Source organism: Variovorax sp. Soil_C_12 (assembly GCF_057657375.1).
Map to the genome: position 1 here is coordinate 1 of NZ_JBDGIO010000004.1, position 56,297 is coordinate 56,297.

A 56,297-nucleotide genomic window follows, 5' to 3' on the forward strand; every position below is an offset into this window, starting at 1 on the left:
CGGCGACGCGAGCACCGCAGGGGAGTCGGCGCGAAGCGACGACCGCCACAGTGGCGCGCCGCAGCGGACCCGCGGGCACCTTTGCAGCGCGCTATCGCGTCAACTGCTCACCCGTCCGAGTTGCAGCTCCCGCAGCCGCTTCACATCGCGCGCCGGCGGCGAGCCGAAGAAGCGGCTGTACTCCCGGTTGAACTGCGACTGGCTTTCATAGCCCACGCGATGCCCCGCGGTCGCGGCGTCGACATGTTCACTGATCATGATGCGCCGCGCCTCCTGCAGCCGCAGCTGCTTCTGGAACTGCAGCGGGCTCATCGCCGTGACCGCCTTGAAGTGGTGGTGCAGCGAGGACACGCTCATGTGCACCTCGTCTGCCAGCGCCTCGACACGCAATGGCTCCTGGAAGCGCCGCGAGAGCACGCTGATGGCCTGGGTGATGCGCTGGCTGTGGCTGTCCACGATGGCCATCTGGGCCAGGCGCCAGCCATCGGGCGACTTCAGCAGCCGGTACAGGATCTCGCGCACGATCAGCGGCGCCAGCGCGGGCACGTCCTCGGGCGAGGCCAGCAGCTTGACCAGGCGCAGCACCGGGTCCAGCACGGCGGTGGAGAGCTCGCCGGTGTAGATCCCGCGCGAGGAGGCGCGCGCGGGCGCGGCTTCGCCGAAGCGGAACTCCAGCGCCGCGGCGGCAATGTCCTTGACGTCGAAGCTCAGCTTCAGGCCCAGGTAGGGGGCGTCCGGCGAGGCGTCGATCACCTGGCCTGACACGGGCAGGTTCTGCGCGACCACCAAGTACTGGCTGGTGTCGTAGATGTAGACCTCGTCGGCCAGCAGCACCCGCTTGCTGCCCTGCGCCAGTACGCAGAAGGCCGGGTCGTAGACCGCGTGCACCGGATGCTGCATCTGCGAGGCCCGGGCGAGCGCCAGGCGGGGGACTGCCGTCGGATGGACGCCGTCGGCACCGCCCGTGAGCCGGTCGATCAGCGCGGCGAGCTCGGCCCGCATGACGGTGACCTGCAACTGATCGGACGATTGGTCGTCCTGCGGCGCCTTCTGGAGGGATGTCAGCATGGGCGAAGCTTAAAGCTTTGCCGCCGCTTGTCTCGGCTTCGGCGCCCGCGTTGCAGGATCGTGCAAACATGCGCAAGGATCCTGCAAGCCGGCGAATGCCCGGCAAGGGCTATGACTTGCGCATCGGCTTCGCCTTGGTGCGCCCCGCGCGCGCCAGGACTTCCGCAAAGGCGGCGGCAGCGGGAGACAGACTGCGGCCGCTGCGGCGAACGATGCCCAGCGTGCGGCTGATCGCGGGCCGGCCGCAGATCGACCGGGTGATGGACTTCGCTCGGCTGCCGGAGGCCAAGGCCCGCATGGAAGCCGGCGCGCATATCGGAAAGATCGTCCTGCGCATGTCGGCCTGATCTCCGTCGCCGGCGAAAAACTGCGCGCGCTTGCGGATCAGCGGGTCACCTGTGCAGCGGCGCGCACTTCACGCAGCAGCGCATACACCGCATCGTCCGGCGCCGCACGCCCCACGGGCTGGCGCTTGCCGAACAGGGCCTCGTCGCCGAGCGCGAGCTCCGGGCGCTGCCGCTCCTCGATCCAGTCGTACACCACGGTCCTCGCGGCGACGCGCCACTCGCCGCGCCGGCGCTCGAAGCGGTCGACGTAGCGGCCGCACAGGAGGGTCTGCACCGTCGCGCCGGCGGGGGCCTGCAGCGCCAGGAAAGCGCTCTCCACCGCGGCGAGCTCGCCATGCAGCTCGATGCAGATATTCGACACCTGGTGCACGCGGCGGCCGCCGCCGCGCAGGCGTTGCAGGGCTTGCGCGATGAAGCCGGCGGCGCTGCCGTTCCAGGCGCCGTGGCAGTCGGTGGCGTCCTCCCAGTAGGCGGCGCGCAGCGCGGCCTCGTCGGCGCGGTCGATGCCGCGGCAGTAGCGGTACAGGCACTCGCGGATGGCCTCGCGGTCGAGCAAGGCCTGCAGCTGCTCTTGCGTTGCCGAGCTCATGGCGCCGGCACGGCCGCGCGCTTGAACAGCTGCACGACGTTGCCTTCCGGGTCCCGCAGCGACAGGACCGCACCGTGCGCGCCCATGTCGCGGATGCCGAGCACTTCTCCCCCCGCGCCGGCGATGCGTTCCTGCGCGGCGGCGAAGTCCTCCACCTCGAACACCATCACGAGCCCCGACGTCGCAGGCGCCGCCTCTTCCCTGCAGGCGAGCGCCACGCTGGTGTTGCCCACGCCGTACTGGAACCAGCGCTCCTGGTCACGGAACTTGAGCTGCAGCCCCAGCGCGGATTCGTAGAAGGCGTGCAGCTCGGCCGGGCGCTCGGCCACCACGTACACGTTCTGCAGGCGCTTGGGGGCGATCACAGCGAGGTCTCCGACGCGCCGCCGTCGAGACGCAAGACATCGGCATTGATGAAGCGCGAGCCGTCGCCGGCCAGGAAGCAGATCGCGTCGGCGATGTCTTCCACGGTCCCCAGCCGGCCGAGCGGCGTGCGCGCGATGCGCTTCGCATCGAGCTCGGCATTGCGGTGCTTGGCCGTGCCTTCGGTCGGCACCGCGCCCGGTGCCACTGCGTTGACGCGGATGCGCCGCGCGCCCAGATCGGCGGCCGCGGCACGGGTGATGCCGAGCACGCCGGCCTTCAACCCGCTGTACACCACCGACCGGCCCGGCGACTTGAAGGCGGCGATGGACGCCACGTTGACGATGGAACCACCGCGCTCCGGGTCCATCGCCTCCGCGGCGGCCTGGATGCCCCAGATCACCGATTTGAAGCCGATCTCCACCATCCGGTCCATCACCTCCGGCGTGATCTCGGCCAGCGGCTGGTAGCGCACCCAGGCCGCGTTGTTGACCATCACGTCCAGCCGCCCCGCCTCGCGCGCGAAGCGCAGCACGGCGTCGCGCATGCCTTCGCGGGTCGAGACGTCGCCCGGCACCGCGACCGCCTTGCCGCCGAGGCGGCGGATCTCGGCGACGGTGTCTTCCACGAACTCCGGCTTGAGGTCGTTCACGCCGACGGTGGCGCCCAGCCGGGCCATTTCGAGCGCGGTGGCGCGGCCGATGCCGTGGCCGGCGCCACTGATGAAGGCCGCGCGGCCTTCCAGGGATGCATTCATGACTTGCCTTTCGTTTCCGGCACCAGCAGCGCATCGAGCGCGAAGGCGCCCTGCCCCTGGTCCATCACCACCAATGGATTGATGTCGATCTCCGCGACGGCATCGGCGTGCCGCGCAGCGAATTGCGAGAGCGCCGCGACCGCACGCGCCGCCGCAGCGACGTCCGCCTTGGCCCGGCCGCGTGCGCCGTCGAGCAAGGGGAAGGCCTTTAGCGAGCGCAGCATCTGCGTCGCCTGCGCTTCGGTCACGGGCGCGATCTGCAGGGCCACGTCGCGCAGCACCTCGGCAAAGATGCCGCCCAGGCCCACCATCACGACCGGCCCGAAGACCGGGTCTTTCTTGGTCCCGAGGATCAGCTCGACGCCGCCTTGCGCCATCTGCGCCACCAGCACGCCGGCGATCCGGGCCTGTGGCGCCTTCTGGGCGACGCGCGCCAGCAGGCTGTCGTATTCGTCCGCGAGTTGCGCCTCCGAGCGCACGCCGACCACGACGCCGCCGACCTCGGTCTTGTGCGCGATGTCGGGCGAGACGATCTTGAGCACGAGCGGGAAGCCGATCTCCCGCGCCGCCGCCAGCGCCGCATCCCGGCTGGCCGCCGTGATTTCCTTCAGCACCGGAACGCCCGCCTGCGCGAGCGCCGCCTTGGCGCTCGCCTCGTTGGCGAAGGCTTCCTGCGGCAGCGCAGCGGTCGAAGACCATGCGGCCGCCGTTGCGACCGGTTCGCCGCGCGTGCCGAGCCGCACCAGCGCCGCCAGGGTCGAGCAGGCCGCGTCGATGGTTTCCACCGTGGGGAAGCCCAGCCGGTTCAGTTGCGCGATCGTGTCCCCCGGCGCCTTGCAGCACAGCAGGATGAGCCGCGACGGATGGTCCCGCCGCACCTGCTCCAGCGCGGCGATGTACACGTCGCGCAGCCGCGGCATCTGGAAGGCATAGGCGGACTGCAGGATCACCGCGTCGCACGCAGGATCTTCCGCCACCGCGGACAGCACCTGGACCAGCAGCTCCGGCCGGCTCGACACCTGCGCGGTCATGTCGACCGGATTGCCGGGCGATGCGTAGGGCAGCGCCGAGAGGATGCGCTCCTGCGTGCGCGCGGAAAGCTTGGGCAGATCCAGGCCCTGGGCACTGGCCGCATCGGCCATCAGCACGCCGAAGCCGCCGGAGGCGGTCACCAGCGCGGCGCGATTGCCCTTGGGCGCGCGAGCCGTGCCGACGACCGACACGGCGTGGCCGACGTCCAGCAATTGTTCGATGCTCGGCACGCGGATGGCGCCGCCGTTGCGCAGCACCACGTCGAACACCGCGTCCGAGCCGGCCAACGCGCCGGTGTGCGAGGCCGCCGCTTCGCTGCCGGCGTCGGACACGCCGACCTTCAGCACGATGATCGGCTTGCCGGCCTCGCGCGCCATCGCCAGCGCCCGCACCAGCTTGCCCGCGTCGCGGCAGGTTTCCATGCAGCACAGGATCACCGAGGTGGCCGGGTCGGTGGCCAGCGAGGCGATGCCGTCGGCGATGTCCACGTCGCACTCGTTGCCCGTGGTGAGCAGGCGGCTGATGCCGATGCCCCGATCGACGGCGAGGCGCATCGCGTAGCTGCCGAGGTTGCCGCTCTGCGAGACGATGCCGACATGGCCCGCGGTGGGGAACGCCGACTCGAGCGCCACGGAGAAGGTGGCGATGCTCTTGTCCGCGACGCCGATGGCGCCCAGGCAGTTCGGGCCGACCACGCGCATCCCCGAGGACCTGGCCACCTGGCCGATCTGGGCCTGCAGCCGGCTGCCCGCTTCGCCCATCTCGGAGAAGCCGGAGGAGAGGATGACGACCGCGCGCACCCCGCGCGCGGCGCAGTCCTTGACCGCCTCCAGCACGCTCTCGGGCGGAACCGCCATCACGGCCAGCTCCGGTGCCTCGGGCAGGTCCGCCACGTTGGCGTAGGCCTGGAGTGACTGCACCGTGCCGCCCTTGCGGTTGATCGGGTAGATCGCGCCGCGGTAGCCGTACTTCTGCAGGAACTGCAGCGGGCGGCCGCCGATCTTGGTCACGTCCTCCGACGCGCCGAAGATCGCGATCGAGCGCGGCTTGAACAGCGCGTCCAGGCCCCTTCCCACTGCCACGTCTTCCACTGCTGTCATGGCTTAGCGCCCCTTGTAGACGGGTTGGCGCTTTTCCAGGAAAGCCTGGCGCGCTTCCTTGGCGTCCTCGGTCTTGGACAGCGCCATGGTGATGTTCTGCTCGAAGCGGTAGCCGTCGCGCTGCGGCATCAGGTCCATCATGTTGGCGGCCTGCTTGGCGTAGGCCAGCGCGAGCGGGCTCTTGGCTGCCATCTCCTGCGCGAGACGCAGGGCCGCGGGCATCAGTTCGTCCGGTGGCAGCACTTCGTCCAGCACGCCCCGGCGGTACAACTCGGCGGCAGGTACACGCGCGCCGGTGAAGAACATCCGCCGCGTGAAGGAGCGGCCGAACATCGTTCGCAGCATCGACACCCCACCGGCAAGCCCCACGTTGATCTCCGGCATCGCGAAGCTCGCGTCCTCGGAGGCCAGGAAGATGTCGCAGGCGGCCATCAGGCCGAAGCCGGCGCCCAGCGCGGGGCCATTGACGGCGGCGATCACGGGCTTGGCGCACTCGCGGATGGCGTTGCCGGTCTCGCGCGTCAGGCGGTTGTGGCCCAGGAAGTCGCCGGGCTTGTCGGCGTTCGGGCGGTCCTTCAGGTCGGCGCCGGAGCAGAAGTACTTGCCGGTGCCGGTGAGGATGGCCACACGGACGTCGGTGCGCTCGGAGATCTCGTCGAAGACGTCGATCAGGCGCTGCCGCGTCGCGCGGTCCAGTGCGTTGACCGGCGGCTTGTCGAGCCGGACGACGGCGATGTGCTCTGAAACTTCGAGGCTGACGCTCATCATGAACTCCTGGACAGATTGGATGGGGCCGTGGGCTGCGCCTGCTGCGGCGTGCCCTCGAGGCCTTGGGGTGCGAGCAGCCGCGAGGCGTGCGTGAGCCGGTCGCCGTAGCGGAACTCGGAAGCGAGCAGGCGCTGGGCCATGCGGGTGGCCAGCACCTCCTCGCTCACGCCCATGCCGCCATGCATCTGGATCGCGCTTTCGGCGCAGACCCTGGCGCTCTCCGCCAGCGCCACCTTCATGAGGCGCAGGGTGCGGCGCAGGCTGGCCGCGTCGCTCTCGTATTCCTGGAAGGCGTGCATCAGCAGGCCCTTGGCGCCGAGGTAGCGCACGTACATGTCGGCCGTGCGGTGCCTGAGCACCTGGAAGGACGACAGGGTGACGCCGAACTGGCGCCGCTCCTTCAGGTGGCTCACGGTCTGCCGGATCAGCGTCGCCAGCGATGCCACGGTGTCGGCGGCCGTCAGCAGAAGGGCTGCGTTGTCGGCCCGGACCAGCGCATCGCGCGCCGCGGCCCCGCTTGCGATGCAGGCCAGCGCCGGCACGCTCAGCTGCTCGAGCCGAAAGTCGGCGGCGCGCCGCCCTTCCATCGTCCGGTAGGTCGTCGCGGGTGCGGGGATGCGCTCCTTGTCGACCAGGAAGATCGCCGCCTCGCCCGTGCCCTGCAGCAGCGCGGGCACGAGATAGTGCGTGGCCTCCAGCGACACGTCGACACCCTGGACCGCGCCGGTCAGCTCGTAGCCGATGTCCAGCTGCCTGGCCTGCACGGCGATCTCGTCCAGCGATGCGGACAGGGCGCTCATCGGCGCGACCTTGGCGCTGCCCTCGCAGACGGCCTCCAGCCAGCGCGCCGCGGTTTCGGGCGCCGCGGCCTGCAGCAGGAGGGGCGCGACGGCACAGGTCTCCACCACCGGCAGGTGCAAGCCGTGCGTGGCGAGGCCTTCGACGATGGAGCCGAGGTCGGCGAGCGTGCCGCCGACGCCGCCGGACGCCTCGGGCACCACCGTGCAGGCCCAGCCCATTTCGCGGATGGGGTCAGTACCGGCGAAGTCCTGCGTCGCGGCATGGTCCTGCGCGAAACGGTCGGCCGCATCGAGCAGCATGCCGGGAAAAAGTTGTGTGAATGACATCGACACGTTCAGGCTCCCAGCAGTTCGTTGGCGACGACGTTGCGCTGCACTTCCGAGGTGCCGCCGGCGATCGTCCTCGCCCTCGTGAACATGTAGTTCTGCACCCAGGTGGCGCCGGGCACGCCCTCGCCGTCATCGGCGAGGAAGCGGTGGGCCGCCTCCGGCCCGACGGCATCGAGCGCGATGGAGGTCAGCCGCTGGGCGACGTCGCTGCACAGCAGCTTGATCACCGAGGGCTGCACGCCGAGCGGACGCTGGTGCTTCAGGTCGTCCGTCGCATGGGCGAGGATGACGCGCGCGCCCTTGACGTCGGCTTCGGCCAGCAGCAGCCGGTAGCGCAGGCTGCTGAAATCGCGGCGTCCGGCAGCGGCCTTCGCGGCCTCTTCCACCACGCGCGTGACCTGCCTGCGCACCAGCTCCAGCCGGGCGACGTTGGCGGGCGGCAGCCGCTCGCGTTCGAGCAGGTACTTGGCGCAGGTCCAGCCCTTGCCGACCTCGCCGAGCACATGGGTGGCGGGCACGCGCACCTCGTCGAAGAACACCTCGTTGAGGTGGTGCCAGCCGTCGATGGTGCGGATGGGTCGCACCGTGATGCCCTTGCTATCCATCGGCACCAGGATCAGCGAGATGCCGTCCTGCTTCTTCGCTTCCTTCGAGGTGCGCACCAGCATGTAGATCATGTTGGCTTCGTGCGCGTGCGAGGTCCAGATCTTCTGGCCGTTGATCACGTAGTCGGCGCCGTCCAGCCGCGCACTGGTGCTGAGCGAGGCGAGGTCGGAACCCGAGCCGGGCTCCGAGTAGCCCTGGCACCACCAGTCGGAGCCGTCCAGGATGCGCGGCAGGAAGCGCGCCTTCTGCTCGGGCGTGCCGAAGCGGATGATGACGGGGCCGATGTGGCCCAGCCCGTGGTGGTACAGCGGCGGGCAATCGGCCTCGGCCATCACCTCCTCGAAGATCAGGCGCTGCTGGATGTCCCAGCCGGTGCCGCCGTGTTCGCGCGGCCAGCTGGGCGCGCCCCACCCCTTGTCGTGAAGGATCTTCTGCCATCCCAGGTACTCGCGCTTGGTGACCTTCTGGCCCGCGGCCACCACCGCGCGGATTTCCGGCGGGCAGGCATTGCGGGCGAAGTCTTCCAGCTCGCTTCGAAAGGCTGCGTAGGCATCCGCCTCGCCGCCGGCGATGTCGTTATTCGACATGTTGTCTCCAGTCGTGTTGTCTATTGGCTGCCGGGCTCGGCGGGCATGTCGCCGCCCTTGCGCACCTTCGTGATCAGCTCGTCCAGGGCGCCTGCGGCGCCGTCCGCATCGCGCCGCCGGAGGCACAGCGCGACCTTGCGCCGCAGCGGAAACAAGTCCGGCCGCGGCCGCACCGGAACGACATGCGTCATCCGCTCGCGCAGGATGGTGGTCATGGTCTGCGCCATCAGCGTGAGGGCCTCGTTATGCCCGGCGGCCGCGATGGCGGAGAAGAAACGGCTGGCCGACTCGATGCGCTGGTCGAGCGAATGCGCGTCCTGGTGCTGCTCGATGGCGTCGACGGCAGCCTCGATCGCATCGATCTCGCCATCCGTGGCGCGCTCGCAGGCCAGGCGCAGCAGCGTCCCGTAGAGCGTGCGGTAGGCCTCGTCGAGATCGGCCGAGCCGAGCCGCCCCTGGATCACCAGCGTGCGCAGCGACTCCGCCAGCATCATGTAGGCGCCCTTGTAGAACACCAGCGCCTGGTCGGCGGGGCCGCCGCCGCCCATGTGCTTCACTTCCCCGATGAAGATGTCGTGGTCGCCGGCCTCGTGACGCGCGTGGACGCTGCACTCGAAGCTGGCCAGGCAGTCGTCGATGATCGGCATGCCGAGCGGGCCCGGGCGCCAGGCCACGCCCTCGAACTTGTCCGCGATCTTGCTCGAGGCAAAGCGGCCCGACAGCGCGTCCTGGCGCTCGGACAGGATGTTGATCGCGAAGCCATCGGCTTCGGCGAAGGTCCCCAGCAGGCTGCTGGCCTTGCGCAGGCTGAACAGCACCAGCGGCGGCTCCAGCGAGACCGAGCTGAAGGAATTGCAGGTCAGGCCGGCGGGCCGCCCGTCGGCGGCACGCGTGGTGATGACGGCCACCCCCGTCGGAAAGCAGCCGAGCAGTTGCCGGAACAGCTTCGCTTCGATGGCATCGAGTTGCAAGGTCGCGCTGGTCATGATGTACGCCGGCGCCTCAGGCGGCGACCTCGGTGGCAGGCTGGGCCACGTGCGGCGGGTCGTTGGCGATCTCGCGCTGCACGGCGGGCATGATGACCTTGGCCCACAGTTCCAGGTGCTTCAGCATCGTGGGGTGGTCGAAATCGCCCATCTGGGTCTGGAAACAGTAGTGCACGGGCTTGATGGCGCGGATCTCGCGCACCACCCGCTCGATCACCGTGTCCACCGAGCCCACGGGCAGCAGGGCACGCATCTCGTCCAGGGTCGGCTCGCCGTCCACCATCGTCTCGGCCACCTGGTAGTCCGCGCCGATCTGCGCCGTGCGGCGCTTCAGGCTGAGTGCCACGCGGCGCTGGTAGCGGGCGCAGTCGAGGTAGCGATCCACTTCGGCCTTGTTCTCGCTGGCGTAGGCCGCGCGCAGCACGCCGACCGGCACCTGCGCCGGGTCCTTGCCTTCGCCCAGGGCCACCTTGTCGATCAGGGCGCGGGTGGCCTGCAGCTTCTCCACGCCGCCGTCGCCGCCGGAGACGAACACATGGTGGTCGCCGCGCACCGCGCGCGCCAGGAAGGTCGGGTCCACGCTGGTCACCCACAGGGGCGGCATCGGCTGCTGCACTGCGCGCTGGCTGATGGCGCTCTCGGGCTGCTGGTAGAACTGGCCGTCGTAGGCGAACTTCGGCTCCTTCAGGCCCAGCTCCAGCATGTCCAGCATCTCCAGCGTGCGCTGCTTGGAGGTCTCCAGCGAAACGCCGAAGCGCTCGAACTCGAAGTGCTGGTAGCCGGAGCCGATGCCCAGGTTCAGGCGGCCGTCGGACAGCTGGTCCACCATCGCCACGTCGGCGATCAGGCGGGCCGGGGTGTACAGCGGTGCGACGACAATGCCGGTGCCCAGTCGGATGTTGCGGGTGACGGCGGCGCAGTGCGCGATCATCGTGAGCGGCGACGAGCACATGCCGTAGTTGCTGAAATGATGCTCCGCGAACCATGCGCCGCCGAAGCCCAGTTCGTCCGCCAGCCGCGTCTGCTCCACGGCGTCGCGCAGGATCTGATGGGAGGTCTTATGTTTGTTTCGCTGCTGCATCAGAATGAAGATTCCGAAATCCATGGCCGGGCTCCTTGTTGGTTGCGTGCGGTCGATGGTAGGAGTGGGGTGCCTCTCCTGTTCGCCACGCCGCGTACACCTTCTTTGCGTTTTCTGAAATGAAGGCCCTCGACTCGCTGCGGATCTTCGTGACGACGCTGCGCAAGGGCAGCCTCTCGGCCGCGGCGCGCAGCCTCAGCCTGTCGCCCGCCACCATCTCGCGCCGGATCAGCGCGCTGGAGGAAGAGCTGGGGGTTCAGCTGGTGGACCGCACCAGCCGCAATCTCAAGGTCACCGAGGCGGGCAAGGCCTTCCTGGCGCGCGCGGAGGTGGTGCTGGAGGCGATGGCAGAGGCAGAAGAGGCGGCGCGCAGCTCGAAGCTGCTGCCCGAGGGCCGCCTGCGCATCCACTCGCGCACGCAGATCGGCCTGCGCGTGATCGCGCCGCTGCTGCCGCGCTTCGCCCAGCGCCATCCGGACATCCAGCTGGAGTTCGAACTCTCCGAACACCCGGTGAACCTGGTGGAGCAGGATTTCGACATCGACATCCGAACCGGGGAGTCGAACGACTCGAGCTTCGTGATCAAACGGCTGCTCAGCAGCGACGAAGTGCTGGTGGCCAGCCCGTCCTTCATGAAGGTGCACAAGCGCATCCACCATCCGCGCGACCTGACGCAGGTTCGCTGCCTCACCTACCGCCGCGAGCACGAGGCCACCACCTGGAAGTACATCGACGAACAGGGGGAGCAGCAGGTGCTGGTGATCCAGGGCGTGCTGAGCTCGAACAACGGCGAGCTGCTGCGGCTGGCCGCGATCGGCGGCATGGGGATTGCGCTGCTGTCGGAACCCACCGTGCGCAGCTGCATCCAGGACGGCACGTTGGTGCGGCTCCTGCCCGAGCACCGGTTTGCGGTGCGGGCTTTCTCCAACGGGATCTACGCGGTGTTTCGCCAGAGCCGCACGCTGCCGCTGAAGGTGCGCGCCTTCGTCGACTTCATGGCCGAGGCGCTGCGCGAGGGCGACGCGCGCTGAGGATCAGCGGCCGTCCGCAAAGCGGTGCGGCGCGACACCGCCCGCAGGCAACCCACTCACCTCGAACAGCCCACCATCCTGCGCCCGGTCTCCCGCGAGGTGCGTGCTCCTCGAGATCGACGTGACATAGGCCACATCGAAGCGCAGGCCGCCGAAGCACAGGCTCGTCGGGTAGGTCGCCGGCAACTCGACCAGACGGTCCAGCCGGCCGTCGGGCGCGAAACGAGCCATCTTCCCGATGCGTGGCAACACGGTCCAGACGAAGCCCTCGGCGTCCACGGTCGCGCCGTCGGGGCCGGAGCCGAACTCTTCGGTCTGCGCGAAGACGCGCCGGTTGGCGAGCGGCGCGTCAGGCGCGTAGTCGTAGGCCCAGATCGTGCGGACCGTGCTGTCGGCCACGTGCAGCGTGCGGCCGTCGAGGCTGAAGCAGGGACCGTTCGTGAGGCCGAAGCCGTCGGTGATCTTCTCCACCGAGCGGTCCGGCCGCAGCCGGTACAGGCCGCCGAGGATGGCGTCGCCCGGCTGCCGGTTGATGTGCATGGTGCCGGCGACGAAATTGCCCCAGGGGTCGCACTTGCCGTCGTTGAGGCGCACGTCCGGGTGGTCGACGTCGATGCTCGCAAGGACCTCCAACTCGCGCGTGGCAAAGTCGTAGCGGGCAAAGCTGTTCTTCAGCGCCGCGACCACGGCGCCGCTCTCGCAGGGCGCGATCGAGCCGACCGGCGCGGGCAGGCTGTGCTGCTCGATCGTCCCGGTGGCGGGCCGCATGCGCCGCAGCGTGCCCGCCAGCGAGTCGATCCAGCAGAGGGCGCCCGCCGGCGCATCCCAGCAGGGGCTCTCGCCCAGCAGGTCCTTCGTGTCTCCAACTCTTCGAATCTCGACGGCCATGGTGATGCTTCGGTGTTCGCGGTGTTCGTGTGTTGCGCCGCAGTGTGGCAACGATCCGGCGCCTGCAGCGCCGCGCCGTGCAAAGCAGCTTTGCAGTTGCCGGTTTCCCGCCGCCGCCGCGGGCTCCTAGAGTCCCGCGGATGAACGAACGAGCCGCACCTCCCCCGCCGCCCCTGCAGGGCATCCGCGTCATCGAACTCGGCAACTACATCGCGGGCCCCGGCACCGCAATGACGCTCGGCGACCTCGGTGCCGAGGTGGTGAAGATCGAGTCGATGGAAGGCGACATGGCGCGCCACACCGGCCACTTCGGTCACGCCATGCTGCGGGCCTACAACCGCAGCAAGAAATCGATCGCCCTCGACCTGCGCCAGCCGCGCGGCAAGGAGATCGCGCGGCGCCTGATCGCGGGCGCCGACGTGCTGGTGCAGAACCTGCGGCCCGGCGCTGCCGAGGCGCTGGGCCTGGGCGCGGAAGCCCTGCGCGCGCAGCACCCCGGCCTGGTCCACGTGTCGATCGCCGGCTTCCCGGCGGAGGCGCCTTCGCGGGACCGCCCCGGCTACGACATCGCCGCGCAGGCGGAGAGCGGAATGATGTCCGTCACCGGCGAACCCGGGGGCCTGCCGCAGAAGGTGGGCGCCACCATCATCGACGCGGCGACCGTGCAGGTAGCGGCGCAGGCCACGCTGGCCGCGCTGTTCCGGCGCGAGCGCACGGGCATCGGCGAGACCATCCGCGTCTCGCTGCTGGAGGTGGCGCTGAACCTGCAGCTGCCGAACTGGAGCGACTACCTGGTGCGCGGCGTGGAGCCCACCCGCAGCGGCGACGGCCAGCCGATGAACGCCCCGGCGGCGGACATCTTCCGCACCCGCGACGGGATGGTGGTGGTCTCGGCCTACGTGCCATCGCACTGGGTGCGGCTGTGCGAGGCGATCGGCTGCCCCGAGCTGGCGGCGGATGCGCGCTTCCTCACCAACGAACTGCGGGTGGCCAACCGCCCGGCGATGAAGGAGGCCGTGAGCGCGCGCCTGTCGCGCTGCAGCACGCTGGAGTGCGTGGACCTGCTCACGCGCAACAACATCGTGGTGGGCGTGGTGCGCAGCTACAGCGAGGCGCTGGCGGGCGAGGACTTCCGTTCGAGCCGCATGGTCATCGAGGTGGCGCCGAACGGCGAGCGGCCGGGCTATGCCAGCTTCGGCCTGCCCTACGAGCTGTGCGACACGCCGCGCCGGGCGACCCAGGCCGCGCCGGCGCACGGGGCGCATACGGAAGAGGTTCTGCGCGGGGCGGGCTTCGGGGCCGAGGAGATCGCGGCGCTGCATGCGCAGGGCGTGGTCAAGGCAGAGCCGGCGGGCGCCCCATCGTGAAGGCGCGCGCGCCCGGCCCCGCGTGCACGGCATACAAAGCAGCTTTTCATTCCTTGCACGCCGGCCTGCCGGGCCTCGTCCTAGACTGGCCCAACGCGTCGGTCCCGGTCGAACATGCCGCCACGGCGCGGCCCATGTGAGAGTCAATCAGGAGACAAAAGTGAGCTACAGGAAATTCATCTCCGGCGTGCTGTTCGGACTGGTCGCGGCGCTGGGCACGGCCCAGGCGCAACAGCCCATCCGCATCGTCGTCCCCTTCGCCGCGGGCGGCGGCACCGACCAGTACGTCCGCATCCTCGCGGCCGAGCTCACCAAGCGGGGCACGCAGGTCATCGTCGACAACAAGCCCGGCGCCAGCGGCATCGTCGCCGCCGACTTCGTGGCCCGCTCCCGCCCGGACGGGAACACCGTGCTGGTGTCGTCGCTGGGCACGCTCGCCAACAACACCATCCTGTACGAGAAGCTGCCCTACGACCCGAAGAAGGACTTCGCGCCGGTCTCGCAGATCGCCTACCAGCCCGCGATCATCGTCGGGCGGGCCGACCTGCCCTACAAGAACATCCGCGAGATGGTCGCTTACGCCAAGGCCAACCCCGGCAAGATCAACCGCGGTTCGCCGGGCGCGGCAATCCTGACCAACCTCGCGCCCCTGAACTTCGAGAAGAACAACGGCTTCAGCACGACCCACATCCCCTTCAATGGCGATGCCCCCGCGGTCCAGGCGCTGCTGAGCGGCGATATCGACATCCATGGCACGTCCATCACGGGCTCGCTGCCCCATGTGCGCAGCGGCAAGCTCCGGGTGCTGGGCGTCATGGACAGCAAGAGGATGCCCCAGGTGCCGGACGCACCGACCTTCAAGGAACTGGGCTACGACCTCGAGGCCACCCTGTGGTATTCGCTCTCGGTGCCCTCCGGCACGCCGAAGGAAGCGATCGAGCGCCTGAACCGCGCCGTCAACCAGGTGATCGCCGATCCGGAGTTCGTCGAGCGCGCCCGGGCCGTCGGCATGGAGCCGCGTGGCGGCAGCCCGGAGGATCTCGCGACGTTCGTCAACGCCGAGTTCAATCGCTGGGTGCCGCTGCTGCAGAGCCTGAACCTGCCGAAGCAGGCGCACTGAGGAAGCGTCCGGGCCCAGGTCGGGTAGTCTCGCCCCCATCGACATTGCGATGGAGGCGGTGGACATGTACCTGGAACAAGGCGGCGAAGGCCCGGACCTGCTGCTCATGCTGCATGGGATGGGTGCGACGGGGGCCGTGTGGTCGCCCCTGTGCGCAGAGGCCGGCAGTCGCTGGGCGGGCCGGTGGATCGCGCTGGACCTGCCCGGCCACGGGCAATCCGATCGCCAGGACGCCTACGCCATCGGCCAGACCGCCGCGGCCGTGGCACGCGCCGTCCTGCCGCAGGTCGATCCCGCAGGCCGGCTCGTGGTGCTCGGACACTCGCTGGGCGGGGTCATCGGGCTCGCCCTGGCCACCGGCTGGTTCGGCCTCACGCCGCACCGCGTCTTCGGGGTCGGCATCAAGATCGCATGGAGCGACGATGAGCTCCGCCGCATGGAGACCCTGGCATCCCAGCCCGCCAGGAACTTCTCCACGGAAGAAGAAGCGTGGCAGCGCTACCTGAAGGTCTCAGGCCTCGCAGGGATCGCCGACGCAGCAGCCCCCGCGGTCGCGCGGGGCATCCAACGCAGCGCCGAGGGGTGGCGTCTCGCCATGGACCCTCGCGCCCATGCCGTCGGCAAGCCGCCGATGTCGGCGCTGATGGCGCTGGCCCGCTGCCCGGTCCATCTGGGCCGCGGGCGCGATGACGCGCTGGTCACGCTGGAGCAAATGCGCGCGCTCGATCCCGAGGCCTCGGACCTGGGGCCGCATGGCCACAACGTGATGGTCGAAGCGCCCGCACGGGTGTGGGACTGGGTCGCTTCGTTCACGTGAAGCCAGTGCGATCGAGGCCGTCACCGGATCATCGGGAGCCTGGATTGCCTCGCGCCACCAAGTGCTCCATCAATGCGCGCGCGGCAAGCGAGAGCTGATCGGCTTCGCGAAAGCACACCACGAACCGGCGCTCGGCCCAGGCTTCGGCCAGCGGGATGACAGCCAGCCCGTCGCCGGCGCCTTGCCGTTCGACCACTTCCCGCGGTACCAGGCTGATGGCCAGGCCCGCGCGCACCACGTGCAGCGCGGCTTCGAAGTTGCTGACGACGATGCGATGGACCAGCGTGCGCCCCAGCTGTGCGGCGGCACGTTGCAGCATCACGTGCAAGGCGCTGTTGGCCCGCAGGCCGACGTGCTCGTGATCGAGCGTCTGCTCGAAGCGCAGGCTCTTGCGCCTGGCCAGCGGGTGCGCGGACGGCACCACGATGCACAGGTGGTCGCTGCGGTAGGGCCGTGCCTGCAACGATCCAAGCTCGACCACGTCCCAGCACACACCCAGCGACGCCATGCCCTCGTGCACGCCACGCACGACCTCGGGGCTGATCCGCTCCTCCATGTCCACCTGAATGGTGCGATGCGCCCGCATGTTCAGGAAGGCGGCCACGTCGCCGGCCAACGACTCCGTCATCGCGGAAATGCTGGCCAGCATGCGCACTTGACCGTGCGCGCCCGCCACGTAGCTTTCCATGTCGCGCTCGATGCGCGCCGCGCCGTCGAGCATGCTGCGCGCATGTTCCAGCAGCGTCTGGCCCGCCGCTGTCGGCACGACTCCGTGCCGCTTGCGTACCAGGAGTGGCGTGCGCACCTGGTGCTCGAGCTGCGCCAGTCGCTTGCTGATGGCCGAGCCGACGATGCTTGCCCGCTCTCCCGCGCGGGACATGTTGCCGGTCTCGCAGACGGCAACGAAGAGACGCAGCGTGGTGAGGTCGAAGTCGCGCAAGATGTTCCCGTTTGGAACTCTGGTGTTCCCAAATAGCGAAGATTTGTCGAGTGGGAAATTCTAGACTTGCCGCTCCGATGAACGCAATGGCGCCCGCGCCAACAAGGAGACCCGCCTGATGCCCTCTTCCACCCTGCCCCGCCAGGTCTCGATTCGCGAGACGGGCCTGCGCGACGGCCTGCAAAGCATCGCCCGCGTCGTGCCCACGGCCGCCAAGCTCGAATGGATTCGCGACGCCTACGCCGCCGGCCAACGCGAGATCGAGGTCGGCTCCTTCGTGCCGCCTCGGCTGCTGCCGCAGTTGGCCGACACGGCCGAAGTGCTGGCCTTCGCGAGGAGCTTGCCGGGCCTCAGAGCCTCGGTGCTGGTGCCCAACTTCAAGGGCGCCGAGCGCGCGATGGACTGCGAAGCCGAGCTCATGCTGCTGCCGCTCTCGGCCAGCCATGCCCATAGCCTCGCCAACCAGCGCAAGACGCCCGACGAGGTGGTGCAGGACTTCGCGCGTATCCGCGAGGCGCGCGACGCGCGGGGCTCGAAGACCTTGATCGAGGTCGGCATCAGCACCGCCTTCGGCTGCACGATCCAGGGGCGGGTCGAACCGGCGGAGGTCGTGCGCCTCGTCAAGGCCGTGCTGGACGCCGGCGCCGACGCGGTGAGCCTGGCCGACACCGTGGGCTACGCCGACCCGGCGATGGTGCGCTCGCTCTTCGAACTGGTGCTGCCGGTCGCGGGCGACAAGTTGAACTGCGGGCATTTTCACGACACGCGCGGCATGGGCATGGCCAACGTGTATGCCGCGCTGGAACTCGGCATCAGCCGCTTCGACGCATGCCTCGGCGGCATTGGCGGCTGCCCGCATGCGCCGGGCGCGAGCGGCAACGTCGCCACCGAAGACCTGGCCTACATGCTGGCCAGCATGGGCATCGAGTCGGGGCAGGACTTCGATGCGCTGCTCGAGCTTCGAAAGAAGGTGGCGAACTGGCTGGAAGGTGAAAGCCTGCACGGCACGCTCTGGCGCGCCGGCCTTCCCAAGACCATGAAGCAGGAACAGCCCGCATGAGCGAAGAAAGCAACGAGCTTGCGCAGCCCTTGAAGGGCCTGCGCGTCGTCGAGTTCACCCACATGGTGATGGGCCCCACCTGCGGCATGGTGCTGGCGGACCTGGGCGCGGAGGTCATCAAGATCGAACCGGTGAACGGCGACCACAGCCGCCGGCTGCTGGGTGCGGGGGCGGGCTTCTTCCCGATGTTCAACCGCAACAAGAAGAGCATCGGCATCGATCTGCACAGCGCCGAAGGAGCGGAAACCGCACGGCGCCTGGCCGCGACGGCCGACGTGGTGGCCGAGAACTTCAAGCCGGGCACCATGGCCAAGTACGGCCTGGACTACGCTGCCCTGTCCAAGGTGAACCCGCGCATCATCTACGCCAGCCACAAGGGCTTCCTGCCCGGCCCGTACGACCATCGCACCGCCCTCGACGAGGTCGTGCAGATGATGGGAGGCCTGGCCTACATGACCGGCAGGCCGGGCGACCCGCTGCGGGCCGGCACCAGCGTCAACGACATCATGGGCGGCCTGTTCGGCGCCATCGCCGTCCTGGGCGCACTCATCCAGCGCGGCATCAGCGGCCGCGGCATGGAAGTGCAATCCGCCCTGTACGAGAACAACGTGTTCCTGATGGGCCAGCACATGCTGCAGTTCGCGATGACAGGCAAGCACCCGGCACCCATGCCGGCACGCGACAACCCTTGGGCCGTGTACGACGTGTTCACCGTCAAGGACGGCGAGCAGATCTTCCTGGCTGCCGTGAGCGATGCGCAGTGGACGGCGTTCTGCGACGCGCTCGGCTTTGCCGACCTGAAGGCGCAGCCGGAACTGTCCACCAACAACGAGCGCATCGCGCACCGGCCGCGGCTGCTCGAGACCATCGGCAAGCGCATCGCCCATCGCAGCGCGGCAGAGCTCGCGCAGGCCATGGAGAAGGCCGGCCTGCCCTTCGCGCCGATCCGCCGGCCCGAGGAGCTCTACGACGACGAGCATCTGCTCGCGACCGGCGGCCTGGCCGACATGCAACTGCCCGACGGCCCGAAGGCGGGGCAGACCGTGAAGACCACGCTCTTCCCCATCACCTTGCAGGGCCGGCGCCTGGGCGTGCGAATGAGCCCACCCAAACTGGGCGAGCACACCGCAGGGCTGCTCAAGGAAATGGGCTATGGCGACGCCGACGTGGAAGGCCTACGATCCCGAAACGTCGTGGCATGAATCACCGCTCTCGCGGACAGGCTTGCAAGACGGAAGGAGACAACATGATTTCGAGACAGAACTTCTCGCGCCGCTCGGTCCTGGCGGGCTCGGTGGCCGCCGCGGTCGCGATGGGTGCGTGGCCGCTTGCCGCGCGCGCCCAATCCGGCACGGTGCGCTTCATCCTGCCCAACGCCACCGGATCGGGCGTGGACACGATCACGCGGGCGGCGCAGCCCGCGCTCTCCAAGGCCTTCAACGCCTCGGTGGTGGTCGACAACCAGCCCGGCGCGGGCGGCGTGGTCGGACTGCAGGCGCTCGCGCGCTCCGCACCCGATGGGAACACGCTGTCGATCGTGTCGAACAACGTCGTGATCTTCCCCAGCGTGCTCAAGTCGCTGCCCTTCGACATGCCGGGCGACTTCACGCCCATTGCCGTGGTCGGCGCCACGCCGATGGTGCTGGTGGTCAACCCGTCCAAGGTGCCGGCGACCAACAGCAAGGAGTTCATTGCGCTGCTCAAGAGCAAGCCGGGCGCGCTCAACTTCGCCTCGGGTGGCAACGGCACCATCCTGCACCTCGCGACCGAGCTGTTCCTGGAGCAGGCCGGCGTGAGCGCCAAGCACATCCCCTACAAGGGCGTGGGCCCGATGGTGACCGACCTCATCGGCGGACAGGTCGAGTTCGGCACCGCCGCCCTGCCCAGCATCCAGGCGCACATCAAGAGCGGCGCGCTGCGCGCGATCGGCGTGCTCACGGCACAGCGCACGCCGGCCGCACCGGAAATCCCCACCTTCGCCGAGCAGGGGCTGCCGAATTTCGTGGTGGACGCCTGGTTCGCCGTCATCGGCCCCAAGGGCCTGAGCCCCGCCCACGTGAAGAAGGCGCACGATGCGGTGGTCGCCGCTTTCGACGATCCTGCCGTGCGGGAGGCGATGACCAAGCAGGGCAACACGATCTCCATCGGCACGCCCGAGCAGGCGCAGGCGACCTTCCGCAGCGAGCTGGCGAAGTACGCGGCGCTGGTCAAGAAGGCGGGCATCGAGCCGCAGTGACGCCGGTCGCGGCCGCGGTCACGGTCGCAGCGATGGGATCGATCACTCGGCGCGCGCAGTGGCCAATCCCTCCAGATGCGCGAGCAGCAGCTTCGCCGCCGGCGACAGCTTCTCCGCATCGCGAAAGCACAGTGCGAACCTGCGCTTGGCCCAGGCGTCCGACAGCTGCACCACCTTCACGCCGAAGCTCTCCGCGACCGGCTCTGCAACCTCGCGCGGCACCACCGCGATGCCGAGGTTCGCGCGCACGCAGCGCAGCGATGCGTCGAAGGTGCTGACCACCGCGCGGTAGCTGATCGGGTGGCCGATGATGGCCGCCGCGCGTGCCAGCATCGTGTGCACCGCGGTGGACGCGGGCAGGCCCACGTGGTCGAACTCCAGCGTTTGCTCGAACGCGCAGCGGCTGCGCCGCGCAATCGGATGCGAAGGGTGCGCCACGATCGCGAGGTGGTCGTGGCGGTAGCCGCGCGTCTGCAGCCCCTCCAGGTCGGCGGTATCCCAGCACACCCCCACCGGCGCCACGCCTTCGCGCAAGCCGCGCACCAGGTCGCGGCTGATCGCCTCCTCGATGTCGATGCGGATGTCCCGGTGCGCGGGCACCTGCAGGAAGTTCGCGATGTCGTCCGGCAGGAACTCCGCGATGGAAGACACCGTCGCCAGCACGCGGACCTGGCCCTGGATGCCCTTGCCGTAGGCCGCCATGTCGCGCGCCACGCGATCCGCGCCGGCCAGGATCGCGCGTGCGTGCTCCAGGAGGATTTCCCCGGCGGCGGTGGGCATCACGCCGCGCCGGCGCCGTTCGAGCAGCACGTTGCCGACCGAGTCCTCGAGCTGCAGCAGCCGCTTGCTGATCGCGGACGCCACGATGTTGTGGATCTCGGCGGCACGGGCGATGTTGCGGGTCTCGCACACCGTCAGGAACAGGCGCAGGGTGGTCAGGTCGAGATCGCGCATGGGTGCCTTCTTTTGACGTTCCGATACGGAACGCCCAGCGTTCCAATCTACCGCTTTCCTAATGGGTTGGGAATCCCTAAAGTCTCCCCATGGCGCCGCACCGTGCGCCAAAGCCAGGAGACAAGTCGATGATTTCTTCCAGCAGCCGGCTGCCGCGCAGCGCCGTCATTCGCGAAGTGGGCCTGCGCGATGGCCTGCAAAGCATCGCGACCATCCTTCCGAGCGAGCACAAGCGTGAATGGATTCGCGCCGCCTACGACGCCGGGCAGCGCGAGATCGAGGTCGGCTCCTTCGTCCCGGCGCGCCTGCTGCCGCAGCTGGCCGACACGGCCGAGCTCGTGGCCTTCGCGAAAACGCTGCCCGGTCTCTTCGTGTCGGTGCTGGTTCCCAATCTGCGCGGTGCGGAGAACGCCATCGCCGCCGAAGCCGACCTGATGATCGTGCCGTTGTCCGCCAGCCACGCCCACAGCCTGGCCAACCTGCGCAAGACGCCCGACGACGTGGTCGCCGAGCTGAGAAGGATCCGCGCCGCCCGCGACGCCGCGGGCTCGAAGACGCTGATCGAGGGCGGTGTCGGCACCGCCTTCGGCTGCACGATCCAGGGCCGCGTGGAGAAGAGCGAAGTGCTGCGCCTCATGCAGGCGCTGCTCGACGCCGGCGCCGACCGCGTGAGCATCGCCGACACGGTCGGCTATGCCGATCCGGGCATGGTGCGCGACCTGTTCGAGGACGCCGTGAAGATCGCCGGCGACCGCTTCTGGTGCGGCCACTTCCACGACACGCGCGGGCTCGGCCTGGCCAACGTCTATGCCGCGCTCGAAGTCGGCGTGGCCCGCTTCGACGCCTGCCTCGCCGGCATCGGCGGCTGCCCGCACGCGCCGGGCGCAAGCGGCAACGTCTCGACCGAAGACCTCGCCTACATGCTCGGCAGCATGGGCATTGCCACCGGCGTCGACATCGAGCAGCTCCTGGCCCTGCGCGCCCGGGTGGCGCAATGGCTCGCCGGCGAAACGCTGCACGGCTCGCTGTGGCAGGCCGGACTGCCCAAGACTTTCGGCCTTGCCGCGCAGACGGCGGCAGCTTGATCCTCTCTGAAACAACCACCTCATGACAACCACCGCCCAACCCCTTCCCCTCGCCGGCGTCCGCGTCCTGGAGTTCACCCACATGGTCATGGGCCCGACCTGCGGCATGATCCTGGCCGACCTCGGCGCCGAAGTGATCAAGGTCGAGCCTCCGGGCGGCGACAAGACGCGCAAGCTGCCGGGCCTCGGCATCGGCTTCTTCCGCTCCTTCAACCGCAACAAGAAGAGCGTGGTCATCGACATCGGCACCGACGAGGGCCGCGCCACGGCCGCGGAACTGGCCGGCGAATGCGACGTGGTGCTGGAGAACTTCCGCCCCGGCCTGATGGCCGCCTTCGGGCTCGACTACGAGACGCTGTCGAAGAAGTATCCGAAGCTCATCTACGTCACGCACAAGGGCTTTCTGCCCGGCCCCTACGAGAACCGGCTCGCGCTCGACGAAGTGGTGCAGATGATGGGCGGACTCTCCTACATGACCGGCCCCGAGGGCCGCCCGCTGCGCGCGGGCACCTCGGTCAACGACATCATGGGCGGCATGTTCGGCGCCATCGGCGTGCTGGCCGCGCTGCGCGAGCGCGAGCGCACCGGCAAGGGGCAGGAGGTGCAGAGCGCGTTGTTCGAGAACTGCGTGTTCCTGTCGTCCCAGCACATGCAGCAGTTCGCCATGACGGGCGAGGCGCCGCCGCCGATGCCCTCGCGCGTGTCGGCCTGGAGCGTGTACGACGTCTTCACGCTGGCCGACGGCGAACAGCTCTTCATCGGCGCGGTGAGCGACAAGCAGTTCCTCACGCTGTGCCGCGTGATCGAGGCGCCCGAGCTCGCTGCCGACCCGGCCCTTGCAAACAACGCGCTGCGCGTCGCGGTGCGCCCCGCCCTGCTCGGGCGCTTGGCCGAAAACCTGAAGCACCACCGCGTCGAGGAGCTGTCGCCCAAGCTCGAGGCCGCGGGCATCCCCTACGCGCCCATCATGCGGCCCGACCAGCTCATGAGCGATCCGCACCTGAAGGCCAGCGGCGGCCTCGTGCCGATGGAAACCGACGACGGCAGCATGACCGACGTGGTGCTCCTTCCCCTGCTGATGGGCGGGCGCCGCCCCGGTGTGCGCAGTGCCCTGCCGAGCGTCGGCCAGCACACCGAGGAGGTGCTCTCGGGCCTCAAGAGCCACGCTCCCGCCTGACGTCCGCCACCCGCCACCCGCAACCCCAATTCAAAGAGACAAACGAATGACCCACGCAATCCAACGCCGCAGCTGCGCTGCATTCTTCGCCACGCTGGCCCTCTTCGGCACCGGCGCCATGGCTCAAGCTTCGGACAAGCCGCTTCGCGTCGTCCTGCCGGTGGGCGCCGGCTCCGGCGTCGACACCATCATGCGGGCCGCCGCCCCCTCGCTGACCAAGGCGCTGGGCGGCCAGGGGGTGGTCATCGAGAACCTGCCCGGTGCCGGCGGCATCACGGGCGCATCGGTGATCGTCCGCGCGCCCGCCGACGGGCAGACGATCGGCGTGGTGTCGAACAACCACGTCGTGAACCCCAGCGTGTTCAAGAAGATGCCCTTCGACGCGGTCAACGACATCACGCCCATCTCGGTGGTGGGCGCCACGCCCTTCGTGCTGGTGGTCAACCCCAAGGTGCCGGCGAAGAACGCGAAGGAACTGCAGGCGATGCTCAAGGCCAAGCCCGAGGCCTACAACTACGCGTCCTCCGGCAACGGCACCATCCTGCACCTGGCCGCCGCGATGTTCCTCGACGCGGCGGGCGCGGAGGCACGCCACATCCCCTACAAGGGCGTCGGCCCGATGGTGGCCGACATCATCGGCGGGCAGGTCGAGATGGGCGTGCTCGCGGTGCCCGCCGTGCAGGGGCAGCTCAAGGCTGGATCGCTGCGGGCCATCGGCGTGATGGGCAAGACGCGCGTGCCCTCGCTGCCCGATGTGCCCACCCTGGCCGAGCAGGGCTTCCCCACGGTCGACATCGGCGGATGGTTCGCCGTGGTCGGCCCCGCCAAGCTGCCGCCTGCCGAGGTCAAGCGCCTGCATGCCGCGGTCGTCGCCGCCTTCGCGACGCCCGAGACCAAGGATGCTATGGCCAAGCAGGAGAACATCATCAACCCGATGACGCCCGAGGCCTCGCTGCAGTTCTTCAAGACGGAACAGGAGCGCTATGCAGCACTGGTCAAGAAGGCCAACATCACGGCTGACTGAGCCGCACACGTCCCCTACCTTTACGGAGCGCCCATGACCGATCTGTTCGAAAACCCAATGGGGCTGCAAGGCTTCGAGTTCGTCGAATTCGCCGCCCCCGTGCCCAACACGCTCGAACCCTTCTTCGAGCAACTCGGCTTCGTGCAGGTCGCCAAGCACCGCTCGAAGGATGTGGTGCTCTACCGCCAGGGCGACATCAACTTCATCGTCAACCGCGAACCGAACAGCCCGGCGGCCTACTTCGCCGCGGAGCACGGCCCCTCGGCCTGCGGCATGGCCTTTCGCGTGAAGGACTCGCACAAGGCCTATGCGCGGGCACTGGAACTCGGCGCCCAGCCGATCGAGATCGCCACCGGGCCGATGGAGCTGCGCCTGCCCGCGATCAAGGGCATCGGCGGCGCGCCGCTCTACCTCATCGACCGCTTCGAGGACGGCAAGTCGATCTACGACATCGACTTCGAGTTCATCGAGGGCGCGGAGCGACATCCGGCGGGCCATGGCCTCAAGGTGATCGACCACCTGACGCACAACGTCTACCGCGGCCGCATGGGCTACTGGGCCAATTTCTACGAGAAGCTCTTCAACTTCCGTGAGATCCGCTACTTCGACATCCAGGGCGAGTACACCGGCCTGACCTCGAAGGCGCTGACGGCGCCGGACGGCAAGATCCGCATTCCGCTGAACGAGGAATCCTCCAAGGGCTCGGGCCAGATCGAGGAGTTCCTCATGAAGTTCAACGGCGAAGGCATCCAGCACATCGCACTGCTGAGCGACAACCTGATCGACACCATCGACCAGCTGGGGCTTGCCGGCGTGCCGCTGATGACCGCCCCCAACGACATCTACTACGAGATGCTGGAGACGCGGCTGCCCGGCCACGGCCAGCCCGTGCCCGAACTGCAGGCAAGGGGCATCCTGCTGGACGGCAGCACCGAGGGCGGACGGCCGCGCCTGCTGCTGCAGATCTTCTCGCAGACGGCGTTCGGAAGCCCGGTCTTCTTCGAGTTCATCCAGCGCAAGGGCGATGATGGTTTCGGCGAAGGCAACTTCAAGGCGCTGTTCCAGTCGATCGAGCGCGACCAGGTGCGCCGCGGCGTGCTGAAGACAGACGGCCCCGGCACGCCATGAACAACCGCCTCGATGACACCCATGCCGCCGATCTGAAGAGCTGGCTCGCCTCGGCCGACGATCCGGCGACCGAGTTCCCGATCCAGAACCTGCCCTTCGGCCGGTTTCGCCGCGAAGAGGACAGCGGCCTGTGCATCGGGAGTACCAGCCCGATCCACGGCTGCAACCTGCGCGCGGGCGACCTCTTCGGCTCGGGCACCCTGTCGGGCCCCGAGCCGGACCAGGGCGGTTCGCTGCTCGAGTTGAGCAGCGGCGGCAAGCAGCCGATCCGTCTTGCCAACGGCGAGACGCGCACCTTCCTCGAGGATGGCGACACGGTCATCCTGCGCGGCTACAGCCAGCGCGAGGGCTTCAGGCGCATCGGCTTCGGCGAGTGCCGGGGCGCCGTGCTGCCCGCGCGATAAAAGCTTGCATCGGGCCGTGCGCATGAAGTGCGCGTTCGAGTCGAACGTCCGGGCGTTGGCCGAGCTGCGCGCGCTGGCACACAGCGCGGGCTGTCGTTTGCGCTGGAGCCCCTGAGCGCAAGCGGCGCTTGATTGGTGCGCGCCAGGAAACACCGCGGGCACCTCTGCGAGGCTACCGGCGGCAGTCGCACAAACCTAGGATCTGTTCCGGCGCCAACCCTGCAACCCAACGCCCCTTCGGGGCCCCGGAAGGACCCATCATGAAGATCGTCGTCATCGGAGGCACGGGCCTCATCGGCAGCAAGCTCGTCAACAACCTGCGCGCGCTCGACCACGAAGCCATCGCCGCGTCGCCCGCGTCCGGCGTCAACACCATCACGGGCGAGGGCCTGGCCGAGGTGCTTGCCGGCGCCCAGGTCGTGGTCGATGTCGCCAACTCACCCTCCTTCGAGGACAAGGCCGTGCTCGAGTTCTTCCAGACCTCCGGCCGCAACCTGCTGGCCGCCGAGGAGAAAGCGGGCATCAAGCACCACGTCGCCCTGTCCGTGGTGGGCACGGACCGTCTCGCCGAGAGCGGCTACTTCCGCGGCAAGATCGCGCAGGAGAAGCTCATCCGGGAATCGAAGATCCCCTACACCATCGTCCACTCGACCCAGTTCTTCGAGTTCCTGGGCGGGATCGCGCAGTCGGGAACCGACGGGAACACGGTGCGCCTGTCGCCCGCCTTCGTGCAGCCGATCGCCTCGGACGACGTGGCTGCCGCGATGGTCGAGTTCACGCTGGGCGCACCCCGCAACGGCGTGGTCGAGATCGCGGGGCCCGAGCGCGTGCGCCTGTCGGAGCTGGTCCAGCGCTACCTTTCGAAGACGAAGGACCCGCGCACCGTCGTGCCGGATGTGCATTCGCGCTACTTCGGCGCCGAGCTCAAGGACGACACGCTCGTGCCGGGCGAGAACCCGCGCATCGGCAAGCTCGGCTTCGATGCGTGGTTCGCGCTGCCGAAGCCGGCACGCTGAAGGGCGCTGCCCTCCCGCTGAAAGAGCCGCCTCCGGTCGCACTGCTGGACAAGGTCGATGGGTCGGGCTTCCCCTTCCAAGGACCATGATGACCTCACAACCCGCGCTCTCCAGACGCCGCCTGCGCGCGGGCGCGTCGTTGTGCCTTGCCCTGCTGTCGTCCGGCTGCACGGTAGGCCCGGCGTTCGTGAGGCCCGAGAACGGATTGCACGAGATCGCATTGAGCCCCAGGGCGGACTACGCCGGTGCCGCACAGCCTTCCGGATCCGAGGTTGCGCCTCAATGGTGGAACTTCTTCAACGACCCGCTGCTGACCGAGCTGCAAGGGCGTGCGCAAGCTGCCAATCTCGATCTGCAAGTCGCGGCCGCCCGCATCGAGCAGGCTCGTGCGCAGCTGGGCATTGCCTCGGCGGAGCGGCTGCCCAGCGTGGGGGCAGGCGCCAGCTACTCGCGCGAGGCACTCAGCGAACACGGCAAGTTCGCCGCGCTGGGCGCACCGACCACGCCCAGCGACTTCTGGCAGCTGGGCTTCGATGCCAGCTGGGAGATCGATCTGTGGGGCCGCATCCGGCGCGCGCGCGAAGGGGCCGCGGCCACGCTGGACGCGGCGGTGTACGAGCGCGAAGCGACGCGCGTGAGCCTTGCGGCCGAAGTGGCTCGAAGCTATCTGCAGCTGCGCGGAACGCAGGCGCAGCTGGACATCGCGCAACAGAATCGAGTCGTCGCGGAACGCACGCTCGGCCTGGCCGACAGCCGCGAGCGCAACGGGGTCGCCACGCGCTTCGAGACCTCGTCGGCTCGCGCGCAGCTGGCGACGATCAAGGCCCTGGTGCCCGAGCTGATCCAGCGCCGCAATGCCCAGATGAACGCGCTGGCATCGTTGCTGGGCGAACCGCCGCGCGCCATCGATGCGCAGCTGCGCAACGCCCTGCCCTTGCCCACGCTGCCGATCGATGTGCCGGTCGGTGTCCCGTCCGAGCTGGCGCGCAGGCGGCCGGACATCCTGCGCGCCGAAGCGCAGCTCCATGCCGCGACGGCCGCCATCGGCGTGGCGAAGGCCGAGTTCTATCCGCGCATCAGCCTGAGAGGCCGCGTGGGCGTCGAAGCCTTCGAGTTCGGCGATCTCGGCAGCTGGGACTCGCGGTTCTTCTCGGTGGGGCCGACGGTCTTCCTCCCCATCTTCCAGGGCGGCAGGCTGACCCAGCGGCTGGCGCTGAACGAGGCGCAGCAAAAAGCGGCCGCCCTTGCCTACAGGCAGACGGTGCTGCGCGCCTGGCACGAAGTGGACAACGCGCTGGATGCCTGGGCGGCCCAGCAGCATCAGCACGCCGAGTTGCGGGTCTCGTACGAGCAAAGCAGCGAGGCGCTGCGGGTTGCCGAGCGCGGATACCAAGAGGGCGCGGCCGACTACCTGAGCGTGCTGACCGCGCAGCGCAACCTGCTGGCCAGCCAGACCAGCCTGAATGCCAGCGCGACAGGCGCCACGCTCACCCTCGTCAACCTCTACAAGTCGCTGGGCGGCGGCTGGGACCCGGCGGAGGCCAGGCCATGACCAGCACCACCTTGCCGGCGCGACCCGGCTCGCCCGTCGCCGAGGCTGCGCCTGCCAAGCCTTCTTCCGTGCGTCCCATGGCCGGCCTGCTCGGCATCTTCCTGGCCGCGATGATGTCGGGGCTGAACAATCGCGTCGGCGCGCTGGCGCTGGCCGACGTGCGCGGCGCCCTCGGCTTCGGCGTGGACGACGCGTCCTGGCTCTCCACCGCCTACACCGCCGGCGAACTGATCGCGATGCCGTTTGCGGCATGGTTCGCCGTCACCCTGTCGGTGCGCCGCTTTCACCTGTGGATGCTTGGCACCTGCATGGTGCTGGCCGTGCTGCTGCCCTTCGTCGAGGACTTGAACCTGCTGCTGGCCCTGCGCTTCCTGCAAGGCATCGGCAGCGGCACCCTGATCCCGATCCTGATGATGGCGGCCCTGAAGTTCCTGCCGCCGAACATTCGCCTGCATGGACTGGCGCTCTATGCGATGACCGCCACCTTCGCGCCCAACCTCTCGATCTGGCTGGCAGGCCAATGGACGGATGGCATTTCCGACTGGCGCTGGGTGTACTGGCAGATCGTTCCGCTGGCGGTCGTCGCCGGACTGCTCGTGACGTGGGGACTGTCGCGCGATGCGATCCAGATGGTGCGCTTCGGGCAGGCCAACTGGCTCGGCATGGCCATCGGCATCCCCGCGCTGTGCCTGATCACGGTCGCGCTCGACCAGGGGGTGCGCCTCGACTGGTTCAACTCGCCCTTGATCACGGTGGCGCTGCTGGGCGGCTTCGTGCTTCTGTTCGTCTACCTGTTGACCGAGTGGTATCACCCTTCGCCCTTCCTCAAGCTGCAGATCCTCGGGCGCCGCAACCTGGCGCTGGGTTGCACGCTCTTCGTCCTGCTGCTGGTGGTGCTGCTCTCCGGCTCGCTGTTGCCTGCCGCCTACCTGGGGCCGGCGCAGGACTACCGATCCATGCAGACGGCACCCATCGGCCTGATCGTGGCCTTGCCGCAACTGGTGCTCGGATCGGCAGTGGCCGTGCTGCTGTATCGGAAGTGGGTCGATGCACGGCTGGTGTTCTCGCTCGGGCTGGCCCTCATTGCGCTGGCATGCCTCGCCGGATCGCGATTGACGGCTGACTGGATCTGGGAGCAGTTCGCCATCGCACAGGCCTTGCAAGCCTTCGGCCAACCGATGGCCGTGGTGTCGATGCTTTTCTTGATAACCAGCGTCGTCCAACCCGAGGAAGGGCCTTACATATCCGGCACGATCAACGCACTGCGCGCCTTCGGCTCCTTGCTTGGCGCCGCCGTGGTCGGACAGTTCACGACGGTGCGTGCGCGCTTCCATGCCGAGATGCTGCTGGACCACGCCGGGCTGGTCGGCAACGCCCTTCCGAATCCGCCGGAACCGTCCCAGCTGATGAGCGTGATCGGCCCGCAATCGCTGGTGCTGTCCATCGCCGATGCCTACCGCGTGCTCGGCGTCCTGGCGTTGCTGATGATTCCGCTCGTGCTGCGGCTGACCCGCATCCCCGCGCCCGACCTGGGCGCTGCATCTCCCACTTCTTCCAACGGATGAACCGCCATGGCATTGCCGAAGACAGCCAGGATCACCAGTGCCGCACTGCTGCTCGCAGTCGTGATCGGCGGCGCGCTCTACCTGAACCGCCCCGCCTCCAGCGCATCCACGCAGTCCACGGATGACGCTTACGTGCAAGCCGACTTCACGACCGTGGCGCCCCAGGTGTCGGGAACGGTGGAGAAGGTCCTGATCGAAGACAACCAGCCCGTTAAGGCCGGCGACTTGCTCGCCACCATCGACGACCGTGATTTCGTCGTTGCCGTGAGCGCAGCGAAGGCCCAGGTCGAAGGTGCCAAGGCCACCATCGCCGGGCTGCAAGCGCGCTTGATGCTCCAGGAATCGGCGATCCGCCAGGCACAGGCCGCCGTGGAGGCGAACGACGCCTCGTTCAAGCTGGCCAAGACGAACCAGGCGCGCTATCGCAACCTCGCCGCGGACGGATCGGGCACCGTGCAGGCGCTGCAACAGGCCGAAGCGCAGTTGAGCATCCAGCTGGCGGCACGAGAGAAGGACCTGGCGGGACTGCAGGCCGCCCGTCAGCAGATCGGCGTGCTCAGGGCCGATCTCGAGAAGGCCAAGGCGGCACTTTCGCAGACGCAGTCTGCGCAGGACGCCGCGGAACTCAAGCTGTCCTATACGCGCGTCACGGCGCCGGTCGACGGGACGATCGGGCACAAATCGGTGCGCGTCGGGGCCTTCGTGAGCGCGGGAAAGCCGTTGCTGGCGATCGTTCCGCTCGACGCGGTCTACGTCGCCGCCAACTTCCGCGAAACGCAGCTGGCGCGCGTGCAGGCCGGCCACGCCGTGGACATCGAAGTCGATGCCTTGCCGGGCGAGGTGCTGAAAGGCGTGGTGGAAAGCCTGGGACCGGCCAGCGGCGCCAGCTACTCCGCCGTTGCGCCCCACAACGCCACGGGCAACTTCACGAAGATCGTGCAGCGGCTTCCCGTTCGCATCCGCATCGAACCCGGTCAAGCCGCGGCGGCCAGGCTGAGGGTCGGCATGTCCGTCACGCCGAAGATCCACGTCGATCAAAGGCCCGGCTCGGCGCCGGCGTGGACAGCACCCAACCTCTGACCCCCAAGCAGAAAGGAGCGCCTCCATGTCCATGGTCCAGCCATCGGTCGCCGAGAATCGGCGACACACCATCCTGAGCGAAGTGGCAGATGCCCTTCGGGCCGCGGACAGCGGGGTCAGGAGCATCGAGGCCGTCATCGCCACGACCGATCTCGGTGCCCAGGAGATCGCCGACGCGTTCGGCAACACCCACGGCCTCGTCATTGCCCTGGCGGAGATGCTCGCGGCCTCGATGCTGGAGCCGCTCGAGGGTTCCACGACGGCGGCGTCTTTCCGGCCCAAGCTCATTGCATTCGGCCATCGAGTCACGAACGTGCACTCGGCCGCGCAGCTGAAGCGCCTCTATCGAATCGCGCTCACCGAAGTCATCCGGAACACCGGCATCGGCCGTGACTTCTACAAGCACGGCCCGGGCTTGCTGACGGCCGAACTGGCCCGCTTCTTCGAGGCTGCACGGGCGGCCGGCATCGTGCTGGAAGAAGACAGCCACGCGCTGGCGAGCCACCTCCTGGCGCTGCTCAGGGCCAGCTTCGACCTTTCCGACACCTTTCCTTCCGACGTGTCGAAGGACTCGTCCCATGACCAGGGCGATGTCTCGCAGATCGTCGACCTGTTCTGCGCCGGTATTCACACAGGAGCCCAAAATGCACATGTCGCTCACTAAGCTGATCAGGGCCTTGGCGTCGAACACGGATCCCGTTCCGCGCGGAACCACCGATGGTCGCTCGCACGTTCCCGGCGTCCCGGACGAACTGGCGATGGAGATCGACGCCGACGGTTCGCCGATCACGGTCCATGAAGGCCATTGGTACGTCTGCTTTGTCCCTGGCCTGCAACGGCAATGGTGGCATCGCTTCACCAACCCCCAGCACAAGCACGTCTTCGCAATGCGGCTGGTCGACGACGACACATGGCTTCTCCTGGAGCCGTGGTGGACACGGATGATGGTCAACGTCCTGACGCTCGACGAAGCCATCAAGTTCCTGCGCTGGGGCGCCGTCGGCAACATCCTCAAGGTGCGCGAGGCGATTCCGGGGCAAGGCAGCCAGGCGCGCGGCTGGTCGAACTGCGCAGTGCTGGTTTCCTTTCTGCTCGGCCGCTCCTACTGGACGTGGACGCCCAACGGGCTCTATCGGCGGCTCCTGGCCGAGGCCGGCACGGAGCAGGTCGACCTGTCGCAGTTCCTGTGCGACCACTTCGAGCGCGTGGCGAACAAGAATGCCGACAAGGCCTTGAAGCTGCTGCCCAGGCGAGGCGACGAGCCGCTGGAGGAAGTCCTGCTGGCGCTTGGCACCGGCGTCATGAGTGCCATGACGTCGTCGTCGGCGATCAGCCTGTACAAGGCGGCGGTGTCCGATTCCAACCGATTCAAGGACGCCGCGGGCGCCTACTGGACCGCCGGGCCGCAGCGGGCGATCGACCGCATCTGCGAGGTGCTGGAGGACGCAAGGCGCCGCGGCGAAGTCGGCCTCGACGATTGCAGGCTTGCAGCGCGCCGGTTCGTGTCGATGCTGCGGGGGGACCTGCTGCTGGAGATCGTCTTCGGATTGCGGGCGTCGCCCAGTGCCATCGAGATTCACGTCCATGCATCGTCCGTCGTGGCAACGTTCCTGCGCGGCGCTTGTACGACGGGCAGATTGCAGCGTCTGCGTGTCGCATAGCTGCGTGTTCCCGGGTCTTACTCCACCAGAACATCGGCCCGCAGCAGCAGCTCCCGCCGCAGGGTCAGCCCGATCGCCTTGGCGGTCTTGAGGTTGATGACCAGTTCGAAGGTCGTGGGTTGCTCGACAGGCAGATCGCGGGGGTGCGCACCTTCCAGCATCTTGCCGACGTAGCTCGCTGCGCGGTAGAACTGCTCCGCCAGGTTCGGCCCGTAGCTCATCAACCCGCCGGCTTGAACGGGTTCCCGGGTCGAGAACAGCGCGGGCAGACGTTGCTGGACGGCGAGTTCGGCGATCCGCCGCGCTTGTGAGAAAAACAGCCCGTCGCCAGGCACGATGAGCGCCTGCGCGCGGCCCTTCTTGATCGCGCCGAAAGCAGCCTCGATCTGGCCGGCGCTCGCCACCTGCATGGGAAGGACCCGCACGGCCTCCCGCGCCGCGGTCTGGATGTTCTTCAAGTAGACGGCGTGGCCCGGATGACCCGGATTCACCAGCACGGCAACCGTCGAGAGGCTGGTGATCGCCTCGCGCAGAAACTCCAGGTACTTGTAGCTGAGGTCGGCGCCGACGCTCGACACGCCGGTCACGTTGCCTCCCGGCCGCGACAGGCTCTGAACAAAGCCGAAGACGAGTGGATCGCCGCTCGCTGCGAAGACGATGGGCAAGGTGGTCGTGGCTTGCCGGACGACTTGGATGGCAGCGGGCCCCGCAGCCACGATGACGTCCAGCTTCTGCTCCAGCAGCTCCGCCGCGAGATCGGGAAGACGCTCGTAGGCGCTTTCTGCCCACCGGGCCTCGATGGCGATGTCTTTGCCCTCGACGTACCCCAGGTCGCGCAGGCCTGCCCGAAGCCGATCGAGCCGGTCGCTCGCGATGCGCGCCGAGCTGGTGTCCAGGTATCCGATGCGCATCAGCTTCGACGATGGCCGTTGTGCGAACGAGGCGTGCGGGGCACAGGCTGCACCCATCGCGAGCGTCAAGAGGATTCTTCTGAGGCTGTCCACTCCGTCTGTATCCTTGCCCTCCGCCACGGGAGTGGGGCGAGTATCGTGCGTTGCCGGCCTTCGCGCCAGCGCTCGGCGTCGACCTGAGCACACGAGTTCGGGCATCGACGCCGCGACCGACGAGGGGGAGGGAAGCTACGACCGGGACGACGACTGAGCGCAAGCGCGCACGGCGCAAGATCCGGCGATCAGGCCCAAATGCCCTTGTCGTCGTGCCGGCGGAACGCATCCGCAGCGGCCTCGAGCCGCTTCAGCAGGAGCCGGAACAGAAACGGCCCGACGCTGAGCCTCGCCACGCCCAGCCCGGCGAGCTCGGAAATCGCGATGCTTTCCGGTCCGTACAGGATGTTCGTCGGGCCGAGGGCGACGTACTGGCGTATGGCCGATGCGTCCGACAAGAAGATCGGGTAGACGCAATCGGCACCGGCATCGAGGTACTTCCGGGCGCGCGTCAGACCCTCCTCCAGAGGGCCTTGGCGATAGTGCACGTCGATCCGTGCATTGATGACCGGGTCGAAGCCACGGGCACGCGCCGCTGCCTTGATCGAGGCAATGCGTTCCGCGTGCCGGTCGGCGTCGACCAGAGCACCGGCACGATGATCGGTGTCTTCGAGGTTGGCCCCGCAGGCGCCTGCGCCGGCAAGCCGGTCGACAAATTCCTGTGGCGACAGTCCGTAGCCATCCTCCAGGTCGGCCGTGACCGGCAGCGTCACGGCGTCAGTAATGCGTCGAAGCGCGCCGAACGCGACGTCGGGTGGAAGGTGGCCGTGATCCTCGTACCCGTTCACGGGCGCGAGCGCCGCGCTGGCGGTGGCAATCGCGCGCATGCCGGCGGCTTCGACGACTCGGGCGCTTTCCGGGTCCCAAACGTTGGCCAAGAGCAGAGGATCGCCCGGAACATGCAGCTTGCGCAGCTTCTCGGCGTCCGCGGCAAGGTCGTGCTCATGAGATCTTGTTTGACCGGTCATGCGCAAGCTCGTCCTCAGTGATGGTGAAGTCCCCCGCGGGCGCCGCGAGGAATGGCATCCACAAGAATAGCGACTCGGCTAAAAAATCCAAGGAACTAGGCGCTACCCTTTCCAACCCGGGGCGCGAACACCCTGGCCAGGCCGGTCGCGAGGTCGCGCGCCGAAAGCGGCTTCTGCAGGACTTCGTCGGCCACGATCGCCGAGACGCCTTCCGGCGCCACGCCACGCGCATCGACCGAAGCGCCTTCACCCGCCTTCCCCGCCGTCGCTCCCAGGTAGCCGCTCATCAGCACGACGGGCAGGGTGCTGCGCATGCCACGCACTTCGCGGATCAGCGCCGAGCCCGACATTTCCGGCATGCGCTCGTCGGTGACGAGGGCATCGAAGTGCTCGGGGTCGGCACGAAACGCCGCGAGCGCAGCCGTACTCGAGCTGAAGCCGATGGGCGCATAGCCCAGCTCCGCCAGGATGCGGGTCGCAAGCTGCATCAGCGGCTCTTCGTCGTCGACGACCAGCACGCGCTGGCCGTCGCCGCGTGCCAGGGCCGCCTCCTTTTCTTCGCCCGGCTCTGCCGCGTCCCCGGAGCGCGGCATGTAGACGACGAACGTGCTGCCGGTGCCGGGTGTGCTCGCGACGTCGATCGCGCCGCCGAGCTCGGTGACGATGCCGTGCACGAGCGACAGCCCCAGGCCGGTACCGGTGCCCACTTCCTTGGTGGTGAAGAAGGGGTCGAAGATGCGATCGATGATCTCCGGCGCCATGCCGGCGCCGGTATCCGCGACCGTGAGCACGACATACTCTCCCGGCCCGCGCGCACCGATCGTCCCGACGCGAGGCGCCTCGACGCGCTCGATGGCGAGCTCGACGCGCAGGGTTCCGCCGGCCGGCATGGCCTGGATGGCATTGGTCGCAAGATTGGCCACCACCTGATGCACCTGTGTCGCGTCGCCGAGTACCGCCGCGGGCCCCGCGTGCAGGCTGGCCTGCACGGTCACGCTCGGCGGCAACTTGCCCGAAACCAGGTCGAGCACTTCGCGTACCACCCGCTCGACATGGACAGGCACACGCTCGCCGACCGCACTGCGGCTGAAGGCCAGCAAGCGCTCGACGAGTGCGCGCCCGCGCTCGCCGGCGACCATGATGCTGTCGAGGTCGCGCGCGAGGCGGCTCCCCTTGGGCGCGTCGCGCAGCGCCATCTCGCCGTAGCCGAGGATTGCTCCGAGGATGTTGTTGAAGTCGTGCGCGATGCCGCCCGCAAGCGTTCCCATCGACTCGAGCTGTTGCGCCTGGCGCAGCTTGCGCTCCATCGTCTTCAACTCTTGCTCTGCCAGCTTGCGCGCCGTGACGTCGGTGGTCGAGCCGGTCCACCGGATGACCTTGCCGGTGTCGTCGCGCCGGCAGATGGCCTGGAGGCTGTGCCAGCGGGTCTCCCCGCGGACGATGTAGCGCACCTCCATGGCGAGCCGGTCGCCGGTTCCGGCGAACAAGGCCTCCCGCGCAGCTTCCCATCGCACGAAATCCTCCGGGTGCATGTTGATGCGCGCCCTGTACTCATCCCTGTTCACCCACTGGGTTCCGGGCGGATACCCGCTCAGTTCGTACGCTCTCGGCGAGACCACATACGTGTTGGTGGGGACTTGCCAATCCCAGTATCCCGACTCGCTCGCAGCCATGGCGAGCTCGTAGCGCTGCTCGGATTCGCGCAGCGCTTCTTCGGCGCGCTTGCGCTCGGTCACGTCACGCACCGTGCCGGTCCAGCGAACGACCGCACCGGAAGCGTCGCGCGCTGCGATGCCGGTCAGATGCACCCAACGCGTGTCCCCCTCCCGGACGACTCGGGCCTCGACGTCGTAGCGCACCGTCTTGCCGGCAAAGTGTTCCATGAACGCCCGCAGCAACAGCGGGCGATCCTCGGGGTGAAACGGTATCCGTGCGACAAGGTCATCGCGCCCGGCGAAGCGCGTACCGGGCGCAAAGCCGTAGATCTCCAGCAAGCGCGGCGAGGTGTAGATGGTGTCGTCGGCGACGATCCAGTCCCAGAAACCATCGTCGCTCGCGTCCATGGCGCGCGCGTAGCGCTCCTGGTCGCGCAGTGCCCTGGTTCGCCGGGAGCTCCCCCAACCCACGCCCCATCCCACGACGGAGAACGCGATGAAGCGGGGCAGATCGAGAACGCTGCCGAGCAACGGATAGGTCACCGCAACCAGTTGGGGAAGCGTGAACGCGGCCAGCACTGCCGCCAGGAGTCCGGGGCCGGCGCCGCCGAACCACGCCGCGGCGATCACGGCAAACATGAACAAGCCCGCAAGACTGAGAATCGGACCGGCGGGCGAGAGGTACACCAGCACCGCGAGCAGCACCCACGCGGGCGCCAGTGCATACCGCAGCGCGCCTGCCTGCATCACTCGCTCTTCGAGCGGAGCAGTCTTGGCCGGCGACAGCTCCTTTCGGGTCAACAGCTTGGGGCGCACCCTTCTTGCTCCGAGGCCGCGCGCTGCCTCCGAAGACCGTGGGAGGCTGCGCCTGAAGCGTCCCTGCAGGACGAGGATCGGGGCAGCATACACCCGACAGCGCAGCTTCGGTGCCGGCGCGCATGTCCAGCGGCTCGACGGCCAGCCCCAGCGCATCGACTGAGGGGCTCGCCGGAAGCGCCAGGGCAACGAACTCCTGTTGCTGGCTCGCACGTGTCGTACCGGCGCGTCCTGCGTCGGACACACGACGCCGCTTGTGCACGAGGTTGGCATTGAGGCCGTGCGCCAGAGATGTTGATCGGCTGTTCCGGTTCAGCAACCGGACGCCGAACCGGCCTTCGAGGGTCGCGATGTACTTGCTGACGGTTCCCCTCGACAACGCCAGATGCTTGGCGGTGCGGGAGAAGCTTTCGGAAGAGGCGACCTCGCTGAAGGTGCGCAGGAGATCCAGGCTGTCCACGATGTTCCCCTTCGTTGCCGGGCAAAGCGGCTACTCAAGGCGTGCCGAGTCCGAGCTTCTTTCTCAGGCTTGCGTCGACGGGACCGGCCGGCAGAAAGCGGCGCAATTTGCTCAACAGGGACGCCTCTCCGGGCGGCGTGCAACGCATGCGCCACACACCCAGCGCCGCCTCGACGATGGTGCTGGCCACACCATCGGGTGCGGGTGCACTGCTGACGCTGTCGGCCACGGCGCGCGATGCGAGTTCGCGTTCGCGGTCATAGTCCGCGATTCTTGCCTGCGTACGGGGCGAATTGGCTTCCAGGTTGGTCTTCGTGTAGGCCGGCTCGACCAGCGTGACACGCACGCCGAACTGGCGCACCTCGTGGTCCAGCGTTTCGGACAGCCCTTCCACCGCATGCTTGGACGCCGAGTAGAGCCCCATGTAAGGGGCCGGAAGAAAGCCGAGCACCGAACTGACATTGACGATCCGTCCGCGGCGCTGTGCCCGCATGTGCGGGAGTACCGCCTGCGTGGTGCGCAGGATGCCGAGCACGTTGGTGTCGAGCAGCGCCTCCGCCTCGGCCGTCGCAGTTTCCTCCACCGCGCCGATCAGGGTCGCTCCTGCGCTGTTGACCAGCACGTCGACGCGCATGGTCCGGCCAATGATGGATTGGATGCCGAGCCGGACGGAGGCTTCGTCGCGAACGTCCATCTCGACCAGCTCGACGCCGGGCAATGCGGGCGCCTTCGCGATGTTGCGTACGGTGCCGAATACCTGGCAACCCCGCTCGGCAAACTTCTGGGCGGCAACGCGTCCAATGCCCGATGACACGCCGGTAACCACGACGACCGTTGAATTCGACATTTCAGTTCCCTCGATAGGTGAATTAGGATGAAGAAGAGCAGATCAGTGCGCAGGCCGGCTGCCGTCGCCGGGCCTGATCTTGAACCAGATGGAATACATGGCCGGCAGGAACACCAGCGTCAGGACCGTCCCCGCCAGAGTGCCGCCGATCAGCGTGTAGGCGAGCGCGCCCCAGAACACTGAATGGGTCAGCGGGATGAAGGCCAGGATGGCGGCCATCGCGGTCAATATCACCGGCCGCGAACGCTGCACGGTGGCTTCGACGACCGCATGGAACGGGTCCAGCCCCTCCTCTTGGTTGTGGTGGATCTGCCCGATCAGGATCAGCGTGTTGCGCATCAGAATGCCCGACAGCGCCACGAGGCCGACCAGCGCATTGATGCCGAAAGGTTCCCGGAAAATAAGCAGGGTCGGCACCACGCCGATCAGCCCCAGCGGACTGGTCAGGAAGACCATGACCATTGCGGAGATGGAACGCACCTGGAAGATGATGATGAGCAGCGTGATCGCCAGCATGATCGGGAACAGCGGCAGCATGGCTTGGGTCGCCTTGCCCGATTCCTCGATGGAGCCGGCCTGCTCGATGCGGTAACCGCCCGGCAGCTTGTCCATGATGGGCCGCAGCTGCTGGGTGATGGCCGTCGACACGTCCGGCGGCTGCAAGTCATCGGCGATGTCGCCATGGACGGTGATCGTCGGCATGCGGTCGCGCCGGCGCATGACTGGTTCTTCCATGCGTACATCGACCACACCCACTTGCGACAGCGGGAGGCGCTGGCCATTGGCGCCGGAGAGCGTGAAGTCCGCGATCCTCGCCGGGTCAAGCCTGGCGGCACCGGCCGAGCGGGCCACGACCTGCACCGTGCGGATGTCCTCGCGCACGGCGGTGACGGGCACGCCGCTCAGGAAGAACTGCAGTTGCTGCGCCACGGCACTGGAGGTCAGCCCCACAGCCTGCAATCGGTCCTGGTGCAAGGTGAAATGCAGCGTGGGCGTGCGCGTGCCCCAGTCGGTGTTGACCGTGCGCATCATCGGACTGGCGGCCATGACCTGCTGCACGTCGACTGCAATCTTGCGCAGCTTCTCCGGATCCGGCCCGGTGACTCGGTAGGCGACCGGGAACGGCGAATACGGGCCGAACACGAGTTGGGTGACACGCACGCGCGCCTCCGGAGCAAGGCCATCGGCAATCGCCTCGCGCAGCCTATGCTTCAACACGTCGCGCTCTTCCTGGCTGCCCGTTCGGACAACGATCTTGGCAAACGACGGATCAGGCAACTCCGGCCCCATTGCAAAGTAGAAGCGCGGCGCGCCCTGCCCGATGTAGGCCGTGACAATGCCCGCCTCTTTCTGCTCGGCCAGCCATGCCTCCACTTTCGCGGTGGCGTCGCTGGTCTGCGTGATCGACGTGCCATAGGGCATCTGCACCTCGACCAGGACTTCGGGCCGGTCGGAGATCGGGAAAAACTGCTTCTTGACGAGTCCCATGCCGAGGATGGCCACCACGAAAAGACCCACGACCGCGCCGGCCACCAGCCACTTGCGCGCGATCACGCGCGCCAGCACCCCGCGCAAGCGGTTGTAGCGCGGCGTGTCGTAGATCGCTGCGTGGCCACCTTCGATCTTCTTGAAATCGGGCAGCAGCTTGACGCCAAGATGGGGCGTGAAAACCACCGCGACCCCCCAGGACGCGATCAGCGCGATGCCGACGATCCAGAACATGTTGCTGGTGTATTCGCCCGCAGTGGACGGCGCGAAGCCGTTGGGCATGAAGCCGACGGCCGTGACCAGCGTGCCCGAGAGCATCGGCGCCGCGGTGTGGCTCCAGGCATAGGCGGAGGCGGCGACGCGGCTGTAGCCCTCTTCCATCTTCACCACCATCATCTCGATGGCGATGATGGCGTCGTCCACCAAGAGGCCCAGCGCCAGGATCAGCGACCCCAGCGTGATGCGGTCGAAATTCTTTCCGGTCGCGGCCATCACCACGAAGACGATCGCCAATGTCAGCGGCACGGCCGCGGCGACCACCAGGCCCGCGCGCCAGCCCATGCTCAGGAAACTCACCAGCATCACCACCAGCAGTGCGGCGAAGAACTTGACCATGAACTCGTCGACCGAGGCATTGATGTTGACGGCCTGGTCGGTGACCTTGGTCAGGCTCATGCCCAGCGGCTGCTCGGCATTGATCGCCGCGACCTCGTGGTCCAGCGCCTTGCCCAAGTCGAGGCCGTTCCAGCCTTCGCGCATGACGACGCCCAGCAGCAGGGCCGGCTCGCCGCCGTTGCGGACCATGAAGGTCGCCGGGTCGTCATAGCCACGCTGGACAGTGGCGATGTCCGACAGCTTCAGGGTGCGGCCCTGCGCCGAAACCGGCGTGTCGCGGATCTTCTGCAGCTCGTCGAAAGGGCCGTCGAGGCGGACGAACACCTGGGGCCCCTTGGTTTCAACGGAGCCCGCCGGCGTCAGTGCGTTCTGGCCATTGAGCGCGGCAAACACGTCCTGCGGGCTGAGGCCCAACGTGGCCAGCCGCTCATGCGAGAACTCGACATAGATCCGCTCGGACTGCTCACCGATGATGTTGACCTTCTTCACGCCCGGCACATGCAAAACGCGCTGGCGCAGTGTCTCCGCGTCGCGCACCAGCAGGCGCTGTGCTTCGCCCCGCGCCTTGAGCGCGTACAGCGCAAAGGTGACATCCGCGTATTCGTCGTTGACCATCGGTCCGATCACGCCGGACGGAAGGTTGGCGGCCTCGTCGCCGACCTTCTTGCGGGCCTGGTAGAACTGCTCCTGCACCTGGGAGGGTGGCGTGCTGTCGAGCAGGGTCAGGGTCGTGAAGGCGAGGCCGGGCCTGGTGTAGGTCTCGGTACGGTCGTAATAGCGCAATTCCTGCAGGCGCTTCTCGAGTTTCTCCGCAACCTGGTCCTGCATCTCCTGCGCGGTGGCGCCGGGCCAAGCGGTGATGATGGTCATCACCTTGACGGTGAAGGCCGGGTCTTCCGCCCGGCCTAACTTGAAGAACGCGACCAGTCCCGCCAGCGAGATCAGGCAGATCAGGAACAAGGTGATGGAGCGCTCGCGTACCGCAAGCGCCGAGAGGTTGAAACGGCCTTCGCTCACGGACGCGCCCCCGGCATCGCCCTGTCGGCAGCAGCCTGGCCCGCCACACGGACCTGGTCGCCGTCGCGCAGCAGGTGCGCGCCGAGTGCGACGACCTGGTCGCCCTGCTTGAGCTGGCCAGTGACCTGCGCGCGTTCGTCGTCCAGCTGTTCGACGGCCACCGGCTGCCAATGCACCTTCGCCGGATCGCCGCCGATGACCCATACCCCTGATCCCTTGCCTGTATCGAACAGGGCGCCGATGGGCACCTGCACACCGTTTTTCGTGGCAGCCTTGCCGTCCGCGATGCGGACCGTCACGGTGGCGCCCACGGGTGCGTTGGCCAGGTCACCGTCGAGCACATACCGCGCCTCGAACGTGCGTGTAAGACGATCGGCCGCGTCCGACAGCTGCCTGAGCTTGGCCGTGACCGCGACGCCCTCCTTGCCAAACAGCATGGCCTGCCCCGCGGAGCCGATGACGGGGCGGAGCGTCTCGGGCAGTTGCACCACGGCCTCCCTGCGGCCGGCCTGCGCCACGCGCACCACGACTTGTCCAGCATTGACGACCTGCCCGGGCTCGGCCAACGTTTCGAGGACCGTACCGTCCACGTCGGCGACCAGCTCCGAATAGCGGTTGGCATTGCGAGCGACCTCGGACTGCGCCTCGGCTGCACTGAGCTGCGCCTGGGCAGCATCTGCTGTCGCCTTGACCTGGTCGTAGGCCGAAGCCGAAATGGCCCCCGTGCCGCGCAAGTCGCGATAGCGGAATTCTTCGTCGCTCGCCTGCTTGGCACGCGCCCGGGCAGTGGCCACGGCCTCCTGCTGCGCGCGCGAGGCCAACCTCAGGTCGACCGGATCGATGCGCATGAGCAGTTGCCCGCGCTTGACCGCCTGACCAGCGTCCACGAAGCGCTCCAGCACCTTTCCGGAGACACGGAAGCCCAAGTCACTCTGGACCCGCGCGGCGACGGTGCCGGTGAAAGATCGCGATGCCGAGACGGATGGCTGAACGGTGGCGGCACGCACCAGCGGCGTTTGGGTGCGCGGATCGGGCGCCGCCTTGTCGTCGCAGGCGACCAGCGCGAACGGCAAGGCGCAAAGGAGTGCGGATGTAACGAAGCGGCGCGAATTCATGAGGGCCCCATGGACGAATCGATCAGGGCCCCGATTGTGATAACAGTGACCGTTTTAGTCAACGGTCACTACAGAATTTGTCTACGGCGACAAGCTGCGCAACACCAGCCCCGACAGCTGCACCGGCGCCTGGTCCGTGTGAGCGAAGCTGTGCTGGAGCATCAGAGGGTTGATGTAGGGGTGCATGACCAGGTAGATCGCTGCCGCCGTCTCATCGATCGGCGTCTTGCGCTCGAAGTCGCCGGACTCCCGCCCCTGCTTGAGCACCTCGACCAGCAACTGGCGGATGCACTCTTCATGGGCGATGGCCGACTGCCAGCGCTCGCTCGCTGCCGAGATCGCAATCTCGTAGAGCTTGCGGTCCTGGGAGAACAGCCGAAGGCTCGAGTCGACGATGGCCTTGAACATGCGGCGTAGCTTCTCCGGCGGGCGATCGGCCCCGTCGACCGCCGCGCGAATATCCGCTCCGATCTCGCGCAGGCAGTTCGCACAGATCATTTCGCCGATCGCCTGCTTGGACTCGAAGAACTTGTAGATGTACGCCTTGGAGAAGCCGATGGCCTTGGCAAGGTCGGAAACCGTGGTCTTCTCGTATCCGTACCGGCTGAAATGCTCGGTCGCCGCAACGACGATCTGCGCGCGCACGTCATGGTCGGCAGGCCCCCGCATGGCAGGGGGAGAAGAAATTGCATTGCTCATGGCCACAGCTTAGCGCGCTTGTAAAAAGACCACAACGAGTGACTGTTTTGAATTATAGTCACCATGCCGCCTAGCGCTCGATCCGGAGATGCCATGCCCCAACGTACCTTTGCCATTCCCCTGTTGTTCAGCCTCCTCGCAGGCTGCGCCGCAGGCCCCGACTACGTCCGGCCGGCCACCCCCTTGCCCGACCGATTCATCGGCGAGGCCGCCCTCGCCAGGCGGACCGCCGCTGCGAATGCCGAGTTGGTGACATGGTGGACCGCGTTCGGCGATGCACAACTGGCCCGCTGCGTCGAGCGCGCATTGGCACAGAACCTCGATCTTGCGCAAGCGTCTGCCCGCGTGGCGCAGGCCCGGGCTGGCCTCGGCGCGGCGAATGCGGCGTTGCTGCCCTCCGGCAACCTCAGTGGACAAGCCGCAAGGGCCTATCAGTCGGTCGAGACGCCGCTGGGCCAGATCCTGAACGCGCGGCCAGGTTTCGATCGCTACGGCAACGCCTATGAAGCAAACCTCGGAGCAAGCTGGGAGCTGGACATCTTTGGCGGCCTGCGTCGGGGGCGCGAGGCTGCGCTGGCCGACTACCAGGCCTCGGAGGCCGGCGCAGCCGCCACGCGCCTGGCCGTGGCCGCGCAGACTGCAGACATCTATATCACGCTGCGTGGACTGCAGTCCCGTCTGGCCATTGCACGGCAGCAAATCGGCACGCAGCAGGAACTGCTGTCGAAGATCAATCTGCTCTACGGCAAGGGCCTGGCCGCCGAACTCCAGCTTAGGCAGGCTGAAGGTGCACTGGCGCAGGTCCGTGCGACCGTGCCGGTGCTGGAGGCTGGCGCGACCGCGGCCATGAACGCTCTCGACGTGATGCTGGGCGCGGCGCCGGGTGCGCACCATGCCGAACTCGCGACAGCAGCGGCCATCCCCATCGCACCGCGCATCAGCGCCGCCGGATCGCCTGCCGAATTGCTGCAGCGGCGGCCCGACCTGATCGCCGCCGAGCGGCGCCTTGCGGCATCGAATGCCCGCATCGGCGTGGCCGTGGCCGAGTACTACCCGAAGCTGTCGCTCGGAGGAATGATTGGCAGCGCCACGTCGGTGGCCAGCGGAAACCTGTTCACCGGGGGTGCCAGCCAGGCCGCGGCCCTGCTCGGCCTGCGCTGGCGGCTGTTCGACTTCGGGCGCATCGATGCGCAGATCGAGCTCGCCAAGGGGCAGGACGCGGAGTTGCTTGCGGCCTACCGGCTCGCCGCGCTGCGTGCCACCGAAGACGTGGAAAATGCCTTCTCCGCCCTCGTCAAGCGTGAAGAGCAAGCCACCCTGCTCGCGCAGGGAGAGGCCGCTCTCGGCCGTGCGCGAGGGGCATCGTTCGCGGCCTATCAGCGAGGTGTCGTCAGCCTGATCGAAGTGTTGCAGGCCGACGAGAGCGTGCTGCGCGTGGCCGATGCACGAGCGCAGGCGCAAACGGAATCGGCGCGCGCGGCGGTCAGTGCATTCAAGGCGCTGGGCGGCGGCTGGCAGGCCGAGCCCATCAGAGCGGCGGCAATCGGGTCGCATTGAGATCGCGGATGCCACGTGATTTAGCGGAGTCCCCACTTCACCCGGGCGAATCCCCACACCGTCACTGCGGCGCCGGCGATCGCGCCACCAGCCACCACCAGGAAGGCAGACTCAAGACTGAGCTTACCCGCGAACACGAGAGCCGCTGCCGACAGCGCGCACAACACATCAACACGGCAGCGGCCGGCGGCAACGCGTCCTCGATGACAATCAGCTGAATTACTCGGGGCCCCGCACAAGTCGGGCCTCGCACGAGCACCGGGCGACGTCTGATCGTGCCGTTAGCTGCGTGGCCCCAGGAAAAGCCGGTAGGAAGGAGCGGACGTGAGCTCCTCGTGCGGATAGCCCACTCTCTCCAGAACACGGTGGAAATCGTCCTCGTCTGGGCCGGGCGCCTGCAGGCCAACCAACACCCGGCCATAGTCGGCGCCTTGGTTGCGGTAGTGGAACATCGTGATGTTCCAGTTGGGCGGCAATGACGAGAGAAATTGCATCAAGGCACCCGGACGCTCCGGAAAGACGAACTGCAGCACACGCTCGCCCGCAGCGACCGGCGAGCGCCCGCCCACCATGTGCCGCATGTGCTCCTTGGCCAGTTCATCGTGCGTCAGATCTTGGGCGGAGAAGCCAGCCTGCGTCAGGACTTCCGCAACGCGTGCCGTTTCCCCTGCGGAGTGGATCGTCAGCCCGACCAGCACCGAGGCATTCTCGGCGTCGCATACACGGTACTTGAGTTCCGTGATGCTGCGGGCGGGCCCGGACAGGGCGTCGATGGTCTTGCACAGACGCAACAGGCTTCCAGGTGATTCGGGAAGCGTGACCGCGAGCAGGCCCTCCCGCTCTTCACCGATCTCCGCCCGTTCCGCAACGAACCGGAGCCTGTCGAAGTTCATGTTGGCGCCGCTGAGAATGGCTACATACGTCTCTCCGCGCGTCTTTCGCTGCTTGACGTACTGCTTCACGGCGGCCACTGCCAGCGCCCCGGCCGGTTCCACGATGCTGCGAGTGTCGGTGAATACATCCTTGATCGCCGCACAGATGGAGTCCGTATCCACCGTGACATAGTCGTCCACAAGGCTGCTGGCGATGCGAAAGGTCTCCGCACCCACCTGCTTCACGGCCGTTCCATCCGAGAACAAGCCCACGTCGCCCAGTGTGACGCGTTTGCGAGCTAGAGCCGATCGCGCCATGGCATCCGAGTCGATGGTCTGCACCCCGATCACTTGAACCTCCGGGCGGACCGCCTTGACGTACGCAGCGACGCCAGCGATCAACCCGCCGCCGCCGACTGGCACGAACACGGCTTGCAGCGGCGCCTGATGCTGCATCAGGATCTCCATCCCTACCGTGCCTTGCCCGGCGATCACATCGGGGTCGTCGAACGGATGCACAAACGTCAACCCGTCTGCCTCCTGCAGTTCCAGGGCATGAGCGTATGCCTCGGAGTAGCTCTCCCCGTGCAGCACCACGGTGCCCCCCAGTCCCTTGACCGCCTCGATCTTGACTCGTGGCGCGGTAACAGGCATGACGATGACTGCAGTCGCGCCCAAGCGCCGCGCGGCAAGTGCGACACCTTGAGCATGGTTACCCGCAGAAGCACAGATCACCCCGCGACGCATCTCCTCGGGCGACAACTGTGCGATCTTGTTGTAGGCGCCGCGGAGCTTGAAGCTGAACACGGCCTGCTGGTCTTCGCGTTTCAGGAAAACCTGATTGCCGAGCCGACTCGACAACTCTCTGGCAGGCTGCAAAGGGGTTTCCACGGCCACGTCGTACACACGGGCCGTGAGGATCCTCTTCAGGTATTCGTCGAGCTCGAGCATAAGGTGACGGCGTTCTCACGGACGAAGTTGCGGCGGCGAAGCATGTCGCAAGAGGCGGGAACTCCGTCGGAGGACGCCTGCCAGGGCTAGTCTGCGTAGAGGCGCCCGATCGAGCTCTGGAACTTCTTGATGCCGGCAAGCTTCTGCATGTGCCATGCCAGGGCATGATTGCTTGAAGTCGCGGGCTTGCCCGTGAGGCGCTCGATGATCGGAATGGCACTGAAGGTCGGCAGCGTGGTGCATGAGATGAAGACACCATCGACGTCCGGCTTCGCTCCACCGCCCGCATGGACGGCGGCCTCGACCACGCTGTTCGTGGAAATAGCGCCCACCTTCAGGTCATCGGGCTCTTCGAACGAGACCACGGAGTCCACGTCCAGCCCGCGGGCGCGCAGTCCGTCCACGATCTTCCGGTTCACCGCGCTCTCGTAGGGGGTGACCAGCTTGATCTTCTTCATGCCCAGCGACCTGCATGCCGCAATGCAAGCAGTAACCGGTTCGGTTACCTGCACGCCTGGATGAGCTTGGCGGATGATGCTTGCGACCCGTTGCTCTCCCAGGAGCATCGTGGCCGACGTGCAGCCGTAGGCCACCACATGCGGCTTGAACTCGGCAGGGATCAAGGCCGCCGTCGGCTGCAGCAGGTCCGACATGGCTTCCAAGGTCGCAGCGGAGATCTCGAACTCGTTGAAGATGCGACTGTGGTACAGGGAAACGGGTTGCGAGGTTGGAAGGCTTGATCTCACCTCGCCCTCGATGGTGCGGTCCGTGCGTAGCACGATCAGCGCCAGGCGGCGTGCCTCTGTGTCATCTTGAGCAAGTTCGTAGCCAATTCGAGTCTGAAGCATAAGCTGTTCCCTTCGTGATCCAAGAAGCGTAGGCATCGAAGGTCTCCTGCTGCATGCCACTTCACGCCGGTTTCTCAGACCAGTTAAGTAGCAGTCGACGCGCCTTGGCCCCAGACCACTTCGAGTCGGTCGATGGCCGCCTTCATCTGAACCTCGTTGCTCGAAGCGAAGCCAAACTGGAACCCACATTGCGGTTCCACATGGACGAAGTACTGAGACAGGGGCGGACAGACGATATTCGCATTGCGAGCACGGCGTGAGAGGGCCACGTCGTCCATCGGGCGCTTCGCGACCGCCGCGAGGTTCAGTCCAGCCGGATCCGAGATGACCGACAGCATCAGTCCCATCCTCTGGGAGATCAGCTCGCACAGCAGCGAGTGGCGTGCTGCGTAGATCTCTCGCAACCGGCGGATGTGCGAGTAAAAAGCTCCCCGTTCGATGAACTGGAGCATGGCAGCCTGGATCACGCCCGGAGGACAGCCGTCCGACCAGGTTCGGATACTCAGGAAAACATCAACGAGTTCTTCCGGGACGACGAGGTAACCCAGCCTCAAGGACGGGAACATGATCTTGTTGAACGTTCCAGCGTAGACCACCCGGCTGTACTCGTCAGACCCCTGCAGGGAAGGCAAAGGCTTGCCGTCATACCGAAACTCGCTGCTGTAGTCGTCTTCGAAGATGAAGCAGGATGTCCGGCGCGCCCACTCGAGGAGTGCCCGGCGGCGCGCGAGGCTCATGGTTCTACCCATCGGATACTGGTGCGACGGGGTGGTGTAGAGCAGCTTGGCGCCGCCGTTGTCGTTCGGCACCATGACACCTTCTTCATCTAACGGGATCCCCCTCAGATTCAATCCTGCGGACAGCATGGCATTCCTGGCGCCAAGGAAGCCCGGATCCTCAATTAACACTTGGTCACCCGGCTGCGTCAGCACGCGCAAGGTGAGATCGAACGCGTGCTGAGCACCAGAGACAATGATGATCTGGTCCGCCGTGCAACGTACCCCACGTGCACTCGCCAGGTAGCCAGCAAGTGCCTCGCGAAGCGGCCTGTAGCCGGCCGGGTCGCGAGTTTCCAGCATGGCCGCCGTCGCGTGCTTCCAGGACTTTGCACAGAAGTCGCTCCAGGAGTGATAGGGGAACTGATCGATAGCCGGCATCCCTGGAGCGAAAGGCGTAGCCACCGACAGGCTTTGCAAATCCATCAAACTGGTACTGCGCGAGACATGCTTTGGCAAGGTGTCCAGCAAGGCAACCTGCTGCTGGATGGCCACGGCGCCCGGCACCTGGCTGCGTTTGAGCGAGCTTGGCGCGGGCGCGGCACTCCCGGTCAACAAGTCGGCTGATCGCTCGCGCACTCTCGAACCAGAGCCGACGCGGGTCTCGACGAATCCCTCCGCGCTGAGCCTAGCGATGACACTGAGCGCAGTGGCCCTGCCGATGTCGAGCGTTCGGGCGAGCTCGCGCGTCGACGGCAGGAGGTCGCCTGATCTCAGGCCGCCGGTGACGATCAGGTGTTCAATCCCGGTGGCAACCTGGTCCACCACGGTCACCGGGCTTTGCCGGTTGATCACCAGGAACTCAAGCAGGCGTGCCCTGGATGCCCGCGCTCGCCGTCGCCGGGGCTTGGGCTGTGCCCCGAAGTGGTTCGATTCATCTATTGGAAGTGGCCCGTCCATCGCGCTGTTCACCGTCAAGAATGCGCCAAGAAGCCCCGGCATGGAGCCGAGTATGGCCCGCTGAAGATGCATTCTGGCGGGCCACTTATATGACAGACGACGTTAAGTGGCTCGATGCGGGCGGATTCCGCTACGAGCCCTGCCGCAGCCCAAGGAGAAATGATGAGTGAAACCGCCTCCGTGGGGCCTGCCTTGACCGACCTGACGGCTTCCGAACTCGCCGATGGCCTGCGGCGCCGGTCGTTCTCTTGCCGCGAGCTGATGCAGACCACGGTCGATCGCATTCATGCGCTCAACCCCATCTTCAACACCATCGTAAACATGGCTCCGGTCGAGAAGCTATTGGCTGAAGCCGATGCCGCTGACGCCGACCTAGCCAGCGGCAAGGTGCGAGGCTGGCTGCATGGCATCCCCATGGCCGTTAAGGATTTCGCAGACGTCGTTGGCTTCCCCACCACGAAAGGTTGCGAGCTACTGGCCAGCAATATGCCGACGAGCGACTCCATCCTGACCGCACGCATGAAGGCCGCAGGCTGCATCGTGATCGGCAAGACGACGACGCCTGAGTTCGGGCTGGGCTCGCATACGTTCAGCACTCTGTGGGGTGTGACCCGCAATGCATGGGATCCGGCAGTGAGCGCCGGCGGCAGCAGCGGAGGTGCGGCCGTTTCCCTGGCGCAGCGCATGCTCCCGGTCGCGGACGGATCAGACGGTATGGGTTCTCTGCGGAACCCGGCAGGCTGGAACCACGTTTTCGGTATGCGCCCGTCGCAAGGAAGGGTACCCCAGGCTGGAATGTCGGACGTGTGGATCGACCTGCTCTCGAACGAGGGTCCCATGGGCCGTAGCATCCGCGATGTGGGGCGGCTTTTGACCACACAAAGCGGTTTCGATCCGCGCTCGCCGCTTTCCATGCAGATGCCTTTGGGCTGGAAGGAAAACGAGGCCGTCGATCCGGGCATTCTCAGCGGCATGCGCATAGGCTGGCTGGGCGACCTTGGCGGCCACCTCGCTATGGAAACCGGGGTGCTGGACGCCTGTCGCGGAGCGCTGCGTCACCTCGAAGCAGCGGGCGCCGTGGTCGAGGAGGTGCCATTGGGGTTCGATCCCAAGCAGCTGTGGGAATGCTGGCTGACTTGGCGCCGCGCAGGCGCGGGGCCACGTGTCGGGGCGCTCATGCAACTGCCAGGTGCCAAGGAAAAGATCAAGCCGGAGGCTCAGTGGGAGTACGAGTGCTCACGCGGCATGAGCTTCACCGATTTCCGTCAGGCAAGCCAGGTTCGCACGAATTACTACCAGCACATGCGCACCATGCTGGCTCAGTGGGACCTGCTCTTGCTGCCCTCCGCGCAGTGTTGGCCGTTTAACGCGGAGGAGCGCTGGCCCAAACAGATCGCGGGACGCGAGATGGACACCTACCACCGCTGGATGGAGGTCGCAATCTATGCCACCCTTGGCGGCTTGCCTGCCTTGGTGGTACCCGCCGGCTTCCATCCGAACGGCCGTTGGCCCATGGGCATCCAGCTGATCGGTCCGTATGCTGGTGACGCCAAGGTATTGCGTGCAGGAGCGGCTTACGAGCAGCTGCGCGCCGACTTTATTGCGCGGCGACCTGCCGAAGTGACGCCCTCGAACGTAGCTTAAGCCGGTCGCGCAGCTTGGTGGCGCAAGAAAAGTGGCCTGCAGCGAAGCCGAAAAGTGGCCTGATGCTGGCATTCAGGTCCGTCAAGAATGGCTTGTACGGGAGCATCTTTCGCCGCCGTTCAGGGCATCTAAGGCCCGCAATCCGAAGGAAAACAGATGAGTGACAGGTACGAAGTGACAGACCGGACGACGCTAACCCGTCGCCCTCACCGTGGGATCTACGACAAGGATGCTATTCGGGCAATTCTTGACGAAGGGTTCATGTGCAATGTGGCCTACGTCCACGAAGGGGCGCCCCGCGTGTTGCCGACTGGCTATGGCCGGATTGGTGACTACATCTACATTCACGGCTCCAACCAGAGCACCATGCTCAGCGCGGCGCTGAGTGGGGAGGTGTGCGTCCTCGTCACTCATGTGGATGGCCTGGTTTTGGCACGTTCGCTCTACAACCACTCCGTTAACTACCGTTCCGTGGTGGTGTTCGGGCGTCCAGAAGAAGTGAAGGATCCACAGGAGAAACTCGCCTCCTTCGAGGCCTACGCGCGCCACGTCCTGAAAGGCCGTTTTGCCGATGTGAGGCCTCCGAACTCCAAGGAATTGAACAGCACGACGGTGATGCGCATTCCCGTTGCCGAGGCTGTGGCAAAGATGCGGTCGGGTCCGCCAACGGATTTCGAGTTCGATCTGGACCGCGATTGCTGGGCCGGCGAACTGCTGATTAAGCAGGTCTTCGCGGGTGCCATCCGCGATCCCCAAGGTCGGCAGGACGTCCCGGTGCCGCGGTACATCGAGGGGTACGAGAAGCTGCCCAGCGTGGAACGGCAGGAGGTCGAGAACAATCCGGACGCATGACGCTCCGATAGCACACTCCGCCCGGCCAAGCGGCAGCGCGCCACTGGCGCCCTGGGCTCAACTGATACAAGAACAAGAGTCGACATGAGCAGCAAAGGAATGGTGAGCTGTCCGCAGCCTGAAGCGGCCGAGTCGGGCGTCGAGATCCTGCGGGCAGGCGGGAGCGCGGTCGACGCGGCAGTCGCCTGCGCCCTTGTGCAAACCGTGGTGGATCCGCTGATGTGCAGCATCGGCGGCTTCGGCACGGCCGCCGTACACCGCCCAGGAGCCGGCATTCACGAGTATGTGGACTTCCACGCTCCCGCGCCGCTTTGCGCTCGAGCAGACATGTGGGAGCACTTGCTGGAGGGTGAGACGCGCGACGGTTTTGGGTTCAGCATCAAGGGCCGCTTGAACGACATTGGCTACCAAGCCATCGCCGTTCCAGGAACGCTCAGCGGACTAGAGCGCTTGCACGCGCGGCATGGCCGCCTTCCGTGGCGCGAAGTGGTCGCACCTGCCATTGCATGGGCCCGGGACGGGTTCATGGTACGGCCTGCGATGTATGCGTTCTGGATCGACGAGCCGCTCGCTGGTCGAGCAAGCAACAGAGAGCGGCTCCTGTACTCGGCCTCCGGTCGGGAACTTTTCTGCCGGCCGGACGGCACTCCCAAGACCATCGGCACACCGCTGCGAAACCCGGACTACGCGAACACGCTGGAAACGATCGCGCGTGATGGAGCAGTGTCCTTCTACCGCGGTGAACTCGCCCATCGTATGGTGGAGGACCTGGCTGCCCACGGCGGCCTGCTGTCTTTGCAAGATCTCGCGACCTACGCACCAAGCGAGAACGCTCCACTGGTAGGAAGCTACAGGGACCGACGCATCACCACCAACCAGCCTCCTGGTGGCGGCGCGATGCTGCTCCAGATGCTCAACATCTTGGAGCAGTTCGACCTGACGGCGCTCGGGCACAACACGCCGGAATACATCCGCATCGTGTGTGAGGCCATGAAGCGCGCCACCATCGACAAGGACCGGCATCTCGGTGACCCGGCATTTCTAGAGGTGCCGCTGGATCGCCTGCTCTCCAAGGCCTACGCGGCGCAGGCTGCTGCCGCCATCAATGCCGGCGAGAAGGCCGACGTGCCCCGTCTTAACTTGGGGGCCCCTGTTCCAAAGGACACGACGCACCTGTCCGTGGTGGATGGAGAACGCAATTGTGCTGCCATCACGCATTCGCTCGCGATGCCGTCCGGTGTGATGACGCCCGGCCTTGGCTTCATGTACAACGGCTGCATGGGCGTGTTCGACCCACGACCAGGCAGAACGGGCAGCATCGCACCCGGAAAGGCAAGGTTCACCTCGGCCTGTCCCACCATCGTGTTCCGCGGAGACGATCCCGAAATTGTGCTTGGCGCGCCGGGCGGAACGCAGATTGCGATGGGCGTGCTGCAGGCGATCCTGAACGTTGCGGATCATGGGATGAGCATGCAAGAGGCCGTGTCTGCTCCGCGCTTCTCGTCCACGAGCAACATCATCGATATTTCGAATCGCATTCCACGCTCCGTGTCCCGGCAGCTTGAGCGTCTGGGCTACGAAGTGGTTCGGAATCCGTTCGGGTACACGATTGCTTCTGTGCACGGGATCCGCATCAACGGCGAACGGCTCGAGGGTGGGGTCGACCCTGGCCGCGACGGCGTGGCTTACGAGGCTTGATCGTCAGGCGGCCTGATTCCACCTTCATTACTGGAGATACCCCATGACCGATTGGACGAGCTATCAAAACGGCAGTGCACCCCTCGATGCGGAGACTGCACAGAATTGGCTGAATCAAGTGGTGGCGACCTGCAGCACCTTGGATCCTGAACTCATTCTAGATATGTTCACGGATGACGTTATCGCCGACCTCGGCCCAGTCACCCTCACCGGGAAAGAGCAACTGCGTCCGATCATCCGTGAGCGGTATTCGAGATACACCCACTACGACCTTCGCAAGACTGTTCGCGCAGTCGCCGGAGACCTCGTTATCTCTGACGCGCGATTGCGCTGGAAGTCCCTTGAACACTCAACGCTGCAGCACACTCGAGCCATCGAGATTCTTCAAGTCCGCGATGGCCGAATTGCCCGCTGGGACAATGCGGGTGCGTCGTGGTCTGCCACTGAGGGTTGAGGGTGTTTGCCTGGCACCTGACGACGCAGTTGCGTGAACTTGCACACGGGTGCCCTCCTCTGACTGTGCGGCTTGAGAAAGCCCGGACCTGCGTGTCCTGCCGGGCGCATCGGCGCGCGGCCCCCTTTGCCCCTCGATAAGTAGTTCATCCGGAAACCCGCAACTGGTCTGTCCCTTTCCTACAAAGTGGCGCGCGGGACAGAAATCGTTCTGACTAGATTAGGGTTTTCGCCACCTAGGACGCTACTATGTCTTTCCGCAATCTCGCATTCGGCGCCGTGCTGGCGGCCATCCTTCTGCCGGCTTCCGCACAGACCGAGAAGTTCCCATCCCGACCGATCAGGCTGGTCGTGCCTTGGAGCCCAGGGGGCAACACGGACGGTATTGCACGGCTGATGGCCTTGAAGCTTTCGGCGCGATTAAACCAACAGGTGGTGGTCGACAACAAGCCCGGCGCAAACGGAATCGTCGGCACGACGGCCGTCGCTCGTGCGCAGCCTGACGGCTATACCCTCCTGTTGGCACTGCCGGAGACAAACGTGCTGAACCCGATGGTATACAAAAACATCAGCTATACCTCGAAGGATCTCGACCCAGTGGCATTCATGGGCGTTATGCCCTTTGCGCTCGTTGCCAACCCGAGCTCGAAGGCGGCCACCGTCCCTGATCTCGTTCGCGTGGCAAAACAACAGCCCGGCTCAGTGTCGGCAGCAAGTTGGGGGATTGGAAGCACTGCGCACGCCGCTATCGCATTGATGGAGCAGACCGCACGCGTGGAACTCCTGCACGTTCCCTTTCCGGGAACCGCTCCTGCAATGGCCCAAGTGTTCAGTGGACAGATCGATCTCATGTTTTTGTCAGCGCTGAGTGCCGTTGAATTCGAAAAATCGGGCAAGGTGAAGGTACTAGGAGTCACCGTGGATAAGCGGATGGATTCTTTCCCTGACGTCCCAACGCTTGCGGAACAGGGCCTCCCTGGAGTCGACGTCTCACTCTGGTATGGCATCACGGCGCCCGCCAAGACGCCCTCTGCCATCAAGGATTACCTTTCGAAGGAAATCCTAGAAGTCCTTAAGGACCCCACGGTGCTGCAAGACCTGCGAGGCCGGGGCATGGTGGTCCAGCCCAAAAATGCCGACGAGTTCTCTCGCTTCATGACGGCCGAAGAAGGACGGTGGTCTGGCCTGATCAAGGCGAAGAACATTCGCATCGACAACTGAGGCCAATTAGCAAGATGATCGATTACCTACTCGTCGGCGGTCAGGTTGTCGCGAGCGAGGGCCAAGCGGAGCCCTTCGTAGGCACGGTGGCAATCGCAGGCGAACGAATCGTGTGGGTGCAGCAAGGCATCGTCGACGCACCTGCGAGTCAGAGGATCGACTGTTCTGGCCTGATCGTTGCACCTGGGTTCATCGATATTCATACCCACTCGGATGCTGCGTTTCTTAAGGATTCAGGTGGCCAGAGTCAGATCACGCAAGGAGTCACGACCGAGATTGCCGGCAACTGCGGTCATAGCTGTGCACCTTGCGCCGACCCAATTTTGCTGAGGAAGCACCTTCTCGCGGTGCAAGATTCGACAGCGATCACCTGGAGGACGTTCGCCGAGTACCTCGACGTGCTACAGGCCACGCGTCCCGTATTGAACGTCGCTTCATACGTTGGCCACGGTACGGTTCGCCTTGCTGTTAAGGGAACAGCTAGTTCCGCAGCCGGTGCGGACGAACTCTCAGCGATGGGGAAGTATCTGCGCCAAGCTCTTGACGACGGCGCGATTGGTATCTCCACAGGGCTGGAGTACGCGCCAGGAATGCACGCGACCGCCGTGGAACTCTTGGAGGCAGGTGCGATTGCGGCGGAGTTCGACGTGGTGTACGCCAGTCACGTCCGCAACCGCGACTGGTTGATCGAAATGGGAGTCGGTGAAGCGCTCGGCATCGCTCGCACGACCCGGTCCAAACTCCAGCTGTCTCACATAGCTCCGAAATACGGCGCGCCGCAGGGCGCGGCGGATCGTCTGCTGCAGATGGTGCGCTGGGCGCGCGAGGATGGCACCGATGTCGGCTTCGATGTCATTCCCGATGAATGGGGGCCCACGAAAGTCATTGCGTCTCTCCCGACTTGGGCACTTGAGCTGCCAAGCGACGAACTGCGGTCCCTACTGCGACCCGGACCTTCCCGTGCGCGCTTGCAGGAGAACGCATTTCCCAACTGGAAGTTGCTCGCCGACCGCCGGTGGGACTGGCTGGTTCTCTACCATTGCGGAGCGAACCCGTCTTACATGGGGAAAACTATTCAGCAGATTGCCGTCGAGCGGCAATCCACGCCGTGGGATTGCATCTGCGACCTCCTCCTGGAAGAAGGCGCCGAGATGTCTCGCTTGATGTGGTGCGGACGGGTATCGAGCCAAGCTGACATTGATACGTTGATCCGGCAGCCCGACTGCATGGTGATTTCCGATGGCGTGTCCGTCAGTGAAGTGGGCGCTTTGAAAGACCTGCGGTTCTCGCCGATCGCCTTCTCGTGGGCAGCGTCGTTCCTT

The 56,297-nt window shown here is 66.9% G+C and carries 48 protein-coding genes and 2 pseudogenes (1 of these 50 running past the window's edge); 26 read left to right on the forward strand and 24 right to left on the reverse strand.

What is annotated here, in order from left to right; translation table 11 throughout:
* Positions 1-99 precede the first annotated feature (99 nt).
* Positions 100-1,068 (reverse strand): AraC family transcriptional regulator, encoded by a 969-nt coding sequence (locus AC3A6X_RS12350; RefSeq protein ID WP_487842444.1) that lies wholly within the window; start codon positions 1,066-1,068, stop codon positions 100-102.
* A gap of 95 nt (positions 1,069-1,163) precedes the next feature.
* Here AC3A6X_RS12350 and AC3A6X_RS12355 point away from each other — a divergent pair, with 95 nt between their 5' ends.
* Positions 1,164-1,415 carry a zinc-binding dehydrogenase gene (locus tag AC3A6X_RS12355; RefSeq protein WP_487842445.1) on the forward strand — a complete coding sequence of 84 codons (252 nt, stop codon included), beginning with the start codon at positions 1,164-1,166 and terminating at the stop codon, positions 1,413-1,415.
* Positions 1,416-1,452: 37 nt separating this feature from the next.
* Here AC3A6X_RS12355 and AC3A6X_RS12360 read toward each other — a convergent pair whose 3' ends face one another.
* From AC3A6X_RS12360 to AC3A6X_RS12400, 9 genes are read right to left on the reverse strand one after another with little or no spacing between them, the layout of a single operon-like run.
* On the reverse strand, positions 1,453-2,004 hold the full coding sequence (locus AC3A6X_RS12360; RefSeq protein ID WP_487842446.1) for a nuclear transport factor 2 family protein: 552 nt from the start codon (positions 2,002-2,004) through the stop codon (positions 1,453-1,455).
* Positions 2,001-2,369 (reverse strand): VOC family protein, encoded by a 369-nt coding sequence (locus tag AC3A6X_RS12365; RefSeq protein ID WP_487842447.1) that lies wholly within the window; start codon positions 2,367-2,369, stop codon positions 2,001-2,003. The genes AC3A6X_RS12360 and AC3A6X_RS12365 overlap by 4 nt, the downstream gene beginning before the upstream one ends.
* Positions 2,366-3,124, reverse strand: a complete 759-nt coding sequence (locus AC3A6X_RS12370; protein WP_487842448.1) for an SDR family NAD(P)-dependent oxidoreductase — start codon at positions 3,122-3,124, stop codon at positions 2,366-2,368. The genes AC3A6X_RS12365 and AC3A6X_RS12370 overlap by 4 nt, the downstream gene beginning before the upstream one ends.
* Entirely contained in the window at positions 3,121-5,256 is a 2,136-nt protein-coding gene (locus AC3A6X_RS12375) for an acetate--CoA ligase family protein (RefSeq protein WP_487842449.1), read from the reverse strand. The genes AC3A6X_RS12370 and AC3A6X_RS12375 overlap by 4 nt, the downstream gene beginning before the upstream one ends.
* A gap of 3 nt (positions 5,257-5,259) precedes the next feature.
* Entirely contained in the window at positions 5,260-6,021 is a 762-nt protein-coding gene (locus AC3A6X_RS12380) for an enoyl-CoA hydratase/isomerase family protein (RefSeq protein ID WP_487842450.1), read from the reverse strand.
* The gene (locus tag AC3A6X_RS12385) at positions 6,021-7,151 is read right to left on the reverse strand and encodes an acyl-CoA dehydrogenase family protein (RefSeq protein WP_487842451.1); all 1,131 of its coding nucleotides are present in this window, start codon (positions 7,149-7,151) and stop codon (positions 6,021-6,023) included. The genes AC3A6X_RS12380 and AC3A6X_RS12385 overlap by 1 nt, the downstream gene beginning before the upstream one ends.
* 8 nt (positions 7,152-7,159) lie before the next feature.
* Positions 7,160-8,347, reverse strand: a complete 1,188-nt coding sequence (locus AC3A6X_RS12390; protein ID WP_487842452.1) for an acyl-CoA dehydrogenase family protein — start codon at positions 8,345-8,347, stop codon at positions 7,160-7,162.
* 20 nt (positions 8,348-8,367) lie between these two features.
* Positions 8,368-9,333, reverse strand: a complete 966-nt coding sequence (locus tag AC3A6X_RS12395) for a flavin reductase (protein ID WP_487842453.1) — start codon at positions 9,331-9,333, stop codon at positions 8,368-8,370.
* 16 nt (positions 9,334-9,349) lie between these two features.
* Entirely contained in the window at positions 9,350-10,438 is a 1,089-nt protein-coding gene (locus tag AC3A6X_RS12400) for an LLM class flavin-dependent oxidoreductase (RefSeq protein WP_487842454.1), read from the reverse strand.
* 95 nt (positions 10,439-10,533) lie between these two features.
* On the opposite strand from AC3A6X_RS12400, the gene AC3A6X_RS12405 reads away from it, so the two are divergent.
* Positions 10,534-11,445: a LysR family transcriptional regulator gene (locus AC3A6X_RS12405; RefSeq protein ID WP_487842455.1), complete on the forward strand. Its 912-nt coding sequence runs from the start codon at positions 10,534-10,536 to the stop codon at positions 11,443-11,445.
* A gap of 3 nt (positions 11,446-11,448) precedes the next feature.
* Here the strand turns inward: AC3A6X_RS12405 and AC3A6X_RS12410 are convergent, their stop codons facing one another.
* Positions 11,449-12,333 carry an SMP-30/gluconolactonase/LRE family protein gene (locus AC3A6X_RS12410; protein ID WP_487842456.1) on the reverse strand — a complete coding sequence of 295 codons (885 nt, stop codon included), beginning with the start codon at positions 12,331-12,333 and terminating at the stop codon, positions 11,449-11,451.
* Between the two features lie 140 nt (positions 12,334-12,473).
* Between AC3A6X_RS12410 and AC3A6X_RS12415 the strand changes: the two genes are divergently transcribed.
* The 3 genes from AC3A6X_RS12415 to AC3A6X_RS12425 all read left to right on the forward strand — a co-directional run bounded on the left by AC3A6X_RS12415 (position 12,474) and on the right by AC3A6X_RS12425 (position 15,637).
* Positions 12,474-13,700 (forward strand): CaiB/BaiF CoA transferase family protein, encoded by a 1,227-nt coding sequence (locus AC3A6X_RS12415; protein ID WP_487842457.1) that lies wholly within the window; start codon positions 12,474-12,476, stop codon positions 13,698-13,700.
* A gap of 160 nt (positions 13,701-13,860) precedes the next feature.
* Positions 13,861-14,820, forward strand: coding sequence for a Bug family tripartite tricarboxylate transporter substrate binding protein (locus AC3A6X_RS12420; protein ID WP_487842458.1), 960 nt, complete (start codon positions 13,861-13,863; stop codon positions 14,818-14,820).
* A 64-nt stretch (positions 14,821-14,884) separates the two neighbouring features.
* Positions 14,885-15,637, forward strand: a complete 753-nt coding sequence (locus tag AC3A6X_RS12425) for an alpha/beta fold hydrolase (RefSeq protein ID WP_487842459.1) — start codon at positions 14,885-14,887, stop codon at positions 15,635-15,637.
* Between the two features lie 28 nt (positions 15,638-15,665).
* Here the strand turns inward: AC3A6X_RS12425 and AC3A6X_RS12430 are convergent, their stop codons facing one another.
* Entirely contained in the window at positions 15,666-16,577 is a 912-nt protein-coding gene (locus AC3A6X_RS12430; protein WP_487842460.1) for a LysR family transcriptional regulator, read from the reverse strand.
* A gap of 118 nt (positions 16,578-16,695) precedes the next feature.
* Here AC3A6X_RS12430 and AC3A6X_RS12435 point away from each other — a divergent pair, with 118 nt between their 5' ends.
* From AC3A6X_RS12435 to AC3A6X_RS12445, 3 genes are read left to right on the forward strand one after another with little or no spacing between them, the layout of a single operon-like run.
* Positions 16,696-17,637 carry a hydroxymethylglutaryl-CoA lyase gene (locus AC3A6X_RS12435; protein WP_487842461.1) on the forward strand — a complete coding sequence of 314 codons (942 nt, stop codon included), beginning with the start codon at positions 16,696-16,698 and terminating at the stop codon, positions 17,635-17,637.
* On the forward strand, positions 17,634-18,839 hold the full coding sequence (locus AC3A6X_RS12440; RefSeq protein WP_487842462.1) for a CaiB/BaiF CoA transferase family protein: 1,206 nt from the start codon (positions 17,634-17,636) through the stop codon (positions 18,837-18,839). The genes AC3A6X_RS12435 and AC3A6X_RS12440 overlap by 4 nt, the downstream gene beginning before the upstream one ends.
* Before the next feature lie 44 nt (positions 18,840-18,883).
* Entirely contained in the window at positions 18,884-19,873 is a 990-nt protein-coding gene (locus AC3A6X_RS12445; protein ID WP_487842463.1) for a Bug family tripartite tricarboxylate transporter substrate binding protein, read from the forward strand.
* A 42-nt stretch (positions 19,874-19,915) separates the two neighbouring features.
* Here the strand turns inward: AC3A6X_RS12445 and AC3A6X_RS12450 are convergent, their stop codons facing one another.
* The gene (locus AC3A6X_RS12450; RefSeq protein ID WP_487842464.1) at positions 19,916-20,827 is read right to left on the reverse strand and encodes a LysR family transcriptional regulator; all 912 of its coding nucleotides are present in this window, start codon (positions 20,825-20,827) and stop codon (positions 19,916-19,918) included.
* Between the two features lie 128 nt (positions 20,828-20,955).
* Here AC3A6X_RS12450 and AC3A6X_RS12455 point away from each other — a divergent pair, with 128 nt between their 5' ends.
* From AC3A6X_RS12455 to AC3A6X_RS12505, 11 genes and pseudogenes are all read left to right on the forward strand, one after another.
* Positions 20,956-21,912 carry a hydroxymethylglutaryl-CoA lyase gene (locus AC3A6X_RS12455; protein ID WP_487842465.1) on the forward strand — a complete coding sequence of 319 codons (957 nt, stop codon included), beginning with the start codon at positions 20,956-20,958 and terminating at the stop codon, positions 21,910-21,912.
* Positions 21,913-21,934: 22 nt separating this feature from the next.
* On the forward strand, positions 21,935-23,089 hold the full coding sequence (locus tag AC3A6X_RS12460) for a CaiB/BaiF CoA transferase family protein (protein WP_487842466.1): 1,155 nt from the start codon (positions 21,935-21,937) through the stop codon (positions 23,087-23,089).
* A 46-nt stretch (positions 23,090-23,135) separates the two neighbouring features.
* Positions 23,136-24,113: a Bug family tripartite tricarboxylate transporter substrate binding protein gene (locus AC3A6X_RS12465; protein WP_487842467.1), complete on the forward strand. Its 978-nt coding sequence runs from the start codon at positions 23,136-23,138 to the stop codon at positions 24,111-24,113.
* Positions 24,114-24,146: 33 nt separating this feature from the next.
* On the forward strand, positions 24,147-25,241 hold the full coding sequence (hppD, locus tag AC3A6X_RS12470; protein WP_487842468.1) for a 4-hydroxyphenylpyruvate dioxygenase: 1,095 nt from the start codon (positions 24,147-24,149) through the stop codon (positions 25,239-25,241).
* A gap of 152 nt (positions 25,242-25,393) precedes the next feature.
* Positions 25,394-25,645 (forward strand): annotated as a pseudogene (locus AC3A6X_RS12475) (fumarylacetoacetase); the annotation flags it as partial.
* Between the two features lie 260 nt (positions 25,646-25,905).
* Entirely contained in the window at positions 25,906-26,661 is a 756-nt protein-coding gene (locus tag AC3A6X_RS12480; RefSeq protein WP_487842469.1) for an SDR family oxidoreductase, read from the forward strand.
* A gap of 88 nt (positions 26,662-26,749) precedes the next feature.
* Entirely contained in the window at positions 26,750-28,213 is a 1,464-nt protein-coding gene (locus AC3A6X_RS12485; protein ID WP_487842470.1) for an efflux transporter outer membrane subunit, read from the forward strand.
* The gene (locus tag AC3A6X_RS12490) at positions 28,210-29,778 is read left to right on the forward strand and encodes an MFS transporter (protein ID WP_487842471.1); all 1,569 of its coding nucleotides are present in this window, start codon (positions 28,210-28,212) and stop codon (positions 29,776-29,778) included. The genes AC3A6X_RS12485 and AC3A6X_RS12490 overlap by 4 nt, the downstream gene beginning before the upstream one ends.
* Positions 29,779-29,784: 6 nt before the next feature.
* Positions 29,785-30,858: an HlyD family secretion protein gene (locus AC3A6X_RS12495; protein WP_487842472.1), complete on the forward strand. Its 1,074-nt coding sequence runs from the start codon at positions 29,785-29,787 to the stop codon at positions 30,856-30,858.
* Between the two features lie 25 nt (positions 30,859-30,883).
* A complete protein-coding gene (locus AC3A6X_RS12500; protein WP_487842473.1) occupies positions 30,884-31,522 on the forward strand; it encodes a TetR/AcrR family transcriptional regulator C-terminal domain-containing protein in 639 nt (212 codons plus the stop codon).
* Entirely contained in the window at positions 31,503-32,519 is a 1,017-nt protein-coding gene (locus AC3A6X_RS12505) for a TetR/AcrR family transcriptional regulator C-terminal domain-containing protein (protein WP_487842474.1), read from the forward strand. The genes AC3A6X_RS12500 and AC3A6X_RS12505 overlap by 20 nt, the downstream gene beginning before the upstream one ends.
* A gap of 17 nt (positions 32,520-32,536) precedes the next feature.
* Here AC3A6X_RS12505 and AC3A6X_RS12510 read toward each other — a convergent pair whose 3' ends face one another.
* From AC3A6X_RS12510 to AC3A6X_RS12545, 8 genes and pseudogenes are all read right to left on the reverse strand, one after another.
* Positions 32,537-33,499 (reverse strand): ABC transporter substrate-binding protein, encoded by a 963-nt coding sequence (locus tag AC3A6X_RS12510; RefSeq protein WP_487842475.1) that lies wholly within the window; start codon positions 33,497-33,499, stop codon positions 32,537-32,539.
* Between the two features lie 212 nt (positions 33,500-33,711).
* Positions 33,712-34,491, reverse strand: coding sequence for an isocitrate lyase/PEP mutase family protein (locus AC3A6X_RS12515; protein WP_487842476.1), 780 nt, complete (start codon positions 34,489-34,491; stop codon positions 33,712-33,714).
* Between the two features lie 95 nt (positions 34,492-34,586).
* Positions 34,587-36,962 carry an ATP-binding protein gene (locus AC3A6X_RS12520; RefSeq protein ID WP_487842477.1) on the reverse strand — a complete coding sequence of 792 codons (2,376 nt, stop codon included), beginning with the start codon at positions 36,960-36,962 and terminating at the stop codon, positions 34,587-34,589.
* Positions 36,963-37,247: 285 nt separating this feature from the next.
* Positions 37,248-37,422, reverse strand: a pseudogene (locus AC3A6X_RS12525) (LysR family transcriptional regulator); the annotation flags it as partial.
* A 34-nt stretch (positions 37,423-37,456) separates the two neighbouring features.
* The gene (locus AC3A6X_RS12530) at positions 37,457-38,269 is read right to left on the reverse strand and encodes an oxidoreductase (RefSeq protein ID WP_487842478.1); all 813 of its coding nucleotides are present in this window, start codon (positions 38,267-38,269) and stop codon (positions 37,457-37,459) included.
* Positions 38,270-38,311: 42 nt separating this feature from the next.
* Positions 38,312-41,389: an efflux RND transporter permease subunit gene (locus AC3A6X_RS12535; protein ID WP_487842479.1), complete on the reverse strand. Its 3,078-nt coding sequence runs from the start codon at positions 41,387-41,389 to the stop codon at positions 38,312-38,314.
* Positions 41,386-42,504 carry an efflux RND transporter periplasmic adaptor subunit gene (locus tag AC3A6X_RS12540; RefSeq protein WP_487842480.1) on the reverse strand — a complete coding sequence of 373 codons (1,119 nt, stop codon included), beginning with the start codon at positions 42,502-42,504 and terminating at the stop codon, positions 41,386-41,388. The genes AC3A6X_RS12535 and AC3A6X_RS12540 overlap by 4 nt, the downstream gene beginning before the upstream one ends.
* Positions 42,505-42,585: 81 nt before the next feature.
* Positions 42,586-43,203: a TetR/AcrR family transcriptional regulator gene (locus AC3A6X_RS12545; protein WP_487842481.1), complete on the reverse strand. Its 618-nt coding sequence runs from the start codon at positions 43,201-43,203 to the stop codon at positions 42,586-42,588.
* 93 nt (positions 43,204-43,296) lie between these two features.
* On the opposite strand from AC3A6X_RS12545, the gene AC3A6X_RS12550 reads away from it, so the two are divergent.
* Positions 43,297-44,760 carry an efflux transporter outer membrane subunit gene (locus AC3A6X_RS12550; protein WP_487842482.1) on the forward strand — a complete coding sequence of 488 codons (1,464 nt, stop codon included), beginning with the start codon at positions 43,297-43,299 and terminating at the stop codon, positions 44,758-44,760.
* 281 nt (positions 44,761-45,041) lie between these two features.
* Here AC3A6X_RS12550 and ilvA read toward each other — a convergent pair whose 3' ends face one another.
* The 3 genes from ilvA to pdxR all read right to left on the reverse strand — a co-directional run bounded on the left by ilvA (position 45,042) and on the right by pdxR (position 49,002).
* Positions 45,042-46,583: a threonine ammonia-lyase, biosynthetic gene (gene ilvA, locus AC3A6X_RS12555; RefSeq protein WP_487842483.1), complete on the reverse strand. Its 1,542-nt coding sequence runs from the start codon at positions 46,581-46,583 to the stop codon at positions 45,042-45,044.
* An 86-nt stretch (positions 46,584-46,669) separates the two neighbouring features.
* A complete protein-coding gene (locus AC3A6X_RS12560; RefSeq protein WP_487842484.1) occupies positions 46,670-47,467 on the reverse strand; it encodes a maleate cis-trans isomerase family protein in 798 nt (265 codons plus the stop codon).
* Positions 47,468-47,514: 47 nt separating this feature from the next.
* Positions 47,515-49,002, reverse strand: a complete 1,488-nt coding sequence (gene pdxR, locus AC3A6X_RS12565; protein WP_487842485.1) for a MocR-like pyridoxine biosynthesis transcription factor PdxR — start codon at positions 49,000-49,002, stop codon at positions 47,515-47,517.
* Positions 49,003-49,269: 267 nt separating this feature from the next.
* On the opposite strand from pdxR, the gene AC3A6X_RS12570 reads away from it, so the two are divergent.
* From AC3A6X_RS12570 to AC3A6X_RS12595, 6 genes are all read left to right on the forward strand, one after another.
* Complete coding sequence (locus AC3A6X_RS12570) at positions 49,270-50,751, forward strand: amidase (RefSeq protein WP_487842486.1); 1,482 nt, start codon at positions 49,270-49,272, stop codon at positions 50,749-50,751.
* A 156-nt stretch (positions 50,752-50,907) separates the two neighbouring features.
* A complete protein-coding gene (locus AC3A6X_RS12575) occupies positions 50,908-51,603 on the forward strand; it encodes a pyridoxamine 5'-phosphate oxidase family protein (RefSeq protein WP_487842487.1) in 696 nt (231 codons plus the stop codon).
* Between the two features lie 84 nt (positions 51,604-51,687).
* The gene (gene ggt / locus AC3A6X_RS12580) at positions 51,688-53,301 is read left to right on the forward strand and encodes a gamma-glutamyltransferase (RefSeq protein ID WP_487842488.1); all 1,614 of its coding nucleotides are present in this window, start codon (positions 51,688-51,690) and stop codon (positions 53,299-53,301) included.
* Between the two features lie 43 nt (positions 53,302-53,344).
* Positions 53,345-53,755: a nuclear transport factor 2 family protein gene (locus tag AC3A6X_RS12585; RefSeq protein ID WP_487842489.1), complete on the forward strand. Its 411-nt coding sequence runs from the start codon at positions 53,345-53,347 to the stop codon at positions 53,753-53,755.
* A gap of 248 nt (positions 53,756-54,003) precedes the next feature.
* Positions 54,004-54,975, forward strand: coding sequence for a Bug family tripartite tricarboxylate transporter substrate binding protein (locus tag AC3A6X_RS12590; protein ID WP_487842490.1), 972 nt, complete (start codon positions 54,004-54,006; stop codon positions 54,973-54,975).
* A gap of 14 nt (positions 54,976-54,989) precedes the next feature.
* A protein-coding gene (locus AC3A6X_RS12595; RefSeq protein ID WP_487842491.1) for an N-acyl-D-amino-acid deacylase family protein crosses the window boundary here: on the forward strand, positions 54,990-56,297 show its 5' portion. 291 nt of this gene lie beyond the right edge of the window; only the first 1,308 of its 1,599 coding nucleotides appear in the window; its start codon is at positions 54,990-54,992; its stop codon lies beyond the right edge, outside the window.

What these genes read in the sequence shown, in the direction of transcription:
- AC3A6X_RS12440 (WP_487842462.1), top strand. Translation starts at nt 17,634, where the DNA reads ATGAGCGAAGAAAGCAACGAGCTTGCGCAGCCCTTGAAGGGCCTGCGC.
- AC3A6X_RS12490 (WP_487842471.1), top strand. Translation starts at nt 28,210, where the DNA reads ATGACCAGCACCACCTTGCCGGCGCGACCCGGCTCGCCCGTCGCCGAG.
- AC3A6X_RS12575 (WP_487842487.1), top strand. Translation starts at nt 50,908, where the DNA reads ATGAGTGACAGGTACGAAGTGACAGACCGGACGACGCTAACCCGTCGC.
- AC3A6X_RS12350 (WP_487842444.1), bottom strand. Translation starts at nt 1,068, where the DNA reads ATGCTGACATCCCTCCAGAAGGCGCCGCAGGACGACCAATCGTCCGAT.
- AC3A6X_RS12435 (WP_487842461.1), top strand. Translation starts at nt 16,696, where the DNA reads ATGCCCTCTTCCACCCTGCCCCGCCAGGTCTCGATTCGCGAGACGGGC.
- AC3A6X_RS12355 (WP_487842445.1), top strand. Translation starts at nt 1,164, where the DNA reads ATGCCCGGCAAGGGCTATGACTTGCGCATCGGCTTCGCCTTGGTGCGC.
- hppD (WP_487842468.1), top strand. Translation starts at nt 24,147, where the DNA reads ATGACCGATCTGTTCGAAAACCCAATGGGGCTGCAAGGCTTCGAGTTC.
- AC3A6X_RS12370 (WP_487842448.1), bottom strand. Translation starts at nt 3,124, where the DNA reads ATGAATGCATCCCTGGAAGGCCGCGCGGCCTTCATCAGTGGCGCCGGC.
- AC3A6X_RS12380 (WP_487842450.1), bottom strand. Translation starts at nt 6,021, where the DNA reads ATGAGCGTCAGCCTCGAAGTTTCAGAGCACATCGCCGTCGTCCGGCTC.
- AC3A6X_RS12390 (WP_487842452.1), bottom strand. Translation starts at nt 8,347, where the DNA reads ATGTCGAATAACGACATCGCCGGCGGCGAGGCGGATGCCTACGCAGCC.
- ggt (WP_487842488.1), top strand. Translation starts at nt 51,688, where the DNA reads ATGAGCAGCAAAGGAATGGTGAGCTGTCCGCAGCCTGAAGCGGCCGAG.
- AC3A6X_RS12485 (WP_487842470.1), top strand. Translation starts at nt 26,750, where the DNA reads ATGACCTCACAACCCGCGCTCTCCAGACGCCGCCTGCGCGCGGGCGCG.
- AC3A6X_RS12415 (WP_487842457.1), top strand. Translation starts at nt 12,474, where the DNA reads ATGAACGAACGAGCCGCACCTCCCCCGCCGCCCCTGCAGGGCATCCGC.
- AC3A6X_RS12400 (WP_487842454.1), bottom strand. Translation starts at nt 10,438, where the DNA reads ATGGATTTCGGAATCTTCATTCTGATGCAGCAGCGAAACAAACATAAG.
- AC3A6X_RS12360 (WP_487842446.1), bottom strand. Translation starts at nt 2,004, where the DNA reads ATGAGCTCGGCAACGCAAGAGCAGCTGCAGGCCTTGCTCGACCGCGAG.
- AC3A6X_RS12495 (WP_487842472.1), top strand. Translation starts at nt 29,785, where the DNA reads ATGGCATTGCCGAAGACAGCCAGGATCACCAGTGCCGCACTGCTGCTC.
- ilvA (WP_487842483.1), bottom strand. Translation starts at nt 46,583, where the DNA reads ATGCTCGAGCTCGACGAATACCTGAAGAGGATCCTCACGGCCCGTGTG.
- AC3A6X_RS12560 (WP_487842484.1), bottom strand. Translation starts at nt 47,467, where the DNA reads ATGCCTACGCTTCTTGGATCACGAAGGGAACAGCTTATGCTTCAGACT.
- AC3A6X_RS12425 (WP_487842459.1), top strand. Translation starts at nt 14,885, where the DNA reads ATGTACCTGGAACAAGGCGGCGAAGGCCCGGACCTGCTGCTCATGCTG.
- AC3A6X_RS12375 (WP_487842449.1), bottom strand. Translation starts at nt 5,256, where the DNA reads ATGACAGCAGTGGAAGACGTGGCAGTGGGAAGGGGCCTGGACGCGCTG.
- AC3A6X_RS12530 (WP_487842478.1), bottom strand. Translation starts at nt 38,269, where the DNA reads ATGTCGAATTCAACGGTCGTCGTGGTTACCGGCGTGTCATCGGGCATT.
- AC3A6X_RS12455 (WP_487842465.1), top strand. Translation starts at nt 20,956, where the DNA reads ATGATTTCTTCCAGCAGCCGGCTGCCGCGCAGCGCCGTCATTCGCGAA.
- AC3A6X_RS12385 (WP_487842451.1), bottom strand. Translation starts at nt 7,151, where the DNA reads ATGTCATTCACACAACTTTTTCCCGGCATGCTGCTCGATGCGGCCGAC.
- AC3A6X_RS12465 (WP_487842467.1), top strand. Translation starts at nt 23,136, where the DNA reads ATGACCCACGCAATCCAACGCCGCAGCTGCGCTGCATTCTTCGCCACG.
- AC3A6X_RS12395 (WP_487842453.1), bottom strand. Translation starts at nt 9,333, where the DNA reads ATGACCAGCGCGACCTTGCAACTCGATGCCATCGAAGCGAAGCTGTTC.
- AC3A6X_RS12570 (WP_487842486.1), top strand. Translation starts at nt 49,270, where the DNA reads ATGAGTGAAACCGCCTCCGTGGGGCCTGCCTTGACCGACCTGACGGCT.
- AC3A6X_RS12545 (WP_487842481.1), bottom strand. Translation starts at nt 43,203, where the DNA reads ATGAGCAATGCAATTTCTTCTCCCCCTGCCATGCGGGGGCCTGCCGAC.
- AC3A6X_RS12550 (WP_487842482.1), top strand. Translation starts at nt 43,297, where the DNA reads ATGCCCCAACGTACCTTTGCCATTCCCCTGTTGTTCAGCCTCCTCGCA.
- AC3A6X_RS12450 (WP_487842464.1), bottom strand. Translation starts at nt 20,827, where the DNA reads ATGCGCGATCTCGACCTGACCACCCTGCGCCTGTTCCTGACGGTGTGC.
- AC3A6X_RS12585 (WP_487842489.1), top strand. Translation starts at nt 53,345, where the DNA reads ATGACCGATTGGACGAGCTATCAAAACGGCAGTGCACCCCTCGATGCG.
- AC3A6X_RS12515 (WP_487842476.1), bottom strand. Translation starts at nt 34,491, where the DNA reads ATGACCGGTCAAACAAGATCTCATGAGCACGACCTTGCCGCGGACGCC.
- AC3A6X_RS12460 (WP_487842466.1), top strand. Translation starts at nt 21,935, where the DNA reads ATGACAACCACCGCCCAACCCCTTCCCCTCGCCGGCGTCCGCGTCCTG.
- AC3A6X_RS12445 (WP_487842463.1), top strand. Translation starts at nt 18,884, where the DNA reads ATGATTTCGAGACAGAACTTCTCGCGCCGCTCGGTCCTGGCGGGCTCG.
- AC3A6X_RS12505 (WP_487842474.1), top strand. Translation starts at nt 31,503, where the DNA reads ATGCACATGTCGCTCACTAAGCTGATCAGGGCCTTGGCGTCGAACACG.
- AC3A6X_RS12480 (WP_487842469.1), top strand. Translation starts at nt 25,906, where the DNA reads ATGAAGATCGTCGTCATCGGAGGCACGGGCCTCATCGGCAGCAAGCTC.
- AC3A6X_RS12500 (WP_487842473.1), top strand. Translation starts at nt 30,884, where the DNA reads ATGTCCATGGTCCAGCCATCGGTCGCCGAGAATCGGCGACACACCATC.
- AC3A6X_RS12590 (WP_487842490.1), top strand. Translation starts at nt 54,004, where the DNA reads ATGTCTTTCCGCAATCTCGCATTCGGCGCCGTGCTGGCGGCCATCCTT.
- AC3A6X_RS12540 (WP_487842480.1), bottom strand. Translation starts at nt 42,504, where the DNA reads ATGAATTCGCGCCGCTTCGTTACATCCGCACTCCTTTGCGCCTTGCCG.
- AC3A6X_RS12410 (WP_487842456.1), bottom strand. Translation starts at nt 12,333, where the DNA reads ATGGCCGTCGAGATTCGAAGAGTTGGAGACACGAAGGACCTGCTGGGC.
- AC3A6X_RS12405 (WP_487842455.1), top strand. Translation starts at nt 10,534, where the DNA reads ATGAAGGCCCTCGACTCGCTGCGGATCTTCGTGACGACGCTGCGCAAG.